Annotated in this window: 56 protein-coding genes and 1 tRNA gene (2 of these 57 cut by a window edge); 35 read left to right on the forward strand and 22 right to left on the reverse strand. The window is 64.2% G+C overall.

The features are described 5' to 3' along the window. Positions 1-295: the 3' portion of a hypothetical protein gene (locus AC0L2L_RS10985; protein ID WP_473578244.1), read on the forward strand. 173 nt of this gene lie to the left of the window's left edge; the window shows 295 of its 468 coding nt (coding positions 174-468); its start codon lies off the left edge, out of view; it ends in the stop codon at positions 293-295. Positions 296-308: 13 nt separating this feature from the next. On the opposite strand, the gene AC0L2L_RS10990 is transcribed toward AC0L2L_RS10985, so the two are convergent. Further along, positions 309-950, reverse strand: coding sequence for a LysE family translocator (locus AC0L2L_RS10990; RefSeq protein WP_473578246.1), 642 nt, complete (start codon positions 948-950; stop codon positions 309-311). Positions 951-1,129: 179 nt separating this feature from the next. On the opposite strand from AC0L2L_RS10990, the gene AC0L2L_RS10995 reads away from it, so the two are divergent. Then, positions 1,130-2,353, forward strand: a complete 1,224-nt coding sequence (locus AC0L2L_RS10995; protein ID WP_473578248.1) for an argininosuccinate synthase — start codon at positions 1,130-1,132, stop codon at positions 2,351-2,353. A 305-nt stretch (positions 2,354-2,658) separates the two neighbouring features. Continuing rightward, positions 2,659-3,189 (forward strand): hypothetical protein, encoded by a 531-nt coding sequence (locus AC0L2L_RS11000; protein WP_473578250.1) that lies wholly within the window; start codon positions 2,659-2,661, stop codon positions 3,187-3,189. Positions 3,190-3,270: 81 nt separating this feature from the next. Here the strand turns inward: AC0L2L_RS11000 and AC0L2L_RS11005 are convergent, their stop codons facing one another. Further along, on the reverse strand, positions 3,271-4,074 hold the full coding sequence (locus AC0L2L_RS11005; RefSeq protein WP_473578252.1) for a lytic murein transglycosylase: 804 nt from the start codon (positions 4,072-4,074) through the stop codon (positions 3,271-3,273). Positions 4,075-4,421: 347 nt separating this feature from the next. On the opposite strand from AC0L2L_RS11005, the gene AC0L2L_RS11010 reads away from it, so the two are divergent. Next, complete coding sequence (locus AC0L2L_RS11010; RefSeq protein ID WP_473578254.1) at positions 4,422-5,519, forward strand: zinc-binding metallopeptidase family protein; 1,098 nt, start codon at positions 4,422-4,424, stop codon at positions 5,517-5,519. 66 nt (positions 5,520-5,585) lie between these two features. Beyond that, entirely contained in the window at positions 5,586-6,191 is a 606-nt protein-coding gene (locus AC0L2L_RS11015; RefSeq protein ID WP_473578256.1) for a DUF1236 domain-containing protein, read from the forward strand. 75 nt (positions 6,192-6,266) lie between these two features. Here AC0L2L_RS11015 and AC0L2L_RS11020 read toward each other — a convergent pair whose 3' ends face one another. After that, positions 6,267-6,566, reverse strand: a complete 300-nt coding sequence (locus AC0L2L_RS11020) for a HigA family addiction module antitoxin (RefSeq protein ID WP_473578258.1) — start codon at positions 6,564-6,566, stop codon at positions 6,267-6,269. A gap of 398 nt (positions 6,567-6,964) precedes the next feature. Between AC0L2L_RS11020 and AC0L2L_RS11025 the strand changes: the two genes are divergently transcribed. From AC0L2L_RS11025 to rpsP, 5 genes are all read left to right on the forward strand, one after another. Beyond that, on the forward strand, positions 6,965-7,915 hold the full coding sequence (locus AC0L2L_RS11025) for a lysostaphin resistance A-like protein (RefSeq protein WP_473578259.1): 951 nt from the start codon (positions 6,965-6,967) through the stop codon (positions 7,913-7,915). A gap of 209 nt (positions 7,916-8,124) precedes the next feature. Next, positions 8,125-8,310 (forward strand): hypothetical protein, encoded by a 186-nt coding sequence (locus AC0L2L_RS11030; RefSeq protein WP_027169690.1) that lies wholly within the window; start codon positions 8,125-8,127, stop codon positions 8,308-8,310. A gap of 430 nt (positions 8,311-8,740) precedes the next feature. Then, complete coding sequence (gene ffh, locus AC0L2L_RS11035; protein ID WP_473578260.1) at positions 8,741-10,333, forward strand: signal recognition particle protein; 1,593 nt, start codon at positions 8,741-8,743, stop codon at positions 10,331-10,333. Between the two features lie 24 nt (positions 10,334-10,357). Continuing rightward, complete coding sequence (locus tag AC0L2L_RS11040) at positions 10,358-10,684, forward strand: chorismate mutase (protein ID WP_027169688.1); 327 nt, start codon at positions 10,358-10,360, stop codon at positions 10,682-10,684. A gap of 49 nt (positions 10,685-10,733) precedes the next feature. After that, on the forward strand, positions 10,734-11,135 hold the full coding sequence (gene rpsP, locus AC0L2L_RS11045; RefSeq protein WP_473578261.1) for a 30S ribosomal protein S16: 402 nt from the start codon (positions 10,734-10,736) through the stop codon (positions 11,133-11,135). Between the two features lie 75 nt (positions 11,136-11,210). Here the strand turns inward: rpsP and AC0L2L_RS11050 are convergent, their stop codons facing one another. Further along, positions 11,211-11,474, reverse strand: a complete 264-nt coding sequence (locus AC0L2L_RS11050; protein ID WP_473578263.1) for a YMGG-like glycine zipper-containing protein — start codon at positions 11,472-11,474, stop codon at positions 11,211-11,213. A gap of 155 nt (positions 11,475-11,629) precedes the next feature. Next, positions 11,630-12,157 carry an SRPBCC family protein gene (locus tag AC0L2L_RS11055; RefSeq protein ID WP_473578264.1) on the reverse strand — a complete coding sequence of 176 codons (528 nt, stop codon included), beginning with the start codon at positions 12,155-12,157 and terminating at the stop codon, positions 11,630-11,632. Between the two features lie 238 nt (positions 12,158-12,395). Here AC0L2L_RS11055 and AC0L2L_RS11060 point away from each other — a divergent pair, with 238 nt between their 5' ends. Then, complete coding sequence (locus AC0L2L_RS11060) at positions 12,396-12,848, forward strand: ACT domain-containing protein (RefSeq protein WP_473578265.1); 453 nt, start codon at positions 12,396-12,398, stop codon at positions 12,846-12,848. Positions 12,849-13,158: 310 nt separating this feature from the next. Here the strand turns inward: AC0L2L_RS11060 and AC0L2L_RS11065 are convergent, their stop codons facing one another. Together AC0L2L_RS11065 and AC0L2L_RS11070 are read right to left on the reverse strand one after the other, a co-directional pair. Next, positions 13,159-14,193, reverse strand: a complete 1,035-nt coding sequence (locus AC0L2L_RS11065; protein WP_473578266.1) for an aspartate-semialdehyde dehydrogenase — start codon at positions 14,191-14,193, stop codon at positions 13,159-13,161. A 352-nt stretch (positions 14,194-14,545) separates the two neighbouring features. Further along, positions 14,546-15,349: a DUF1223 domain-containing protein gene (locus AC0L2L_RS11070; RefSeq protein ID WP_473578267.1), complete on the reverse strand. Its 804-nt coding sequence runs from the start codon at positions 15,347-15,349 to the stop codon at positions 14,546-14,548. A 184-nt stretch (positions 15,350-15,533) separates the two neighbouring features. On the opposite strand from AC0L2L_RS11070, the gene AC0L2L_RS11075 reads away from it, so the two are divergent. Continuing rightward, on the forward strand, positions 15,534-16,220 hold the full coding sequence (locus tag AC0L2L_RS11075) for a ceramidase domain-containing protein (RefSeq protein WP_473578268.1): 687 nt from the start codon (positions 15,534-15,536) through the stop codon (positions 16,218-16,220). 73 nt (positions 16,221-16,293) lie between these two features. Here the strand turns inward: AC0L2L_RS11075 and acnA are convergent, their stop codons facing one another. Next, on the reverse strand, positions 16,294-18,984 hold the full coding sequence (gene acnA / locus AC0L2L_RS11080; protein ID WP_473578269.1) for an aconitate hydratase AcnA: 2,691 nt from the start codon (positions 18,982-18,984) through the stop codon (positions 16,294-16,296). Between the two features lie 285 nt (positions 18,985-19,269). On the opposite strand from acnA, the gene ccmA reads away from it, so the two are divergent. The 4 genes from ccmA to AC0L2L_RS11100 all read left to right on the forward strand — a co-directional run bounded on the left by ccmA (position 19,270) and on the right by AC0L2L_RS11100 (position 21,669). Continuing rightward, positions 19,270-19,872, forward strand: a complete 603-nt coding sequence (ccmA, locus tag AC0L2L_RS11085) for a heme ABC exporter ATP-binding protein CcmA (protein WP_473578270.1) — start codon at positions 19,270-19,272, stop codon at positions 19,870-19,872. Between the two features lie 235 nt (positions 19,873-20,107). Continuing rightward, positions 20,108-20,773: a heme exporter protein CcmB gene (gene ccmB, locus AC0L2L_RS11090; RefSeq protein WP_473578271.1), complete on the forward strand. Its 666-nt coding sequence runs from the start codon at positions 20,108-20,110 to the stop codon at positions 20,771-20,773. A gap of 147 nt (positions 20,774-20,920) precedes the next feature. Continuing rightward, positions 20,921-21,094 (forward strand): heme exporter protein CcmD, encoded by a 174-nt coding sequence (ccmD, locus tag AC0L2L_RS11095; RefSeq protein ID WP_473578273.1) that lies wholly within the window; start codon positions 20,921-20,923, stop codon positions 21,092-21,094. Then, positions 21,091-21,669 (forward strand): DsbE family thiol:disulfide interchange protein, encoded by a 579-nt coding sequence (locus AC0L2L_RS11100; protein WP_473578275.1) that lies wholly within the window; start codon positions 21,091-21,093, stop codon positions 21,667-21,669. The genes ccmD and AC0L2L_RS11100 overlap by 4 nt, the downstream gene beginning before the upstream one ends. A gap of 187 nt (positions 21,670-21,856) precedes the next feature. Here AC0L2L_RS11100 and AC0L2L_RS11105 read toward each other — a convergent pair whose 3' ends face one another. Continuing rightward, positions 21,857-22,021 (reverse strand): hypothetical protein, encoded by a 165-nt coding sequence (locus AC0L2L_RS11105; RefSeq protein WP_473578277.1) that lies wholly within the window; start codon positions 22,019-22,021, stop codon positions 21,857-21,859. Between the two features lie 297 nt (positions 22,022-22,318). Here AC0L2L_RS11105 and AC0L2L_RS11110 point away from each other — a divergent pair, with 297 nt between their 5' ends. Together AC0L2L_RS11110 and AC0L2L_RS11115 are read left to right on the forward strand one after the other, a co-directional pair. Continuing rightward, complete coding sequence (locus tag AC0L2L_RS11110; RefSeq protein WP_473578279.1) at positions 22,319-23,239, forward strand: SMP-30/gluconolactonase/LRE family protein; 921 nt, start codon at positions 22,319-22,321, stop codon at positions 23,237-23,239. Between the two features lie 181 nt (positions 23,240-23,420). Then, the gene (locus AC0L2L_RS11115; protein WP_149791579.1) at positions 23,421-23,627 is read left to right on the forward strand and encodes a tautomerase family protein; all 207 of its coding nucleotides are present in this window, start codon (positions 23,421-23,423) and stop codon (positions 23,625-23,627) included. Positions 23,628-23,669: 42 nt separating this feature from the next. Here AC0L2L_RS11115 and AC0L2L_RS11120 read toward each other — a convergent pair whose 3' ends face one another. The 3 genes from AC0L2L_RS11120 to AC0L2L_RS11130 are packed head-to-tail and all read right to left on the reverse strand — an operon-like array spanning position 23,670 to position 27,119. Further along, positions 23,670-24,836, reverse strand: a complete 1,167-nt coding sequence (locus tag AC0L2L_RS11120; protein ID WP_473578280.1) for an NAD(P)/FAD-dependent oxidoreductase — start codon at positions 24,834-24,836, stop codon at positions 23,670-23,672. A gap of 28 nt (positions 24,837-24,864) precedes the next feature. Then, complete coding sequence (locus AC0L2L_RS11125) at positions 24,865-26,361, reverse strand: sensor histidine kinase (RefSeq protein ID WP_473578467.1); 1,497 nt, start codon at positions 26,359-26,361, stop codon at positions 24,865-24,867. A 59-nt stretch (positions 26,362-26,420) separates the two neighbouring features. Then, the gene (locus tag AC0L2L_RS11130) at positions 26,421-27,119 is read right to left on the reverse strand and encodes a response regulator (protein ID WP_473578281.1); all 699 of its coding nucleotides are present in this window, start codon (positions 27,117-27,119) and stop codon (positions 26,421-26,423) included. Positions 27,120-27,776: 657 nt separating this feature from the next. Here AC0L2L_RS11130 and AC0L2L_RS11135 point away from each other — a divergent pair. The 3 genes from AC0L2L_RS11135 to AC0L2L_RS11145 all read left to right on the forward strand — a co-directional run bounded on the left by AC0L2L_RS11135 (position 27,777) and on the right by AC0L2L_RS11145 (position 29,447). After that, positions 27,777-28,064 (forward strand): GIY-YIG nuclease family protein, encoded by a 288-nt coding sequence (locus tag AC0L2L_RS11135; RefSeq protein WP_473578282.1) that lies wholly within the window; start codon positions 27,777-27,779, stop codon positions 28,062-28,064. Between the two features lie 204 nt (positions 28,065-28,268). Beyond that, positions 28,269-29,147, forward strand: a complete 879-nt coding sequence (locus AC0L2L_RS11140; protein ID WP_473578284.1) for an HpcH/HpaI aldolase/citrate lyase family protein — start codon at positions 28,269-28,271, stop codon at positions 29,145-29,147. Between the two features lie 93 nt (positions 29,148-29,240). Next, the gene (locus tag AC0L2L_RS11145) at positions 29,241-29,447 is read left to right on the forward strand and encodes a DUF1737 domain-containing protein (RefSeq protein WP_473578469.1); all 207 of its coding nucleotides are present in this window, start codon (positions 29,241-29,243) and stop codon (positions 29,445-29,447) included. A 227-nt stretch (positions 29,448-29,674) separates the two neighbouring features. Here AC0L2L_RS11145 and AC0L2L_RS11150 read toward each other — a convergent pair whose 3' ends face one another. Further along, the gene (locus AC0L2L_RS11150; protein WP_473578285.1) at positions 29,675-30,112 is read right to left on the reverse strand and encodes a metallopeptidase family protein; all 438 of its coding nucleotides are present in this window, start codon (positions 30,110-30,112) and stop codon (positions 29,675-29,677) included. Between the two features lie 183 nt (positions 30,113-30,295). On the opposite strand from AC0L2L_RS11150, the gene AC0L2L_RS11155 reads away from it, so the two are divergent. From AC0L2L_RS11155 to AC0L2L_RS11165, 3 genes are read left to right on the forward strand one after another with little or no spacing between them, the layout of a single operon-like run. Beyond that, on the forward strand, positions 30,296-31,339 hold the full coding sequence (locus AC0L2L_RS11155; protein ID WP_473578287.1) for an ImuA family protein: 1,044 nt from the start codon (positions 30,296-30,298) through the stop codon (positions 31,337-31,339). Continuing rightward, entirely contained in the window at positions 31,281-32,756 is a 1,476-nt protein-coding gene (locus AC0L2L_RS11160; RefSeq protein ID WP_473578289.1) for a DUF6504 family protein, read from the forward strand. Before AC0L2L_RS11155 ends, AC0L2L_RS11160 begins: the two co-directional genes overlap by 59 nt. Beyond that, entirely contained in the window at positions 32,753-36,091 is a 3,339-nt protein-coding gene (locus tag AC0L2L_RS11165; RefSeq protein ID WP_473578291.1) for an error-prone DNA polymerase, read from the forward strand. The genes AC0L2L_RS11160 and AC0L2L_RS11165 overlap by 4 nt, the downstream gene beginning before the upstream one ends. Before the next feature lie 246 nt (positions 36,092-36,337). On the opposite strand, the gene AC0L2L_RS11170 is transcribed toward AC0L2L_RS11165, so the two are convergent. From AC0L2L_RS11170 to AC0L2L_RS11185, 4 genes are all read right to left on the reverse strand, one after another. Further along, positions 36,338-36,586 (reverse strand): Trm112 family protein, encoded by a 249-nt coding sequence (locus AC0L2L_RS11170; protein WP_473578293.1) that lies wholly within the window; start codon positions 36,584-36,586, stop codon positions 36,338-36,340. An 82-nt stretch (positions 36,587-36,668) separates the two neighbouring features. Next, positions 36,669-37,340: an LON peptidase substrate-binding domain-containing protein gene (locus AC0L2L_RS11175; RefSeq protein ID WP_027169662.1), complete on the reverse strand. Its 672-nt coding sequence runs from the start codon at positions 37,338-37,340 to the stop codon at positions 36,669-36,671. 373 nt (positions 37,341-37,713) lie between these two features. After that, positions 37,714-38,706, reverse strand: a complete 993-nt coding sequence (gene trxA / locus AC0L2L_RS11180) for a thioredoxin (protein ID WP_473578294.1) — start codon at positions 38,704-38,706, stop codon at positions 37,714-37,716. A 96-nt stretch (positions 38,707-38,802) separates the two neighbouring features. Further along, entirely contained in the window at positions 38,803-39,303 is a 501-nt protein-coding gene (locus AC0L2L_RS11185) for a prolyl-tRNA synthetase associated domain-containing protein (RefSeq protein ID WP_473578295.1), read from the reverse strand. 318 nt (positions 39,304-39,621) lie between these two features. Between AC0L2L_RS11185 and AC0L2L_RS11190 the strand changes: the two genes are divergently transcribed. From AC0L2L_RS11190 to AC0L2L_RS11200, 3 genes are all read left to right on the forward strand, one after another. Beyond that, a tRNA-Gly gene (locus tag AC0L2L_RS11190) sits at positions 39,622-39,696 on the forward strand. A gap of 401 nt (positions 39,697-40,097) precedes the next feature. After that, positions 40,098-40,562 (forward strand): hypothetical protein, encoded by a 465-nt coding sequence (locus tag AC0L2L_RS11195; RefSeq protein ID WP_473578297.1) that lies wholly within the window; start codon positions 40,098-40,100, stop codon positions 40,560-40,562. A 341-nt stretch (positions 40,563-40,903) separates the two neighbouring features. After that, complete coding sequence (locus tag AC0L2L_RS11200) at positions 40,904-41,287, forward strand: hypothetical protein (protein WP_473578299.1); 384 nt, start codon at positions 40,904-40,906, stop codon at positions 41,285-41,287. 104 nt (positions 41,288-41,391) lie between these two features. On the opposite strand, the gene AC0L2L_RS11205 is transcribed toward AC0L2L_RS11200, so the two are convergent. Further along, positions 41,392-41,832: an Lrp/AsnC family transcriptional regulator gene (locus tag AC0L2L_RS11205; RefSeq protein ID WP_027169658.1), complete on the reverse strand. Its 441-nt coding sequence runs from the start codon at positions 41,830-41,832 to the stop codon at positions 41,392-41,394. A gap of 131 nt (positions 41,833-41,963) precedes the next feature. Between AC0L2L_RS11205 and rocF the strand changes: the two genes are divergently transcribed. Both rocF and AC0L2L_RS11215 read left to right on the forward strand, forming a co-directional pair. Further along, the gene (gene rocF / locus AC0L2L_RS11210; RefSeq protein WP_473578301.1) at positions 41,964-42,896 is read left to right on the forward strand and encodes an arginase; all 933 of its coding nucleotides are present in this window, start codon (positions 41,964-41,966) and stop codon (positions 42,894-42,896) included. Between the two features lie 2 nt (positions 42,897-42,898). Continuing rightward, positions 42,899-43,957 (forward strand): ornithine cyclodeaminase, encoded by a 1,059-nt coding sequence (locus tag AC0L2L_RS11215; protein WP_473578302.1) that lies wholly within the window; start codon positions 42,899-42,901, stop codon positions 43,955-43,957. An 87-nt stretch (positions 43,958-44,044) separates the two neighbouring features. On the opposite strand, the gene AC0L2L_RS11220 is transcribed toward AC0L2L_RS11215, so the two are convergent. Both AC0L2L_RS11220 and AC0L2L_RS11225 read right to left on the reverse strand, forming a co-directional pair. Further along, a complete protein-coding gene (locus AC0L2L_RS11220; RefSeq protein ID WP_473578304.1) occupies positions 44,045-45,043 on the reverse strand; it encodes a LacI family DNA-binding transcriptional regulator in 999 nt (332 codons plus the stop codon). Between the two features lie 262 nt (positions 45,044-45,305). Further along, positions 45,306-46,325, reverse strand: coding sequence for an LLM class flavin-dependent oxidoreductase (locus tag AC0L2L_RS11225; RefSeq protein WP_473578305.1), 1,020 nt, complete (start codon positions 46,323-46,325; stop codon positions 45,306-45,308). 306 nt (positions 46,326-46,631) lie between these two features. On the opposite strand from AC0L2L_RS11225, the gene AC0L2L_RS11230 reads away from it, so the two are divergent. Continuing rightward, the gene (locus AC0L2L_RS11230; RefSeq protein ID WP_473578306.1) at positions 46,632-47,387 is read left to right on the forward strand and encodes a COG4280 domain-containing protein; all 756 of its coding nucleotides are present in this window, start codon (positions 46,632-46,634) and stop codon (positions 47,385-47,387) included. After that, on the forward strand, positions 47,384-47,596 hold the full coding sequence (locus tag AC0L2L_RS11235) for a hypothetical protein (RefSeq protein WP_473578307.1): 213 nt from the start codon (positions 47,384-47,386) through the stop codon (positions 47,594-47,596). The genes AC0L2L_RS11230 and AC0L2L_RS11235 overlap by 4 nt, the downstream gene beginning before the upstream one ends. Before the next feature lie 314 nt (positions 47,597-47,910). Here AC0L2L_RS11235 and AC0L2L_RS11240 read toward each other — a convergent pair whose 3' ends face one another. Beyond that, positions 47,911-48,543, reverse strand: coding sequence for a methyltransferase family protein (locus AC0L2L_RS11240; RefSeq protein ID WP_473578308.1), 633 nt, complete (start codon positions 48,541-48,543; stop codon positions 47,911-47,913). Positions 48,544-48,741: 198 nt separating this feature from the next. Here AC0L2L_RS11240 and AC0L2L_RS11245 point away from each other — a divergent pair, with 198 nt between their 5' ends. The 3 genes from AC0L2L_RS11245 (at position 48,742) to AC0L2L_RS11255 (ending at position 52,146) form a co-directional block, all read left to right on the forward strand. Further along, a complete protein-coding gene (locus AC0L2L_RS11245; RefSeq protein WP_473578309.1) occupies positions 48,742-49,521 on the forward strand; it encodes a COG4705 family protein in 780 nt (259 codons plus the stop codon). A gap of 540 nt (positions 49,522-50,061) precedes the next feature. Continuing rightward, a complete protein-coding gene (locus AC0L2L_RS11250) occupies positions 50,062-50,739 on the forward strand; it encodes a winged helix-turn-helix domain-containing protein (RefSeq protein ID WP_027169649.1) in 678 nt (225 codons plus the stop codon). 27 nt (positions 50,740-50,766) lie between these two features. Continuing rightward, positions 50,767-52,146 carry a sensor histidine kinase gene (locus tag AC0L2L_RS11255; RefSeq protein ID WP_473578310.1) on the forward strand — a complete coding sequence of 460 codons (1,380 nt, stop codon included), beginning with the start codon at positions 50,767-50,769 and terminating at the stop codon, positions 52,144-52,146. 362 nt (positions 52,147-52,508) lie between these two features. On the opposite strand, the gene AC0L2L_RS11260 is transcribed toward AC0L2L_RS11255, so the two are convergent. Next, entirely contained in the window at positions 52,509-53,435 is a 927-nt protein-coding gene (locus AC0L2L_RS11260; RefSeq protein ID WP_473578311.1) for a helix-turn-helix domain-containing protein, read from the reverse strand. A gap of 49 nt (positions 53,436-53,484) precedes the next feature. Here AC0L2L_RS11260 and AC0L2L_RS11265 point away from each other — a divergent pair, with 49 nt between their 5' ends. Then, a protein-coding gene (locus tag AC0L2L_RS11265; protein WP_473578312.1) for an ABC transporter substrate-binding protein crosses the window boundary here: on the forward strand, positions 53,485-54,670 show its 5' portion. It continues 83 nt past the right edge of the window; only the first 1,186 of its 1,269 coding nucleotides appear in the window; it begins with the start codon at positions 53,485-53,487; the stop codon falls past the right edge of the window.

Here is a 54,670-nt window from a genome sequence, read left to right on the forward strand (position 1 = left end):
CGTGGCGCTGTTCGTCGCCTATTTCGCCTTCATGCCGGCGGCGGTCGTCATTTTGATCGCCGAAGTGCTCGGCCGGCGCGACTGGTTGTTCTACGCGCTCGGCGGCGCCGTCATCGCCGTCGTCTTCCTTGGCTTCGTGCATAGTGTGGGCGATGCCAATTTCGATGTCACCGCGACCAACGCCAGATTGGCCGTGATCGGCTGCGGCATGGTCGGCGGCATCTTCTATTGGCTCTCTTCCGGCCGCTGGGCCGGAAGCTGGCGCCGCCAAGCCTTGCCCGATTCCGAACCCTGAACCCGGGCGTTGCCTACTTCGCCTGCGCGGTCAGGATCTTGAGCGCGAAAGCCGAGAACACGCCGCCGAACAGATAGTCGACCACGCGTGTTACGCGCGGGCTTGCCTTCATCGCCGCCGAGAACTTTTCCGCCGCCAGCACCATCGGCGCCGTCACCGGGATCGACAGCACGATGAACATCATGCCGAGGAAGAACAGTTTTCCGGATGCGTTCGGATCGTGCGCCGAAACGAATTGCGGCAGGAAGGTCATGAAGAACAGGATGATCTTGGGGTTGAGCAGATTGACGCCGAGCCCGGCCGCCCAGCTGCGGAACAGCGAGACTTGCGGTCCCGTCCTCTTCTCTGGCGAGAAGGCAGAGCCCTTCGTCACCGCCTGGAAGGCCAGGAACACCAGATAGCCGGCGCCGAAGATCTTCAGGACGAAGAAGGCCATCGGCGAAGCGACGATCAGCGCCGAGATGCCGACCACCACCAGCGTGGTGTGGATCAGCGTGCCGGTGAGCGCGCCGGCCATCGAGGCGAAGCCGGTGGCGCGGCCCTGGCTCAGCGTGCGCGAGACGAACAGCGTCATATCCGGCCCCGGCGTGATCGCCAGGATGACGGTGGCAATGGCGAATTGGATAAGGGTCGAAGTGTCAGGAATGAAGGACATTGGCAACCTCGGAATGGATCGCGCAGCCTATAGCGCGGCTATTTTTGCGTCGCCAGCGTCTGCTCAGGCAAACATCTGGCCCAGCCTGTGCGGTTGCCAGACGGCTGTTCGTCTCTTGCGCCACCGGGAAAGGCCGTGATACCTCGCCCGCGAAGCTATTTTCCCGCGGAACCGCCAAAATGTCCAAGACCAAGACCGTCAAGAAAGTCGTGCTCGCCTATTCCGGCGGCCTCGACACCTCGATCATCCTGAAATGGCTGCAGACCGAGCTCGGCGCCGAAGTCGTCACCTTCACCGCCGATCTCGGCCAGGGTGGCGAGCTTGAGCCGGCGCGGCGCAAGGCCGAGATGATGGGCATCAAGGACATCCGCATTGTCGACGTGCGCGAGGAGTTCGTCGCCGACTTCGTCTTCCCGATGTTCCGCGCCAATGCCGTCTATGAAGGCACCTATCTGCTCGGCACCTCGATCGCGCGGCCGCTGATCTCCAAGCACCTGGTCGAGATCGCCAGGGAGACCGGCGCCGACGCGATTGCGCATGGCGCCACCGGCAAGGGCAACGATCAGGTGCGCTTCGAGCTTTCGGCCTATGCGCTGAACCCCGACATCAAGGTCATCGCCCCGTGGCGCGACTGGTCGTTCAAGTCGCGCACCGATCTGCTGAACTTCGCCGAGCAGCACCAGATCCCGGTGCCGAAGGACAAGCGCGGCGACGCGCCCTTCTCGGTCGACGCCAACCTCCTGCACTCCTCTTCCGAGGGCAAGGTGCTGGAGGATCCGTGGAGCGAGCCGCCGGAATTCGTCCATCAGCGCACCGTTTCGCCGATGGACGCGCCCGACGTCGTCACCGAGATCGAGATCGAATTCCTCAAGGGCGATCCGATCGCGCTCAACGGCAAGAAACTGTCGCCGGCCACCATGCTTGCGGCGCTCAACGACCTCGGCCGCGACAACGGCATTGGCCGGCTCGACCTTGTCGAGAACCGGTTCGTCGGCATGAAATCGCGGGGTGTGTACGAAACCCCCGGCGGCACCATCCTGATCGCCGCGCATCGGGCGATCGAATCGATCACGCTCGACCGGGGTGCCGCGCACCTCAAGGACGAGTTCATGCCGCGCTATGCCGAGCTGATCTACAACGGCTTCTGGTTCGCGCCCGAGCGCGTGATGCTGCAGGCGATGATCGACAAGAGCCAGGAAGACGTCGAAGGCACGGTGCGGCTGAAGCTCTACAAGGGCAACGTCATGGTCACCGGCCGCAAGTCGAAGAAGACGCTTTATTCCGATGCGCTCGTCACCTTCGAGGACGATCGCGGCGCTTACGACCAGAAGGATGCGGAAGGCTTTATTCGGCTCAATGGGTTGCGGCTCAGGACGCTGGCCGCGCGCAACCGCAAGCACTAAAGCGTGTCGCGCTGAAACGGATTCAGGCGACACGCTTTTAGTTTTTGTTCTTATGCATGTCGTTGTCCCAGAACCGCTGCACACTTCTGGGCGACATGCATTAGTATTCAGCCGATACAGCAGCGATCAAACGACCCGGCGGAAACGCCGGGTTTTTATTTCAGTACGCTAATATATGAACTCTTGGCCCGAAGCCCGTTGTGTTGACCTGTGCGCAGTATCGGTTACTTTGATTGCGGGACAGGGGGCTTGGATTTGCACAATCGAATTTTCTTGCTGTTGACCGCAGCAGTGGTCGCAATCGGATGTCAGGCGGCGACAGCGGCAACGAAGCCGCCCGAACCAGAGATGGCCAATGTGTCGCCTCGGCTCGCGTATGGGACCTTACGTTCAAGCATCAACTCGCCTCATTCATGGGCGTGTCATTGGACCGCATGCCGGCGCTTTTTTGTCAGCGCATTTTCGAAGGCGTGCGGACCGGGCGTATCAGCTTCTCGGACATAAACGCCATTCAGCTCAACCAGCCGACCGAGATTTGGAGCGTCATCAAGGGCAAGTCCAAGGCAGCTGCGGTAACGCAATCCCCGCCGCCGCGGTCGTCCAACTTCCGCAACTGCCCCGGTATTGACGGCACCTTCCAAGTCCCGGTTTCCCAAAAATGCCCGTTGAGCGGCTACGCGCATGGCGACCAACCGACAAAGATGGACACCAAGCGTAGCTTAAAACCGGCCTCAGCGCCGCGGTCGTCCAAGTTCCGTAACTGCACCGGTATTGACGGCGCCTTTCAGGTTCCCATTGCCCAGAATTGCCCATTGAGCGGCTACGCACATTATTGAGAGTGATCGGCCTGGCAATCAAACCCCATCCGAGAACAAAAAAGCCCGGCACAAGCCGGGCTCCGAAATCGAGGTCTTCAATCAATCTGCGTCGATCGCCTCGGCGATCTGGGCGATGGCCTGCTGATAGACGCTGGCCGAGTTCCAGCCGGCGATCGCGCCCATATTCGACTCGGCGCCGGCACCCGCCCGCCAGCCATGCGCCTTGAGGTAGTTGGCTGTCGACGCGAGCGCCGTGTTGCGGTCGCGCAGGTTTCCGCTGCCAACGCCATATTTCTCGACGTTTCCGGGCAAGAACTGGGTGTGGCCGATCTCGCCATGCATGGCGCCGACCGAGGAAGCGCTCAGCGCGCCGCGATCGACCAGTTTGAGCGCAGCGATGGCATGCGGGGTGAAATAGTCCGGGCGGCGGCAGTCATAGGCCAGCGTCAGGATGGCGGAGACCGTGTTCTGATTGCCCATTGAGGCGCCGAAGCCGGTTTCCATGCCCCAGATAGCGAGCAACACGCCGGGCGGCACGCCATAGGTCCGCTCGATATTGGCGAACATCGCCGCGTTGGCCTTCTTCAGCGCACGGCCCCTCGAAATGATGGCGGAAGCGCCGCGACGCTTCATGAACGCCTCCACCGAGCCGCTGAAAGCCTTGTGGATGGCGCGGTCGGCAGAGATCGTCCTTGTCGCGTAGGTTGCCCCGGCCAGTGCCGACAAGCCCTTTTGGCCGACGCCATTGGCCTTGGCCTCGGCGGCAAAGCCCTGCTTCCAGGCCTCGAAGCCGGCGCCGTTCTTGCCACAGCTGGCCGCGGCCTCGGCGCCCGTCGCCAGCCCAAGCATCGCCACCACCGCCGCGGCGGTCACGAAAATCCTTCTTTTGGCAAAAAATGCCATGTCCTTCTCCTGGTTGCCTGAATCAACGTCCCGGTTGCGAATTTGCCAGCGAAACGTCCGGTTGTCACCGCCTTCAGGGGGGACGTGACACCCGACACTGGCGAAAGAAGGGCAAACTGCCTACGATCAGGCATCAGGTGTGGCGGGCTTGCCTCATGAAAGACGTTGATGCCGTGATCACTGGCGCCAGTTCCGCGGGGCTTGCCGCGGCAAAGGCGCTTCGAGCGGCCGAGCTTTGGGCGCGCAGGGCTGTCGGTCATTGCCAGCTTGCGACGAAGTAGCATCGGAACGCCGGGAGACGGCCCGCGTTTGAACGAAGCCCGCTCACTGCCGCTGTTGGAAACAAGATGAAGCTGTTCGACTGTCCAAACTGCGGCCACCGCCTTTATTTCGAGAATGCCCAGTGCCTGAGCTGTTCCAGCCTGGTGCTTTACGATCCGGACCAAGCGCGTTTCCTGCTTGCGGGCGCCGGCGGCGTTTTTGAATGCGGCAATGCCGACGAATGCGCATGCAACTGGCGTGCCGAGCCGGATCACGTCTTCTGTCGCGCCTGCGCGCTCAACCAGCTGATCCCGGACCTGTCGGTCGACGGCAACCGGCGGCGCTGGATCCGTGTCGAGGCAGCCAAGAAGCGCGCTATCTATTCGTTGCTCGGCTTCGGCCTTTCGGTCACGCCCAAAACCGGTCCCGACGACGAGACCGGGCTTGCCTTCGATTTCCTCGCCGACCCGATCGGCGCCGGTCCGGGCGGTGAACGCATCCTGACCGGGCACGACAACGGGCTGATCACGCTCAACGTCGCCGAGGCCGATTCCGCCGAACGCGAACGGCGACGCGTCGAGATGGGCGAGAACTACCGCACCTTGCTCGGCCATTTCCGCCACGAGTTCGGCCATTTCTATTGGGACCGGCTTATCCGTGACGATGCCGGGCGACTTTCGGCCTTCCGCGCGCTGTTCGGCGACGAGCGCGCCGATTATGAGCAGGCGTTGAAGACTTATTATGCCGACGGCGCGCCGCCAGACTGGCAGCAGCGCCACATTTCGGCCTATGCCACATCCCATCCATGGGAGGACTGGGCTGAGACCTGGGCGCACCATCTCCACATCACCGACACGCTGGAGATGGTGCACGCGCTGAATTTCCCACTCGGCCGGCTGGAGACCGTGGATACGCAAGCTCTGCCGCGCGGCGACACCGGCGGACATTTCCAGCCGGCCCCTGCCGACCCTGATCCGGTGCCGGAACCATTCGGGAAAATCCTCGCGCGCTGGCTGGTGCTGTCGGAGGCCTCCAACTCGATCAACCGCTGCATGGGCCTGCCGGACCTCTACCCCTTCGTGATTTCCGATGTAACGGCGCAAAAACTGGCCTTCGTACACGACCTTTTGACCTGCACACCGAAAGAGCGTGGAACAATTCGTGAGCAGGCAAAGGCGCTTTAGCCGGAACGCATAAGCCTCTTTTTCGTTTCCGAGCCCGAGGGAGCGTTGAAAACGGAGAGAAAAGTCATGAAACGCGTATTGTTTCCGGCGCTTGCCGGTGCGCTGCTCACTATCTCGGGCGCCGCTTTCGCCGACACTGCCGTTTCGGCGGTGGCCGATCTCAATGTGCGCGCCGGCCCCGGCCCGCAATACCCCGTCATTGGCGTACTGGCGGCTGGCCAGTCGGCAACGCTCACCGGCTGCATCGAGAACAGCAAATGGTGCACGATCGCCGAAGCCGGCGGCAACGGCTGGGTCTATTCGGACTATGTGACGGGCGACTTCGGCGGCAGCCGGGTTGTCGTGACGCGCCGGCCGGCCGATGCCGGCATTGCCGTCGTGGCGCCGCCGACCGACGACGTCTACACCACCGACACCTACACCGGCGCCATCGTTTCCGGCGACGACGCCATCGAACCGATCGTCAGGCCGCCGGCCGAGGTCGGCACCTATGTCACCACGCACCGGGTCGATCCGGTCTATCTCGAAGGCGAGGTGGTGACGGGCGCCACGCTGCCCGACACGGTCGAGCTGCGCGAGATCCCCGACTACCGGTATCGCTATGTCTACGTGAACAACCAGCCGGCGCTGGTCGATCCGGGGACAAGGCGCATCGTCTACGTCATGCGCTGAGCCAGCTGGATTGCTGCGAAAAGAGCGGCCGCCAGCGATGGCGGCCGTTTGTGCTTGGCTGTGCTGATTGAAAACTCAGGCAGCTTGCATCCGTTCAATCGAGGCGATTTCGGCCTTCTTTGCCTCGCCTTCCACGGCAAGGTCGTAACTGGCCTGCATGTTCATCCAGAACCGTGGTGTGGTGCCGAAGAACTTGGCAAGGCGGAGCGCCGTATCTGGTGTTACGGGCGTGGTTTCGCTCGCCAGGCGCTCGATGCGCGTGCGGGGGACATGCAGCTTCTTGGCTAGCGTATATGGTTTCAGTCCAAGCGGGACCAGATATTCCTCGCGAAGGATTTCGCCCGGATGGATCGGCGGGAAGATGCTGGCAGCCATCTTCATTTCCTTTCTGGTTGCGGGGCACAGGCCCCAACTTCGTCATTCCAGGGCGAAGCAGGAGCGAAGCTCCGTCGCGAAGACCCTGGAATCCATTCCGTTACATCGACCGAAGAGTGCAGCGGTGCAGAATTCTGGCTCGTTGCGCCGCCTCGAAGTCACGGAATGGATCCTCGGGTCTGCGCGCGTCGCTTCGCTCCTTGCTTCGCCCGTGGATGACGACGCGATAGCCGTTCCAGCTCGTCTCCAATCGTGACAGCGGGTCACGTCGTTCGATAGCATCTTTCAAGGTTCTTTGCCTGGAAGCGACCCAATTCAGCTGCTAGTCCCGCCGGGTAATCGTGCGGTAACCGGCGATCTCCTAGATTGCATGGCCAAGCGTTCGGCAGGGGAGCCGTGTGACGATCGAAAATGCCGCCTTCGAGCGCTACCGCCGCTCGCCGAACGAGAAGACCACCTTGCCGCGCCTGCTGTTAGGGACGGCAATCGTCATTGCCTTCTGGATGGCGGCGACGGCCATGGTGCTGTTTGCCGGCACCTATGTCTACCTCGTCTGGCGTCTGCCTGGTCCCTCGACCGGGCAATACATGCAGGACTTCCTGGCATCGCCGGTCGGCATCCTGAGCGCCCTGACGTCCTTCGCCGGCATCTGGATCGGGCTGTGGGCGGCGATGCGCTTCGTGCATGGCGAGCCGCTCGCGGCGCTTTTCGGCGTCACCCGCCGCGTCGCGGGCGGGGATTTCCTCAAGGGCCTGGTCGCGGTGCTGATCACCTCGCTGTTCTCCGAGGTCTTGCTTTACTGGCTGCAGCCTCAGATCGTGCGCGGACCGATCGCCCTGTCGTCCTGGCTGCTCTTCCTTGTCCCGATCGTGCTGCTCGCCTTCCTGCAGACCTCGTCGGAAGAAATGCTGTTTCGCGGCTATCTGCTGCGCGCCCTCGCCTACCGTTTCAAAAGCCCGCTGATCTGGGCGGTGCTGCCCGGCCTGCTGTTTACCTCGCTGCATTGGAGCTCGGCCTCGACGCTTGCCATCAATGCCTGCGTCCTGGTCTCGATCGGCGCCTTTGCCTTGCTGCTCACCTTGCTGGTCCATGTCACCGGCAATCTCGGCGCCGGCCTCGGCGCCCATCTCGGCAACAATTTGACCGGCTTCCTGCTGATCTCGCATCAGGAGAGCTACAATTCCTTCGCCTTGCTCAACGCCAAGCCGCTCGAGGGTCCCGGCTGGACGAATTGGGACGCCGTCCTTATCGCCGCGATCGGCATCGTCAGCACGCTTTTGACGATGCTGCTGCTTTTGCATCGGCGGTCGCCACTGAGGGTCGGGGCGAGCATGCAAAGCCTGGGGTGAACCGCCTCAAATCGCGGCTTTTGGCCTGGATTTGCTTATGCATGTCGTTGCCGCAAAACCGCTGCGGTTGCCGCAAAACCGCTGCGCACTTTTGCGCGACATGCGGTAGTGTCTCAGTTTGAAATTTAACGGGCTGCTCTCCGCCGCCGCCCGACTGTCGCATGATCGGCCGAACTCCTATATGCTTAGCGGAAAGCACGGGAGCGCCGATGCCCTTCACTGTCATCTGGTATGGAAGAAGTGGCATCGTCGACAAGATGAGCTTCGACGCCGAGAAGGCCGCAAGAGACTATGCGATGTCCATGTTCCAGACCCGAAAGGGCGATGATGGGATTGTGGCCGTTGAAGTTCGCAAGGACAACGGCGCTGTCGTGTTCAGCCACTCGGAGAATTAGGAATGCCACCGGACCTAAAGGACAGAAGCGCCCCGCCGACGTGATCGGCAACGCCGTCCGCGTCATGCGCATCGCCACCGGCGAGGAAGCCGACGAAGCGCCCGACGACGTCAAGAATGCCGCCGCCAAAGAACTTGGTTCGACGGGCTGAGACACTACCCGACATGCATTAGCCTTGACTCTGCGGCCAATTTCCTGTCTAGAGCCGCTGAATTCCGCGACGAGTTTTCTTTCGCGAAAGCCGACCAGGACGCCGAAGCCTCTTCGAGGCCAGTGCTGTAAACCGATCCTGGAGGCCAACACCCGGCAGCGCGATGCGCCCCCGGGTGCTTTTTGGCTTTGCGCTTTTGCTTGGACCGGCTTTTGCTTGGACACTTGGCGCGAACGCATTACCTCTCGGGTCGAACGAACCGAGATCGAAGGAAGCAGAATGTTTGAATCCCTTCAGGAGCGTCTTGGCTCCATCCTGAACGGCCTGACTGGCCGCGGCGCGCTGTCCGAGGCGGATGTCTCGGCGGCTTTGCGCGAGGTGCGCCGCGCGCTGCTCGAGGCAGACGTCGCGCTGGAGGTGGTTCGCTCCTTCACCGACAAGGTGCGCGAGAAGGCGGTCGGCGCGGCAGTGCTCAAGTCGATCAAGCCCGGACAGATGGTCGTCAAGATCGTCCATGACGAGCTCGTCGACATGCTCGGCGCCGAGGGTGTGGCCATCGACCTCAACGCGCCGGCGCCCGTCGTCGTCATGATGGTCGGCCTGCAGGGCTCCGGCAAGACGACGACCTCGGCCAAGATCGCCAAGCGCCTGACCGAGCGCCAGAACAAGAAGGTCCTGATGGCCTCGCTCGACACGCGGCGTCCCGCCGCGCAAGAGCAGCTGCGCCAGCTCGGCGAGCAGACCAAGGTGGCGACGCTGCCGATCATTGCCGGCCAGAGCCCGGTCGACATCGCCAAGCGCGCCGTCCAGGCGGCCAGGCTCGGCGGCCATGACGTCCTCATCCTCGACACCGCCGGCCGCACCCATATCGACGAGCCGCTGATGGTCGAGATGGCCGACATCAAGAAGGTGTCGTCGCCGCACGAGATCCTGCTGGTCGCCGACTCGCTGACCGGCCAGGACGCGGTGAACCTTGCCAAGAGCTTCGACGAACGCGTCGGCATCACCGGCCTTGTGCTCACCCGCATGGATGGCGACGGCCGCGGCGGTGCCGCACTTTCGATGCGCGCCGTCACCGGCAAGCCGATCAAGCTCATCGGCACCGGCGAAAAGATGGACGGGTTGGAGGAATTCCATCCCAAGCGCATCGCCGACCGCATCCTGGGAATGGGCGACATCGTCTCGCTGGTCGAGAAGGCCGCCGAGAACATCGACGCCGAGCAGGCGGCGGCGATGGCCAAGAAGATGCAGTCGGGCAAGTTCGATCTGAACGACCTCGCCCAGCAGCTTCAGCAGATGTCGAAAATGGGCGGCATGGGCGGCATCATGGGCATGATGCCCGGCATGGGCAAGATGAAGGACCAGCTTGCCGCCGCCGGCCTCGACGACAAGATGTTCGGCCGCCAGCTCGCCATCATCTCCTCGATGACCAAGGCCGAGCGCGCCAATCCCGACATCCTCAAGCACTCGCGCAAGAAGCGCATCGCCGCCGGCTCCGGCACCGACGCGGCCGAGATCAACAAGCTGCTCAAGATGCATCGCGGCATGGCCGACATGATGAAGGCGATGGGCGGCAAGGGCAAAGGCGGCGGCCTCATGCGCGGCATGATGGGCGGCCTCGCCTCGAAGATGGGCCTTGGCGGCATGATGCCGGGAGGCCCTGGCGGTATGATGGGCGGTGGCATGCCTGACCTCTCCAAGATGGATCCCAAGCAGCTCGAGGCCTTGCAGAAGCAGGCGCAGGCCGCCGGTCTGGGCAAGGGCCTGCCGGGCGGCTTGCCCGGTGGCGGCGGACTGCCGGGCCTGCCCGGCGGCATGAAGCTTCCTGGCCTGGGCGGCGGCGGGCTGCCCGGTTTGGGCAAGAAGAAATGATGGGCACGAAGAAAAGAGGGGGCGATGAACGAGGAGAAAGACATGGCCGACGCACGCGCCATCCTGGCTGGCTACCGCGCTTCGATCGACAACATCGACGCCGCCCTCATCCATATGCTGGCCGAACGCTTCCGCTGCACCAAGGCGGTCGGCGTTCTGAAGGCCGAGCACGGCCTGCCGCCGGCCGACCCGGCGCGCGAGCAGCAGCAGATCGCCCGGCTTCGCCAACTGGCGAAGGATGCGAACCTCGATCCCGATTTCGCGGAGAAATTCCTCAACTTCGTCGTCCGCGAAGTGATCCGTCACCACGAACAGATCGCCGCCAACAACGGCGTGACGAAAACCGGTTGAAGTCCAACCAACAGCAATCAAACCAAATCAGAGCTTTTAGGAGAAAACAATGGCACTGAAGATCAGACTGGCCCGTGCGGGCTCGAAGAAGCGTCCTTACTATCACGTCGTCGTTGCCGACGCCCGTTCGCCGCGCGACGGCCGTTTCATCGAGTCGCTCGGCTCGTGGAACCCGCTGCTGCCGAAGGACGGCGAGCGCGTCAAGGTCGATGCCGACCGCGTCAAGCACTGGCTGTCGCATGGCGCCCAGCCGACCGACCGCGTGCTTCGCTTCCTCGACGAGGCGGGCCTCGTCAAGCGCGACGCCCGCTCGAACCCGAACAAGGCCCTGCCTGGCAAGAAGGCGCAGGAACGCGCCGCGCTGCTGAAGAAGGCCCAGGAAGACGCGGCGGCCGCTGCCGCCGCGGCGACCGCCGCACCGGCTGAGGCTGAAGCCGCTACCGCCGAGTAATCATCGTCCTTTTCGCATACGCAAACGGCGGGCCATGTGCCCGCCGTTTTTCTTTGGCCGGCCTGTTGCCTTGCCTCAGTAGCCGGACGGGCAGCGCGCCACATAAACGCGCCCGTAGCGGTCGCGATAGCGGCACTGGCCGCTTTCGCTGGCGCGCCCGATCAGCGCGCCGGCCACCGCGCCGACGGCGCCGCCGACGACAGCGCCCTGAACCGGGTCGTTTGCGACCGCCGCGCCAACCGCCGCGCCGCCAAGGCCGCCAACCGCCGCACCTTTTTCCGTTTGCGAGCACGCGCCGAGCGCCGTCGCCAACACCAGAATGACCATCGCTTTCTTCATTGTGGTTCCTCTCTCACGCGGATCGCCGTCCTCGCCGCCATCGTCTAAACTCTCAAACGGCTAATTTGATCCCGAAGAGGATGAAGATTGGCGACAGCTATGCCGGCGCGGGTTGCGCCGGCACTCCGCGATCTCATTGAAACCACTGGGTTTTTCTACCGCTCGGTGGCGCGCTTCAGATTGTCGAGCCCAGCCTCGAAATCCTTGCCGATCAGCGTATCGAAATTCATGAACAAGCCCATCAGCTTGGCGATGAAGGGCCTGGCGCCGCGCATTGCCCAGGTCACCGTCGTGCCGTTGCCGGACGGCGAGAGCGAGAAATCGACGCTGTTGTTGGCCCTGAACGGCTTCTCGAAGTCGAGCTTCAGCGACACCAGCGACGATGGCGCCGAATTGGTTATCTCCATGCGGCCCTTGCCGGCCTTGGAATTGCCTTCCCAGGCATAGGCCGCGCCCTTGCCGCTCTCGGCGCCGGAAAGCGTGCGCTTCATCTGCGGATCGAGCTTTTCGAAGGGCGACCACTCGGGCCAGCGCCTGAAATCGTTGATCAGCGGGAAGATCGCTTCGGCCGGCGCCTTGATGCTGGCCGAGCGGGTGACGACGAAGTCGTTCGGCCTTGTCGCGGCATAGATCAGTACGGCGGCGACGATAATGACGATGATGATGAGAATGGTGGTGAGCATCTTTTCTCCTCCCTTAGAACAAGACGACGACGGCGCTGAGCACGCGCCCGGCCCACAAGGCGCCTTTCGAGGCAGGCACGGCTTCTGAAATACTCATGGACGTTCCCTCCAGTTGATTAAAGGGCTGGCTTTTGCCAGCTTCAAACCAAGGACGGAGAACCACGCAGCGATCCTACAGGGTCCGGCACGCTTCTTTCAAAGGCGCGGTTCGCAGGGTAGTGGAGCGGAACGAGGCAAGATGACTGGCGAGACCGACCTGCCAAGACTGCTCGCGTCGATGACGCCGCAACTGCTTGCCGGAACCTATGTCTTCGCCACGCTGGCGCCGGATACGCCGGTCCCGGCGAAGCTTGATCCCGTCATGCAGTTTCGCGAGCGGGAAGGCCTGACGCTGATCGTGACGGAAGACGAGGCGAAAGCCGCCGGCCTCGCCGGCACGTTCCGCTGCCGGATGATCACGCTCGACATCCATTCGTCGCTGGAGGCCGTCGGCTTCATGGCCGCCATCACGGCTCGCCTGGCGGCAGCCGGCATGGGCGTCAATCCGGTCTCGGCCTTCTACCATGATCATCTGTTCGTGCCGGCCGACCGGGCCGAGGAAGCGCTCACCATATTGCGCGATCTGGTGGCGGAAAGCGGGAACTTCCCTTCTCCCCTTGAGGGAGAAGGTGTCGCCGAAGGCGACGGATGAGGGGTGTTCCAGGAAAAGCCGACGTCTCACTCCGCTGGAGCACCCCTCATCCGTCTCGGCGCTATCGCGCCGATCCACCTTCTCCCACAAGGGGAGAAGGAAAGGGCGCGATAAGCCCGCGACCGCGGGCCGCCGGTCGTCCGGCGCGCCCGCGCAGGGCCAGCCGCGGCAGCGGCGATACGACCCGTGAGCGAGAACCATCCGGCCGAAGGCCGAGCCCGCGACTGCGGGCCGCCGGTCATCCGGCGCCCTCGCGGAGGGCCAGCCGCGCAGCGGCGGTGCGGCCCGTGAGCGAAAGAAAGAACAGCCGTCAGGCCGCCTTCATCTTCGGCTGGATCAGGCCGCGCTCGACCAGGAGCTCGGCGATCTGCACGGCGTTCAGTGCCGCGCCCTTGCGCAGATTGTCGGAGACGACCCACATCGACAGGCCGTTGTCGATGGTCGAATCCTCGCGGATGCGCGAGATGAAGGTGGCGTCCTCGCCGGCCGATTCGAGCGGCGTGATGTAGCCGCCATCCTCGCGCTTATCGAGCACCTGGCAGCCCGGCGCCTCTCGCAGGATGTCGCGCGCCTCATCCGCCGTGATCGGCTTCTCGAACTCGATGTTGACCGCTTCCGAATGGCCGATGAACACCGGCACGCGCACGCAGGTCGCCGTCAGCTTGATCTTGGGGTCGAGCATCTTCTTGGTCTCGGCCACCATCTTCCACTCTTCCTTGGTGAAGCCGTCGTCGAGGAAGACGTCGATATGCGGGATGACGTTGAAGGCGATGCGCTTGGTGAACTTCTTGACGTCGACCTGGTCGGCGACGAAGACCGCCCGGGTCTGGGTAAAGAGCTCGTCCATGCCTTCCTTGCCGGCGCCGGACACCGACTGGTAGGTGGCGACGACGACGCGCTTGATGGTGGCGAAATCGTGCAGCGGCTTCAGCGCCACCACCAGCTGCGCCGTCGAGCAGTTCGGATTGGCGATGATGTTCTTGCGGGTGAACAGCGAAATCGCGTCCGGGTTCACCTCCGGCACGATCAGCGGCACATCCTGGTCGTAGCGGAAGGCCGACGAATTATCGATGACGACGCAGCCCTGCTTGCCGATCTTCGGCGACCATTCCTTGGAGACGTTGCCGCCTGCCGACATGATGCAGATGTCGGTGTCGGAAAAATCATATTGGTCGAGCGTCTTGACCTTCAGCGTACGATCGCCGAACGACACTTCGGTGCCCTGGCTGCGCCGCGAGGCCAGTGCCACCACTTCGCTTACCGGAAAGCCGCGCTCTTCCAGTATGTTGAGCATTTCGCGGCCCACATTGCCGGTGGCGCCGACTACCGCAACCTTGAAACTCATCTGATATCTCCTGTCCCTCTCCGCTTGGTTGTTGGAGAAAACCCGCCGGCCTCATGCGGGTTTCGTCCCCCGGGCCGGACCCGGGAGAGGGTGGTTAGGCCAAGGGAATCACACCGTTTTGGTGGTGGTTTTGCCGGTTTTCTTGGCCAAGAATGGGGATTTGCTCGAACGGACGGACGCGTCCAAGCGCCCAGCCCAATGCTTTACATTGTGGCTGGGGGCATCGAATGCAAGAAGAGCCATCAAAAGGCCGCGCATCGAAAGACGATCCCGTTCGAAGCGGGCTTTTACGCGGTTTGGTAGAAGAGTCAATTGGCGCACCGCTCTCCCTTCTCTCACAAGGAGGGGGAAGCTAAAGCCGGTCCGGCTTGCGGATGAAGGCGGCGCCGAGGATCGGTCCGGGCATGCCGTCCTTGCCGACCGACTGCAGCAGCACGGCGCAGCCGCCCTTCTTGGCGATCTCGCTCATCGGCAATTCGTAGCGCTGCGCCTTGCCGTGCCACATGCCGGCGGTCTGGATGTCGGAGACGGCGTTCCAGTAGGTCAGGCTGCGGCCGCTGTTCTCGCCCTGGCCGATCTTCACCATCTGCGGCGGATTGAAATAGACGATCACCACATGGGCGTCGTCCGGACCGTTGCCGGCGTCGCCCGCATCGATCATGACGCGGTCGCTGGTGCGGCTCACCTTGATGCCGACCCGCATGCCTTCGCCGATCCTGTCCATCCGGGCCAGGGCACCGTCGACGTCCTTGCGGCTGGCGCCGTTGACATGGCTGCGGCCATTGATGACGGCTTGCGGCGTGTAGACCGAGCGGCTGCCGAAGGCGCGCATGTAGTCGTACTGCCGCTCGGTGTTTTCCTTGGTGCTCAGCGTATCCTGCCAGCCGAGATAGTCCCAGTAATTGACGTGGTAAGCGAGCGCGATGATGTCGTCCTTGCCGGCGAGCTCGGCGAAGAATTCGTCGGCCGGCGGACAGGAACTGCAGCCTTGGCTGGTGAACAGTTCGACCACGCCCAAAGGCTTATCGCTTTGCGCCGTGTCGGCCTGCGGCTTGTCGGTCACGGCCTTATCAGGCTCGGCTGCCTGGGCCACGCCGCCCAACGCCGCAAGGGCCAGCGCCAGCGCCGCAAGCCGCAATCGTCCTTGAAATGCCATGACTTTTCCAATTCCCGCCGGTGACGCCGGCCTTGTTCTGATTGCTAAAATATGTGGCAGAAGCGACAGTCAACGGGAAGTCACGTTGCGGTGAAATTTTGCTGTTGCAACCGCAGCTAAGGCCGCAATAGGAGAGGCCATTGCATTTCACGGCGCGGTTCGATTCGGGAGCAGCATCCTCACCATGTGGCAAACTCTCCTGACCCCGGTCGATCTCTATTGCGAACGGACCGGACCTGGACTTTGGGCAGAACCGGCTAATGCTTTGAGCAACCTGGCGTTCATTGCCGCGGGACTATGGGGCGTCTGGCAGGTGCGGCGCTACAAAACCGGCAGCTTCGCCGAAGCGCTGGCCTGGTGGGTGGTGGCGATCGGCATCGGCTCGACCCTGTTCCACACCTTCGCCACCAAAGGCGCGATCTGGACCGACATCCTGCCGATCGCCGGTTTCACGCTTGCCTACACGCTGCTCAACCTGCGCCGTTTCCTCGGCATGGAATGGGGCAAGGCGACCCTCGTCTTCGTCGCCTTCTACGTCGTTGCAGGGCTGATTACCTTCGCCGTACCCGACTGGCTGCGCCAGGCCTCGAACGGCACGACGAACTATCTGCCGCCTTTCCTGGCGCTCGCCTTCTTCGGCGCGTGGGTGGCAGCAACCGGCAACCGGGCCGGATGGTATAATCTGACCGGCTCGGCGATCTTCGTCGTCTCGGTCATCTGCCGCATGGTCGACCCGCTGGTCTGCGCCAGCTTCCCGCACGGCACGCATTTCCTCTGGCACGTCTTCAACGGGCTGATGCTCGCCGTGCTGCTGGCGGCGACGGCGCGGTTCGGGAAGCCGAAGATTAAGGCAGTAGGCAGTAGGCAGTAGGCAGTAGGCAGTAGGCAGTAGAGATGTCGTTTCCTGGCCCCTATGCCTACTGCCTAATCCCTAATGCCTGCCCTTAAGCAGCCAGATCACGCAGCACGTACTGCAAAATGCCGCCGTTCTTGAAGTAGTCGAGCTCGTCCAGCGTATCGATGCGGCAGATGATCGGCACGTTCTTCACCGTGCCGTCGCCATAGGTGACCTTGGCGACCATCTTCTGGCGCGGCTTGATCGCCTCCAGCCCGTCGATCTCGACCAGTTCGTCGCCCTTGAGGTTCAGCGAAGCCCATGAGGTGCCGTCCTCGAAGACGAAGGGGATGACGCCCATGCCGACCAGGTTCGAGCGATGGATACGTTCGAAGGACTGGGCGATGACCGCTCGGACCCCAAGCAGGTTCGTTCCCTTGGCCGCCCAGTCGCGCGATGAGCCGTTGCCGTATTCGACGCCGGCGAAGATGACCAGCGGCACGCCTTCTTGCTTGTATTCCATCGCCGCGTCGTAGATCGACATCTCCTCCTTCGAGGGATAGTGGATCGTGTAGCCGCCCTCGCGGCCGTTCTCGCCGAGCATGTGGTTGCGGATGCGGATGTTGGCGAAAGTGCCGCGCATCATCACCTCATGATTGCCGCGACGCGTGCCGTACTGGTTGAAATCAGCCACGCCGACGCCGTGCTCGGTGAGATATTTGCCGGCCGGCGAGGCGGCCTTGATCGAACCCGCCGGCGAGATGTGGTCGGTGGTGATCTTGTCGCCGAACAGGCCGAGCACGCGCGCGCCCTTGATGTCGCCGATCTTGGCGAAGGAGCGCGCCATGCCGGCGAAATAGGGCGGGTTCTGCACATAGGTCGAGTTGTCGTCCCAGGCATAGGTCTGGCCTTCCGGCGCCTTGACCTTCTGCCAATAGGCGTCGCCCTTGAAGACGTCGGCATATTTGCGGGCGAACAGCTCGCGGGTGACGTTCTTCTCGATGAACTCCTGGATCTCGACCGTGGTCGGCCAGATGTCTTTGAGATAGACCGGCTTGCCGTCGCTGCCCTCGCCGAGCGGCTCGGTGGTCAGGTCCCTGGTCACCGTGCCGGCCAGCGCGTGCGCCACCACCAGCGGCGGCGAGGCGAGGTAGTTCGCCTGCACGTCCGGAGAGACGCGGCCTTCGAAGTTGCGGTTGCCGGAGAGAACCGCGGCGGCGATCAGGCCTTTATCGTTGATCGTCTTGGAGATTGGCGCCGGCAGCGGGCCGGAATTGCCAATGCAGGTGGTGCAGCCGAAGCCGACAAGGTTGAAGCCGATCTGGTCGAGTTCCTTCTGCAGGCCCGACTTCTCGAGATATTCGGCCACCACCTGGCTGCCGGGGGCAAGCGAGGTTTTCACCCACGGCTTCTGCTTCAGGCCGAGCCGGTTGGCGTTGCGGGCCAGGAGGCCGGCGCCGATCAGGACGCTCGGGTTGGAGGTGTTGGTGCAGGAGGTGATGGCAGCGATGACGACGTCGCCATGGCCGAGATCGTAGCCGGCGCCTTCGACGGCATAGCGCTTCGAAATCTCGGCGGCCTTCTTGTATTCGGTCTCCATCGCCTTGGCGAAGCCGGCGGGAATGCCTTCCAGCGCAACGCGGCCCTCAGGCCGCTTCGGACCGGCCATCGACGGCACGACATCGCCGAGGTCGAGCTCGAGCAGGTCGGTGAAGACCGGATCGGCCGAGCCGGTGTCGCGCCACAGGCCTTGCGCCTTCGAATAGGCTTCGACCAAAGCGATGCGGTTCTCTTCGCGGCCGGACATCGTCAGATAACGGATGGTCTCCGAGTCGACCGGGAAGAAGCCGCAGGTGGCGCCGTATTCCGGCGCCATGTTGCCGATGGTGGCGCGGTCGGCCAGCGTCATGTTGGAGAGGCCGGGGCCGAAGAACTCGACAAACTTGCCGACGACGCCCTTCTTGCGCAGCATCTGGGTGACGGTGAGTACGAGGTCGGTGGCGGTGACGCCTTCCTTGAGCTTGCCGGTCAGGCGGAAGCCGATGACCTCAGGCAGAAGCATGGAAACCGGCTGGCCGAGCATGGCGGCCTCGGCCTCGATGCCGCCGACGCCCCAGCCGAGCACGCCGAGGCCGTTGATCATGGTGGTGTGCGAATCGGTGCCGACGCAGGTGTCGGGATAGGCCGTGGTCTCACCGTCTTCCGAGTTGGTCCACACCACCTGCCCAAGATATTCGAGATTGACCTGGTGGCAGATGCCGGTGCCGGGCGGCACGACGCGGAAGTTGCGGAAGGCCTGCTGGCCCCATTTCAGGAATTTGTAGCGCTCCTCGTTGCGCTCATATTCCAGCTCGACGTTGCGGGCGAAGGCCAGCGGCGTGCCGAACTCGTCGACGATGACCGAATGATCGATGACGAGGTCGACCGGCACCAGCGGATTGATCTTTTCCGGATCGCCGCCGAGCGCCTTGATGCCGTCGCGCATGGCGGCCAGATCGACAACGGCGGGAACGCCGGTGAAATCCTGCATCAGCACGCGGGCGGGGCGATAGGCGATCTCGACGCCGGCGGTGCCCTTGTCGTTCAGCCAGGCGGCGACCGCCTGGATGCTGTCCTTGGTGACGGAGCGGCCGTCTTCGTTGCGGAGCAGGTTCTCCAGCAGCACCTTCATCGAATAGGGCAGCTGGGCGATGTCGGTGAGGCCGTTCTTCTCGGCCTCGACGAGATCGAAATAGACATAGTCGGCGCCACCCGCGGTCAGGGTGCGGCGGCAATTGAAGCTGTCGAGGGATTTTGACACGTGCGATCCGTCCTTGTCTGTTCAGCCTGAAAGGGAACGGACGCCGATGGCATGCAATCACGCGCAAAGGTGCGGGTACGGCCATTTCCGCTGTCCGCTCCCAAGCAACCCGAGCCGTTCAAGGCGGCGCGTGCGCTGGTTCGGCGCTAATTCTGTTCCCGCGCCGACCGCTGGCACGGATGCACCGCATATAGAGAATTTCCTGGAATAGTTCTAGACAGTCGAAAAGCAAATTTGTGCGATGCGGCGGCGGCCGCGAAACGGTGCTTTCGGGACGGGCAAAGAATGCGGCTGATCGCCGAAAATCTGGGCGGCGAGCGCGGCGGCGAGACGGTTTTTTCCAACATCGGCTTCGCGCTCGAAAAGGGCGAGGCGCTCATCGTTACCGGGCCGAACGGCTCGGGCAAATCGACGCTGCTGAGGATCGTCGCCGGCCTGCTGCCTGCCGCCGGGGGCAAAGTGCTCGTCGAAGGCGGCGGCGAGGCTTTCCCGACGGTCGCCTCCGCCGCGCATTATCTCGGCCATCTCAACGCGATGAAGACGGCGCTCAGCGTCGAGGAGAATCTAGGCTTCTGGCGTGCGTTCCAGGGCGAACCGGGGTTGGGCGTGGAAGAGGCATTGGAGACCGTGGCGCTCGGCGGGCTTGGGCACCTGCCCTTCGGCTACCTGTCGACCGGGCAAAGGCGGCGCGCCTCGATCGCCAAGCTCCTGGTCAGCCGCCGGCCGGTCTGGCTGCTCGACGAGCCGACGGCGGGGCTGGACAAGGCTTCGGAGGAGCGGTTCGCGGGGTTGATGCGGGGGCATCTAGAGGGTGGAGGGATTTTGGTGGCGGCGACGCATCTGCCGCTGGGGTTGGTGGGGGCAAAGGGATTGAGGATGGGGGATTGATGTCGGCGCGAAGCACCCCCCTCTGGCCTGCCGGCCATCTCCCCCGCAAGGGGGGAGATCAGCGGTTCAGGCGCCCCGCTGGCCTTGCCGCGCTGGAGATTGGCGAAGGCTGGGGTGACATCCAATCTCCCCCCTTGAGGGGGAGATGGCCGGTTCACCCTCCGAAGCTGCAGCGCAGCTGCTGCGAAGGACGGGCAGGCCAGAGAGGGGGGCCTGGGCGCAGGCATCTCAAATTATGCTAGCCCTCTTCCTGCGCGATATCCGCCTTTCCATCCGCGCCGGCGGCGGGGCGCTGGTCGGCGTCATCTTCTTCCTCGCCGTCATCGTCACCATCCCGTTCGGCGTCGGACCCGACCTCAACCTTTTGTCGCGCATCGGCCCGGCGATCCTGTGGATCGCGGCTTTGCTTGCCTGCCTGCTCGGCCTCGACCGGCTGTTCCAGGCCGATCGCGAGGACGGCTCGCTCGATCTGCTCGTGCTCAACAACGACCGTCACATGCTGGCGCTGACCGTGCTGGTGAAATGCCTGGCGCACTGGACGGGCAGCGTGCTGCCGCTGGTGGTCGCCGCACCCTTGCTCGGCCTGTTCATGAACATGGAGCCGCTGGGCATCGGCGCCACGGCGCTGACGCTTCTCATCGGCACGCCGGCCATCACCTTCATCGGCGCCACTGGCGCCGCGGTCGCGGTGGCTCTGCCGCGCGGCGGGCTGCTGATCTCGGTACTGGTGCTGCCTTTGACCATTCCGGTGCTGATCTTCGGCGTCTCGGCAAGCTATGGCGCGGTGGCTGATCCGGCGCCGTTCCTGCAGCCCTTCCTCATTCTCGCCGCGCTGACGCTGTTTCTTGCGGTGCTCGGTCCCTTGGCGGCGGCATTGGCGCTGCGGCACGGGACGGATTAGGGCGGCGAAGACGTTTCTTCACTGCGGCACCGCTCTTCACTGCGGCACCGCGGCAAATTGCGGGACGCCCGGTGTAAGCGTAAGGGAAGGCATGATCGGAACGATTGGCATGACAGGCGTGGAGAACGCGACCGGGGAGCGGCCGGGATGAGCGCGCACGCCCTGTTCGTCACCGCCGCCTATGCCATCACGGCCGTCGTGCTCGCCGGGCTGATCGGCTGGATCCTGCTCGACCAGCGGGCGCGCAAGCGCGAGCTGGCGGCGCTGGAAGCGGCCGGCGTGCGGCGGCGCTCCGACAAGGCCGGAGCGACGAAGCCATGAGCATCGAAACCCAAACGCCCGCGCCCCGGCGCCGTCTCTTCGTACTCTTGCCGCTGCTGATTTTTTTGGGCCTGGCGGGATTGTTTCTCTCGCAGCTCCTGTCCGGCCGCGACACTTCGGAAATCCCCTCGGCCCTGATCGGGCTGCCGGCGCCGCAGACGGCCCTGCCGCCGCTCGAAGGCGTCAACCTGCCGGGGCTCGAGTCAAAATCCTTCGCCGGCAAGGTGACGCTGGTCAACGTGTTCGCGTCATGGTGTGCGCCGTGCCGCGAGGAGCATCCGGTGCTGCTCGGCCTGTCGCAGGACAAGCGCTTCACGCTTGCCGCGCTGAACTACAAGGACCAGGCGGAAAATGCCCGCCGCTTCCTCGGCGATCTCGGCAATCCATACCAGGCCATCGGCGTCGACCCGGCCGGCCGAGCGGCGATCGACTGGGGCGTCTACGGCGTGCCGGAGACCTTCGTCATCGGCAAGGACGGCAAGATCGCCTACAAGCATGTCGGGCCGCTGACGCCGGAGTCGGCGCGAGACCTGCTGTTGCCGCAGATCGAGAAAGCGCTGGCGGCACCGGGTTAAGCAGCCTGCTTACGTCGTCATTCCAAGGCGAAGCAAGGAGCGAAGCGACGCGGCGCAGACCCTGGAATCCATGCCGTGATGTTGATCGAAGAACGCGACCGTCCAGAAGACGGCTTGAGCACCGCGATCGTTAGCGCAGAACGTTCTGCACCGCTGCGGCGCTGGAAAGCGCCCAGCGGCCGATCACTCAGCCGTAGATTTGCTTGTGGATCTGGTAGAGCATCTCAGAACGGTCGGCGCGCAGATCGGCGAGATCGCGGCTCGACAGGTTCTCGATTTCAGAGACGAGGCGGTTGTAGTGGCGGCGCTTGGCTATGCTGGCGCGGGCGCGGGAGACGAGATTGTCGAACATGGTGACAGGGTTCCTTCTATGCCGCATTCACACGGCCGGTTTGTTCCTCCCTGACGATTGCCAGCATGACATAGGGATTGTGCAATGCAAAATAAAGATGTTGCAATGCACCATTGCAACCAGCGCATAGCGGGTTAACCCAAGCCTAACAGGCCCATGCGCCGCACGCGGAGCCCGCGCCGGCCCGACTTCACGTAATTCTCATCCGTTTTGTCTTACAAATTGCGGGGAACCCGTCTTGCCAGATCGGTTTCGGGCTGGCTTGATCCGCCCGTCACGTGATGCCGGGAGGAATGCATGGCGGCCGCAGACTATTACGAGATTCTCGATCCGCGCTTCACGCGCCTGTTCAACGGCAGCGCGCAGGTGGAAAAGCTGTTCACCGGATGCCGGTGGGCGGAAGGGCCGGCATGGTTCGCCGCCGGCCGCTATGTCGTCTGGTCCGACATCCCGAACAACCGCATGATGCGCTATGACGAGACCGACGGCAGCGTCAGCGTGTTCCGTCAGCCGTCCGGCAATTCCAACGGCAACACGGTCGACCGGCAAGGCCGGCTGGTGACCTGCGAGCATTCCGGCCGCCGCGTCAGCCGTACCGAGCATGACGGCTCGGTCACCACCATCGCCGACAAATGGAAAGGCAAGCGGTTCAACTCGCCCAACGACGCGGTGGTGCGCTCCGACGGCTCGATCTGGTTCACCGATCCGAGCTACGGCATCGATACCGACTATGAGGGCGACAAGGCCGAAAGCGAAATCGGCGCCTGCAACGTCTATCGCGTCGATCCGCAGACGGGCGATGTCGAGGCCGTCATCACCGATATGGTGCGGCCGAACGGGCTCGCCTTCTCGCTCGACGAAAGCCTGCTCTATGTCGTCGACACCGGCCGCACGCATGGCGAGAAGAACCCGGCGCATATGCGGGTCTTCACTATCGGCAAGCACGGCAAGAAGGTTTCGGGCGGCAAGGTCTTCGCCGACTGCACGGCCGGCCTGTTCGACGGTTTCAGGCTCGATTCGGACGGGCGCATCTGGACCAGCGCCGCCGACGGCATCCATTGCTACGACCCGGACGGCACGCTGATCGGCAAGGTGAAGGTGCCGGAAGTGACGGCGAACTGCGTGTTCGGCGGCAACAAGCTCAATTGTCTCTACATCGCCGGCACCACCTCGCTCTACATGGTGCGGCTGATGGTCAACGGGGCGAAAACCTATTGAGGCGAGACTGTTTGGAAATTCTACTCCTGCGGCCATCTGCTGGCGTTTTCTGCGCTTCCGGTGCTCACGGACCTAAATGTCCGCTCCGCTCCGGTTCTCGAAACCACCACCATATGACTCGCCGGAACGAATTTCGAAACAGTCTCCCGGCTGCGTAGCCAAATTCCAAGGGGAGGACTTCATGCCATTCGTCAACATCCGCATCGTCAAGGAAGTGATCGCCGCCGATCCGGCCGGCAAGAAGGCTGACATCGCCAGGAAGGTGACTTCGGCCATCATGGAGGCCACCGGGCTCGGCAATGACGATGTCTGGGTGGTGTTCGAGGAGGTCAACGCCCGCGACTGGTATGTCGGCAAGACCGATGTCGAGACGCGGCGGAAGGGCTAGTCCTCATCTTCTCGCCTCGTGTCGGAGAAGGCGCGCGCTGCCTCAGATCACATTCAATTCCCGGAACGCCCTTCCCTCGGCCACACGGCTGTACCCGAACGCCGTGCAGTCGACCGTGCGATAGGCGCCATGCACGATGAGCTCGGCGAGCGATTTGCCGACCGCCGGCGCCTGCTGCAGGCCGTGTCCGGAAAAGCCGTTGGCGAAGAGGAAGTTCTCGACCTCCGGATGCGGCCCGATCACCGCGTTCTGGTCGAGCGTGTTGTAGTCGTAGTGCCCGACCCAGGCGCGCGTCGGCTTGATCGCCTCGAAGGCCGGGATGCGGGTGGCTAAAACCGGCCACACCACCTCTTCGAACAGCGGCCACTCGACCTCGAAATCCTTCGGATCGGGCGCATGATCGCCTTCTTCCGGCTCGGCGCCGCCGGTGAGGTAGACCGAGCCCTCCGGCCGCACATAGATGCCGGAGGGATCGACCAGCAGCGGCATGTCGGCATATTTTTCGCGCGCCTCGAAGACGAAGACGTTGCGCTTGCGCGGCTCGACCGGTAGCGCCAGCCCGGCAAAAGCCGCGACCTTGCCGGCGTTCGGGCCGGCGGCGTTGACGATAATGCCCGCTTCCAGAGTCTCGCCATTGTCGAGGCTTGCACCGGTGACGCGGTTGCCTTCGCGCGCGATGCCGGTGACCGACGCCGTGATGAAATCGATCTTCTTGTCGCGCAGCGCCTTGCGGAACAGCGTCAGCAGCGCATGCGCGTCGAACCAGCCTTCGCCGCTGCGGCCAAAGGCGCCAGCGGAAATGCCTTCGACCGACAGCCATGGGAAGCGGCGCGCCAGCTGCTCGGCGTCCTCGAGCGAGATATCGGCGCCCTCGGCGACCTGCGTCTCGTGGTTGGCCTTGAGGATCGGCAGGCCGGCCTCGCCGGCAAGGATAAGATAGCCGCCCTCGCGAAAACCGATATCGGCATCGGTGCCGAAGGTTTCCTTGAGCCGCCGGAACAGTTTCAGCGTGAACTGCGACAGGCGGATGTTTTCAGGGATCGAGAATTGCTGGCGGATCGAGGCCAGGGACAGCGTCGTCGCCGCATGGGAAAATTGCGGATCGCGTTCGATCAGCGCGATGGAACCGGTAAAACCTTCCTCGTGCAGGTAATAGGCGACCGAGGATCCGACGATGGCTCCCCCGATGATGACGATGTCGTAGCGCATTTTTTCTCCGATCAATCCGCCCGCGTCTTCACGCAACCGGCAAATCGATCTCGAAGCGCGTGCCGCGTCCGGAGTCAACCAGCCTGATCGTGCCATCATGCGCTTTCAGGAGGGCCAGCACGATGCCGAGCCCCATGCCGGTGCCGCCGGTCTCGCGCCGCGTGGTGAAGAACGGCTCGAATATCTTGGCGCGGTTGGCGGCCGAGATGCCGTCGCCATCGTCGCCGACATGGACCGACACACGCTCGCCAGCGGCTGAAGCATCGATCGCCACCTGTCGAGCGCCGTGCCGTGCCGAATTGTCGATGAGATTGGCGAGCACGATGCCGAGATTCTCAGCCGAGATGCCAAGCCTGATTTCGCCGCCGTCCTCGATCCGAGCCTCCAATCTTGTGTCGACCGGCAGCAGCGCCAGCGCCGCGTCGAGTGTCGTGTTTTCACCGCTCGGCGCCAGGTTTTCGGCGCGCGCCAGGTCGAGCAGCCGGCGCACCAGGAGATTGAGCCGCCCGGCGTCGGTGACGATGTTGTTGGAGAAGCGCCGGCGTTCGGCCTCGTCCATCGCGCCGCCGGAATCGCGAAGCAGCTCGGCCGCGCCCTGGATCGCCGTCAGCGGCGATTTCAATTCATGCGAGACATGGGTGGCGAAGGTCTGGATGCTGTCGGAGCGCGCCTGCAGTTTTTGCGCCATGTCGAGGAAGGCGGCCGACAGCGCCGCCATTTCGCGCGTGCCGTGGTGGTCGAGCGGCCTGATCGCCTCGCGGTCGCCGGCGGCGATGCGTTTTGTGCGGTCGATCAGCGCATAGATCGGCCGGCTGACGGTGCGGATGAACACCAGCGCGATCAACAGCGTGCCGCCGAGGATGGCGATCGCCGCCAGGGTCACCTTGCCGCGCTCGCCATAGAGATGCTTGACGATGTTGCTGGGCGTTCTGGACAGATAGACGACGCCCGCGACCCGGCCGTCGACCTCGACCGGCAGGGCGACGAAGACGCGCACCTTGGTGCCGCGGCTCACCGAATAAAGCGGCGGCGTCGGCTGGTCGGGGATGCGCAATCTGAGCTCGCTGGCATAGGCGCCGGCAAGTGCTTGCCGCACCTCCTCGACTTGGCCGAGCGACCGACCGACCTCGCCGCCGCCGGCAATCACCACGCCATGCGGATCGAGCAGGCGAAAGCCGGCAAGGGTGGTTTTCTGCGTCTCGTCCAGAATGCCGTCGAGCCGCGCGCCTATTGCCGCGAAGGCGGGATCTGCCGTGGCCGGAAGGGCGGCCGGCCGCGTCGGCATGACATCATCGGAGGCAAGGTCGAGGCGTGGCTCGATCGGCTCATAGGGATAGTTGTCCCTTGCCGGATCGGCCGAGATCGGCGAACCCAGCCTGTCCTGGGGAATGCCGGCGGCTCGCACCTCCTGGGCATAGACGGCCGCGACCACTGCGCCTTGCGCGATGAGCTCGCCCTCGGTCTGGCGGATCAGCTGGTTCTCATAGAGCCGGAAGAAGAACAGCCCGACCAGCGGCAGCGCCATGACCACGATCAGGATGGCGATGACGACGGTGGCGAGCCTGGGTCGCCACCTTTCCTTGCTCAACCACCGCATCGGCCGAGCCGGAAGCCGACGCCATGCACCGTCGCGATCACGTCGGCGCAGCCGACGGCGGCCAGCTTGGCCCGCACGTTGCGGATGTGGCTGTCGACGGTGCGTTCCGAGACATGGATGTTCGAGGCATAGGCATTGGCCATCACCGCGTCGCGGCCAAGCACATGAAGCGGGCGGGCGAGAAAGCCTTTCAGGATGGCGAACTCGATCGCCGTCAAGGTGAGCGGCTTGCCGTCGAAACGCGCTTCATGGCTGGCCGGAACAAGCATCAGCTTGCCATGCGCGAACGCCCGGTCGTCGGCTTCCGGCTCCACCGCCGCCGGCCGCGCGCGCCGCAGGATGACGTTGACGCGGGCGACCAGCTCGCGCGGGCTGAACGGCTTGGTCACATAGTCGTCGCCGCCCATCTCCAGCCCGAGGATACGGTCAATTTCTTCATCCCGCGCGGACAGGAACAGCACCGGCACGTCGGATTTTTGCCGCAGCCGGCGGCAGACCTCCAGCCCGTCCATCTCCGGCATGCCGATGTCGAGCACGATGAGGTCGGGCGCGCGGCGTTCGACCGCCTGGAGCGCCGCGGCGCCATCGGCGACGGCAGCCGTCCTCATGCCGGCCTTTTCCAGGGCGAAGCAGATGATCTCGCGGATATGCGGATCGTCGTCGGCGACCAGGATGTTGTGCGGCATGGAATCAGCGGCCCGGTGCGGAAGATTGGGTGACGGCAGGATTAGAGCAATTCGAGGAAAAGTGTGAAACGGTTTCAGTCCGAAATTGCGTCAAAACAAAGAGGTAGAGTGGTTCTGCACTTTCGTGAAACGATAAGCCGCTTGAGCAAGCACGGCGCGCTTGTCGTGAGCGCGGCAAGATTGCGGAGAGCGTCACGGCCGGATCGTCGTCGGTCCGGCGATCTGGACCACCTGCCGCGATCTCGGGACGAAGGGCAGGATGCTAGCTGCGGGACGCGCCATACGCGACTCGACGAGCCACCAGCCTTCGTTGCGGAGCCGCCGCGGCAGGGACCAGCGGGATGTGTGATCTGTTCGCATGCCGGCTTTCTCGCCGGCCGGCGCGGAAAGGTCAGGGCGGAATCCCGGAGCTTTTCAGCAAGGGTTTGCAGTTTTCGTGCAGGGCGCCGGCGTCCTCTCCCCTTAAGATGGAGATGGCCGCGAAGCGGTCAGAAGAAGTGTCCTTGCGCGTGAAGCCGCTACGTATCCCTCGTCATTCTAGGGCGGAGCAAGGAGCGAAGCGACGCGCGCAGACCCTAGAATCCATGCCGTGACAATGGCCGTAGAATGCAACGGCCCAGAATAGCCGTTGGCGATAGTGCTAGCTAAGATCGATCCATGACCGGCTACGTCTACATGACCGCCAGCCAGAAAGGCGGCACAATCTATATCGGTGTCACCAATGACCTTGCTCGTCGGATCCCCGAGCACAAGACCAGCCAAGGCTCCAGCTTCGCCAGCCGTTACGGTGTGCAGCGACTGGTCTGGTACGAGGAGTATTTCGACATCACTGATGCTATTCAGCGTGAGACGTCGTTGAAGCGCTGGCCGCGCCAATGGAAGGTCGAGTTGATCGAGAAGACCAATCCAGAATGGTTCGAGCTGTTTCGCGGAATTGGCTGGTGAGCGTTCTGCACCGTCGCGGCGCTTGAGCGTCACGGCATGGATTCTAGGGTCTGCGCGCGTCGCTTCGCTCCTTGCTCCGCCCTAGAATGACGAAGGATAGACTGGCGGGCAGCGCCCCTCTGCCCCGCCGGCCTTGCGAGGCCCCTCGAGGGGACGATTACTCCGCGCCTTGCCTCATCCGTCTCCACCCGGCATAGATCGGCCATGGCCATCGACACCTACCGCCCGCGCCGCTCGGTGCTTTACATTCCCGCCTCCAACGACAAGGCGCTCGCCAAGATCGCCTCGCTTGCCTGCGACGCCGTCATCATCGATCTCGAGGACGCCGTCCTGCCGGCCGACAAGACGGCGGCGCGCGGCAAGATTGCCGGCATCCTTGCCGGCCCCGAACGGCGCTGCGAGATGGTGGTGCGCATCAACCCTTTAGCCAGCGAATGGGGTAGCGACGACCTGCTGGCCGTGGCCAAGGCCGGGCCTGACGGCATTCTCCTGCCCAAGATCGGCACGCCGCGCGACATCCTCGAGGCCGGCGACCTGCTCGACGACAATTTCGCGCCGGACAGCGTGAAACTATGGGCGATGGTCGAGACGCCTAAGGCGCTGCTCAACATCGGCGCCATCGCCGAACTCGGCCGCGATCCTGCTTCGCGCCTGGCTTGTTTCGTAGCCGGAACGAATGATCTGGTGAAGGCGACCGGCATTCTGGCAACGCCCGACCGGCGCTATCTGATGCCCTGGCTGATGCAGCTGGTGCTTGCCGCCCGCGCCGGCGGCCTCGACGTCATCGACGGCGTCGCCAATGATTTTCGCGACCTTGACGGCTTTGCCCGCGAATGCGCCGAAGGGGCGGCCATGGGCTTTGACGGCAAGTCGGTGATCCACCCCGCCCAGATCGGGCCTGCGAACCACGCCTTTTCGCCGTCGCCCGAGAGGCTGGCCGCAGCCCGCGCGATCAGGGATGCGTTCGCGCGGCCCGAGAATGCCGGCAAGGGCGTGACTGCGCTGGATGGCCGCATGGTCGAGCGGCTGCATCTGGCCGAGGCGGAGAAACTTCTGGCGAAGGCCGCGATCATCGGCGCATGATGCGCCGGGGCTAATGCATGTCGCCCAAAAGTGCGCAGCGGTTTTGGGAAAACGACATGCATGGACAGCGACAATCACGATCAGGGACGAAGAATGAAACTCTACCGCTTTCTGTCCGGTCCGGACGACGCCACCTTCTGCCACAAGGTGACGGCGGCGCTGAACAAGGGCTGGCACCTGTTCGGCTCGCCGACCTACGGCTATGACAAGACGACCAAGTCGATGCGCTGCGGCCAGGCCGTGGTGAAGGACGTCGAAGGCCAGGAATACACGCCGGACACCAAGCTGAGCGATTGGTAAAGCTGGGTCGCCGAGACGCAAGGTCTGCGCCAGGCACCCCCCTCTGCCCTACCGGGCATCTCCCCCTCAAGGGGGGAGATTAGACGTCGTCTTTGATTTCGCCAATCACCAGCGTTGGAGGAAGAGCACCGTCGAAAGGAGCTGCCAATCTCCCTCCTTGAGGGGGAGATGGCCGGCAGGCCAGAGGGGGGTGGGCTTGGCGTCCGCCTATGATGGCTTAGGCACTCTCACCCCGCCGCCGCTTGCTCGGCGGCTTCCTCGATCCGCTCCATGTCGTCGTCCGACAGGCCGAAATGGTGGCCGATCTCGTGGATCAGCACATGGGTGACGATGTCGCCCATCGTTTCTTCATTCTCGGCCCAATAGTCGAGTATGGCGCGGCGGTAGAGCGTGATGCGGTTGGGGCCTTCGCCGGTCTGCGGGTTCCAGCGCTCGGCGATGCCGCGCCCCTCGAACAGGCCGAGCAGGTCGAAGGGCGTCTCCAGCGACAGGTCGTCCATGATCTCGTCGGTCGGGAAATCGGCGATCTGGATGATGATCTCGCCGGTGAGCTTGCGGAACTCGTCCGGCAGATGGGCATAGGTCTCCAGCGCCAGAAGCTCTATCTCGTCGATCGACGGCGAGAGTTGGTCGTGCCAGGTGCGTGTCTTGTAGATACGAGCCATGAAGTGTCCTTTGATCCGGCATATAGGCTTTCGCGCCGATCGAGGCAAACGAACCGGCTGGCCGTCCGCTCTCAGGGTAAAAAGCCGAAGGAATAAATTCCTTGTGACTCTGCTTGACTCTTCCGGGCGCCTCTGGAATCTATAGGAACATAACAGGAACAATTGCTGCCGGAAGTGAACGTCATGGCGATGAATGCCGTGGCGCGGGATACTGTTTTTGCCCTGCGCCGCCAGATCGCGAAGATCGAGGGAACGCTGCCCGAGCGCCTGGAAGCGCCGGCGCGCGGCGCGCCTGGAGCAATTCCAGGAAAAGTGCAAAGCGGTGCTGCCGGACCGGGTATGGCGCCGGACATCACGATTGTCCGGCGCGGTCTCGCCGTGGCCTCGGCGGATGCCTTCCTGCACACCGGCATCGAACGCCTCGACGCAGCACTTGGCGGTGGCCTGCCCAAGGCGGCGCTCAGCGAAATCCATGGCCTGGAGACCCGCGATGCCGGCGCAGTCGCCGGTTTCGCGCTGTCGCTCGTAAGCCTGATCCTCAAGGAGAAGCGGGGCCTGCCGATCCTCTGGGTCGGGACGGCGGAAATTTTTCATGAGGCCGGCCTTCCCTATGCCAGGGGCCTTCACGCCCTGTTCGGCATCGAGCCCGAGCAATTGCTGTTTTCCGAGGCGCCGAAGCTGCTCGACGCGCTATGGATCGCCGAGGAGGCCGCCCGCATGACGGCCTTCGCCGCCGTCATCCTCGAAATCCGCGGCAGCCCGCAGCGGCTCGACCTCACCGCCACGCGCCGCCTGCACGCCCGCGCCCGGAATGCCGGCCGTCCGGTGCTGTTGCTGCGCCAGGCCGGCGCGGCCGATCCCACCGCCGCGCCCCTGCGCCTCATCGTTTCGGCGGCACCCGCGGCAAGCCGCGAAACGGTTGCCGGCCCGCTCGCCGGCTCGATCGGCCGCCCTGCCTTCACCGTCGATATCGGCAAGAGCCGCACGGCCCTGCCCGGACAATTCACACTGGAGTGGAACCCAAATGAGCACGCTTTTGCAGAAAGAACAGAGGTACCTGTCGCTGTGGTTCCCGCATCTGGCCGCGGAGCGGATCCTGCGCCAGCGTCTGGGGCGGTCCTGGCGTTCCCGGCCCTCGCAGCACCTGCCGCCACCCCACCCACCACTTGTGATCAGCCATCGCGACAACAACGCCCAGCGCATCGCGGCTCTCGACGAGCGGGCTGAGGCGCTCAAATTGAAGCGCGGCATGGGCATTGCCGATGCCCGCGCCATGCATCCCTCGATCGACGTGGTGGAGGCCGACGCGGAAGCCGACCGCCGCCTGCTCGAAGGCCTCGCCGACTGGTGCGACCGCTACACGCCGCTGGTGGCGATCGACGCCGAGGACGGGCTGTTCCTCGACATCACCGGCTGCGCGCATCTGTTCGGCGGCGAGCGTGCCATGCAGGACGAGATCCTCACCCGCTTCTTCCAGCAGGGCTTCGATGTCCGCGCCGGCCTCGCCTCGACGCCGGGCGCCGCCTGGGCGGCGGCGCGCTTCCATGGCGACCGCATAATTGCCGGCGGCGAGGAGGAGGCGCTTCTGGCGCCGTTGCCATTGTCGGCGCTGCGCATCGCGCCGGAGACCCGCGCCAGCCTGGAGAGCGTCGGCCTGCGCACCGCCGGCGCGGTGATGGCCGCGCCGCGCGCGCCGCTCGCCCGCCGCTTCGGCGCCACCTTGCTTTTGCGCCTCGACCAGGCGCTCGGCCGCCTCGACGAGGCCGTGTCGCCGCGCCTTCCCGTGGCGCCGCTCTCGGTCGAGCGCCACCTTGCCGAGCCGGTCATGCTCACCGACGATATCGAGCGGCTGGTCACCCGGCTTGCCGTCGCCTTGAAGACCGACCTCGAACGCCGCGGCGAAGGCGCAAGGACGCTGGCGCTGCTTCTCTTCCGCGTCGACGGCGCCGTCAGCCGCATCGCCGTCGGCACATCGCGCCCGATGCGCGAGCCGCGGCTGATCCAGAAACTGTTCCACGAGCGGCTCACCGCATTGGAGCAAAACATCGATGCCGGCTTCGGTTTCGACCTTGTGCGGCTGTCCGTGCTGTCGGTCGCCGCCTTCGATATGCTGCAGGGCGACCTGACCGGCGAGACGGAGGATGATGACGCCGACATCGCGCTCTTTGCCGATCGTGTCCGCGCCCGCCTTGGCGAGGCCGCCGTGCTGAAGCCGGTCGTCGTCGAAAGCCATCTGCCGGAACGCGCCGTCAAAAGCGTGCCTTTCGCGGAAGCCCCGCAAAGGCGCGCGCCGGCGACCGATCGGACGGTGCAGCCGATGACCATCTACCCGCCGGAGCGGCCGGTGCGGCTGTTCCGCTCGCCCGAGCCGATCGAGGTGCCGGCGACCGAGATCCCCGAAGGCCCGCCGATGAATTTCCGCTGGCGGCGCGCGCTTTACCGCGTCGCCCGCGCCGAGGGACCGGAGCGCATCGCCGCCGAATGGTGGCGGCAACCGCCCGGCGAGGAGGAGGCGCCGACCCGCGACTATTACCGCATCGAGGACAGCGAGGGCCGCCGCTACTGGCTCTACCGCCAGGGTCTCTACAGCACCGCCTCGAAAGCCGCGCCGCCGCGCTGGTTCATGCATGGGGTGTTCGCATGAACGCGCTGACCGTCATCCCCTATGCCGAGTTCGGCATCCGGTCGAACTTCTCCTTCCTGCGCGGCGCCTCCAAGCCCGAGGAACTGGTGGTCACGGCGAAATTCTACGGCTTCGCCTCGATCGGGCTAGCCGACCGCAACAGCGTGGCCGGCGTCGTGCGCGCCTGGCAGCAGGCCAGGGTGGAAAAACTTGCCTATCACCCCGGCTGCCGCCTGGTGTTCGGCGACGGCACGCCGGACATCCTCGCCTATCCCCGCGACCGCCAGGGTTGGGGACATCTCTGCCGCATGCTGACGCAAGCCAATCTGCGCGACGAGAACGAGAAGGGCGCGACGCTGCTCGAGTTGAGCGACCTGCTAGAATGGGGCGATCGGATGTCGCTGGCGGTGCTGCCCGATCTGTCAGGCGGCGCCGATGACGGCCTGTCGCTCATTAGCCGGCTTAAGGATCGTTTCGGCTCGGCAATCCGGCTGGCCGTGGCGCCGGATTATGCCGGCAACGACCGTTTCCGCATCGAGCAGGCGGCGGCGATGGCCGAGCACGCGCGCGTCCCGCTGATGGCGACCAACGACGTGCTCTACCATGCCGCCGACCGCCGCCCGCTGCAGGACGTGCTCACCGCGATCCGCCTCAACACGCCGGTCTCCGAGGTCGGGCTGGAGCTGACGGCCAATGCCGAGCGCCATCTGAAGCCGCCGCTGGAGATGGCGCGCCTTTTTCGCCGACATCCGGAGGCGCTGGCGGAGACGCTGCGCTTCGCCGACGAGCTCACCTTCGCGCTCAGCGACCTCGAATACAATTATCCGGACGAGCCGACCGAATCCGGCCTCGGCCCGCAGGCCGAGCTCGAACGCCTGGCGCGCGAAGGCGCGGCCGTGCGCTATCCGGCCGGTATTCCCGACCACGTCACGCAGCGGATCGGCAGCGAACTCGCCTTGATCGAGCGCCTGAACTATGCCCGCTATTTCCTGACCGTCCACGACATCGTCAAATTCGCGCGCAGCAAGGGCATCCTTTGCCAGGGCCGCGGTTCAGCCGCCAATTCGGTCATCTGCTTCTGTATCGGCATCACCGAGATTGGCCCCGACCGGATCGACACTTTGTTCGAGCGCTTCATCTCGGAGGAACGCAACGAGCCGCCCGACATCGACGTCGATTTCGAGCATGAGCGGCGCGACGAGGTCATCGCCTATATTTATGAGAAATACAGCGCCAAGCGCACCGCTTTGGCCGCCGCCGTGATCAGCTATCGCGGCCGCTCGGCGCTGCGCGAGGTGGCCAAGGCCATGGGCCTGTCAGAGGACGTGCGCAGCGCGCTGTCGAGCACCATCTGGGGCTGGTCGACCTCCGAGCTCGGCGACAGGGAAGCCAATGCCGGCGGCCTCGACCGCACCGATCCGCTGTCGCGGCAGGTGCTGGAGCGCGCCAACGAGATCATGGGCTTCCCCCGCCACCTTTCCCAGCATGTCGGCGGCTTCGTCATCACCCGCGACCGGCTCGACGAAGTCGTGCCCATCGTCAAGACGGCGATGGAAGAACGCAAGATGGTCGAATGGGACAAGGACGATCTCGACGCGGTGAAGATCCTCAAGGTGGATGTGCTGGCGCTCGGCATGCTGACCTGCCTGAAGCGAGCCTTCACCTTGCTCACCGATCATTATCCGCGGGCGCGGGATCCGTTTGGACGACCTTACGTGCTCGCCAGCCTCCCGGAAGAGGACCGTCGCGTTTACGCCATGATCCAGCGAGCCGACACGCTCGGCGTCTTCCAGATCGAGTCGCGCGCGCAGATGTCGATGCTGCCGCGTCTCAAGCCGAAGAATTTCTATGATCTCGTCATCGAGGTGGCGATCGTGCGTCCGGGTCCGATCCAGGGCGACATGGTGCATCCCTACCTGCGTCGGCGGCAGGGTAAGGAAAAGGCCGAATATCCCAAGCCCGAGTTGGAAGAGATTCTCGGCAAGACGCTTGGCGTGCCCTTGTTCCAGGAGCAGGCAATGAAGATCGCCATCGTCGCCGGCGGCTTCAAGCCTGGCGAGGCCGACGAGTTGCGCCGCGCCATGGCGACCTTCAAGCGCACCGGCACGATCGGAAACTATGAGACGCGAATGGTCGAGGGGATGGTCAAGAAGGGCTATCCCAGAGAGTTCGCCGAGCGCTGCTTCAAGCAGATCGAGGGTTTTGGCGAATATGGCTTTCCCGAAAGCCACGCCGCCTCCTTCGCGCTGCTGGTCTACGCCTCCTGCTGGTTCAAGGCCTTCTATCCCGACGTCTTTTGCGCCGCCATCCTGAACGCGCAACCGATGGGCTTCTACCAGCCGGCGCAGCTCGTGCGCGACGCGCGCGACCATGGCGTCGAGCTGCGCGAGGTCGATATCAACCACTCCGTCTGGGACTGCACGCTGGAAAAGTCGGCCTTCGATCCGTCCCGCATCCTCGAGCGCCACGCCTCGATGCGCGGCGTCATCGAAACGGCGCATGCCGTGCGGCTCGGCTTCCGCCAGATCAAGGGCCTGTCCGAGGAGCGCATGGATGCCGTCGTCGCCCGGCGCGGCGACGGCTATCGGTCGGTCCGGGATGTCTGGCTGCGGTCGGGCCTCAATGTCGGCGAGATCGAAAGACTGGCTGAGGCCGACGCCTTCCGCTCGATCGGCCTCGACCGCCGCTCAGCGCTCTGGGAAGTGCGCGCGCTGGACGGCAAGAGCGCCGCCGAAAAGCTGCCGCTGTTCGACCGGCCGTCATTGGGTGGCCTGCGCGAGCTGGAGCCGGAGACGAAACTGCCGAAGATGCCGCTCGGCGAGCATGTCGTGCATGACTACCGCTCGCTCGGCCTGTCGCTGAAAGAGCATCCCGTCGCCTTCCTGCGCGAGCGGCTCGACCGCGCCGGCATCACCCCCAATGCCCGCCTGCCGTCGGTGCGCGACGGCCGCCGCGTCTCCGTCGCCGGCCTCGTGCTGGTGCGCCAGCGTCCAGGCAAGGGCAATGCGATCTTCCTCACCCTGGAGGACGAAAAGTCGATCGCCAACGTCATCATCTGGCCGCGGGTCTTCGACCGCTTCCGCTCCATCGTCATGGGCGCCCGCTTCATCCGCGTCACCGGCAAGCTGCAGCATGAATCGGACGTCATCCACATCGTCGCCGACCGGATCGAGGATTTGACTCCCTGGCTGAGCGTGCTGCTTGAGTCCGCCAGCCCACCGGTCATCGAGCATCAGCCGGATGGCGATGCGAACCGATCTGCCGAGGCGAACCGAAGCCTGCCGGTCCGTCGCGACATCGAGGCCCTGTCGGGCGCAGCACAACAGGTCATGCCGAGGGGGCGGAATTTTCAGTAGGAGCGATACGTCGCCATGCAGAAACTTCGATGTCGGCGGGACAGCGCCCCCCTCTGGCCTGCCGGCCATCTCCCCCTCTAGGGGGGAGATCAGATGTCACGCCGGCTTTCGCCAATCTCCGACATTGCAAGATGAGCGCGGCGCCCAAGCTGCCAATCTCCCCCCTAGAGGGGGAGATGGCCGGCAGGCTAGAGGGGGGCGCGAAGGATCGCCAACTTCTTCGTCACCGCACCCTTTGAAGGCCGCTCACGAAGGCCCGCCGAGCCGCGGCGGCTGCGGCGGCAGCACGTCTTCGGGCGAGATCGTACGCGCTTCCGAAGGCAGCATGATCGGGATGCCGTCGCGCACCGGATAGGCGAGCTTGGCCACCCGCGAGATCAGCTCGCCGCGCTCCGGGTCCCAGGTCAGCGGCCCCTTGGTCAGCGGGCAGGCCAGCAATTCCAGAAGCTTCGGGTCAACCTCGGCCTTGCGCCCGTCACGTCCATCCGCTGCCATGGCACTTTTCCATCGTCCAATCGCCCGGCCCTAAGTGTGTTGATATTCAGGTCAGGTCGGCCTCACCTGAATATCGATACACTTACTGCAGGCTTGACCCAAACTCGTCATCCTCGCGCGCCAGCGTCATTTCGGTGATGGCGATCAGCGTTTCGGCGCGCGTCTTCAGGTCCGGCGCTTCCAGCAGCGCCTGCTTTTCGGCCGGTCCGTAGGGCGCCATCATCGACAGCGCGTTGACCAGCATGCCGTTTTCGGCGCGGCTGACGCTTTCCCAGTCGGCCTCGAGGTCATTGGCCTGCAGATAGGAGCGAAAAGCCTTGAGCAGCGCCGGCCGGTCGACCTCGGCGCCGGCCGGGTCTTCCTCGAGGTCGGCGAGAAACGGCGCGATCCGGCAGTGCCGGAACGGCGCTTTGGCCGTGAGCTCCTGCGTTATACGAAACCGGCAAACGCCCTGCAGCGAGATCAGATAGCGCCCGTCGCCTGTCTCGGCGAGCGAGATGATGCGCCCGGCGCAGCCGACGCTGCACAGCTCCGGCTCGCCGTCGTCGCGCAATGCGCCGTCGAGGCTGGGCTGGATCATGCCGATCAGCCGCGAGCCCGCCATTGCCTGGTCGATCATCTGCAGGTAGCGCGGCTCGAAAACATTGAGCGGCATGCGGCCGCCTGGCAGAAGCAGCGCTCCGGCGAGCGGGAACACCGGGATCGCCGACGGCAGATCCTTGGCAAGCCGGTAGAGTGCGTTACCGACGCGCACCGCAACCCTCCCAAACCAACGCCGGCAAACGCATCAACCCGCAATCTCCTCTCGCACCGGCAACCCGTCTCAGATCGGCGACGGACCGCCAGCCTGCCCCTTATCTGGCGCTGACGCTCCGTTGCTCAAGCCTGCCGGCCACGACAGCCGGCAAAAAACTTCAGGACAATTCCAGGAAACCTGCGTCGCGGCTTTCCGTCCGGAATTGCGCAAGAACAAACTTAGAGCGGTTCGCGCTTCTGTGAAACGCCTAGAGCCGGATGATTTCAGGTCTGTTCGACCTGAAATCTGAATCCGGCTCTAAATCAAAGAGATGGAGCATGATATCGTCCGAAAACCGCTTCACACTTTTCGGCATCATGCTCTAACGGCTCTATGAGAACAGCAGCGACGAGAGCTTGCGCCGCGCCGCGAGCGTCGCTTCGTCGGTCATCCCCCAGGCCTCGAAGAGCTTCAACAGCTGCGCCCGCGCGCCGTCGTCGTTCCAGGTCCGGTCGGCCTTGATGATCGCCAGCAGGTTGTCGGCGGCCTGAGTTCGCTCGCCGCGCGCGTTCTGGATCATCGCCAGGTCGAAGCGAGCCTGGTGGTCGGCCGGATTGGCGGCGAGCCGACGCTCGAACTCGGCCGGATTGCCCAGCGCCGCGGCTTCCGCCGCCAGCGTCATCTTGGCGCGCAGCGCCGCCAGCGCCGGCGCGTCCTTCTTGTCCTCGGGCGCCCGCGCCAGAACCGCTTCGGCGCCTTCCACGTCCCCGGCATCGAACAGGATCTCGCCGAGGCCCGCGATCGCCTCGATCGTCTCCGGCGCCTGCTCCATGATCGCTTCGTAAATGTCCGCCGCGGTCTGGACGTCGCCGGCCGTGCGCGCCTCGGCCGCCGCGGCAAGCGCGTCCGCGACCTGTGGCGCGCCGCCGCCCTTGCCGCCGACCTTCTCGATGAACTGGGCGATCTGGCTTTCCGGGATCGCGCCCATGAAGCCGTCGACCGGCTGGCCGTCCTTGAAGGCGATGACCGCGGGAATGGACTGGATGCCGAGCTGGCCGGCGATCGAGGGATGGTCGTCGATGTTCATCTTGACCAGCTTGACCTTGCCGCCGGCGGCGCTCACCGCCTTTTCGAGCTGCGGCGTCAGCTGCTTGCAGGGTCCGCACCACGGCGCCCAGAAGTCGACCAGCACCGGCTGCCGGCGCGATTCCTGGATGACGTCGGTGGCGAAAGTTGCGGTTGTCGTGTCCTTGATCAGGTCGGCGGCCGCCGGCGCGTCGCCCAGCGAAATCTTGGCGCGGTCGCCGCCGCCATATTGCACCGTCTGGGCGTACTGGCCGCCATTGCCGCCAAACGAGCTGCTATACGGATTGTTGTCACTCATCGTGTCGCCCTTTCGGTCGCGCTCCTGGCCTTGGCGCCCGGCGCGTCATTGTCGGATTTCGGAACCGCCTTCCATGTGGCGATCAGCCCCTGAGTTTCAAGGTAATGAGACTTTCAGGATAACAGGATCATGGCCGGTTGCCTCGACGAATCTGATCAGGTCGGCGGCGGCGATCGAGGTCGTCGCCTCATTGGTCAGCGGATGGCCGTTGATGACGTCGTGGCTCATCAACTCCTGGTCGAGCACCACTTTGACCTTGCCTTCCGCGTCGTTGATCAGGCCGAAGACGGTGACCGCTCCAGGGATGACGCCGAGCAGTTCCATCAGCATCTCGGGCTTGCCGAAGGATACCCGGCCGGCGGCGCCGATCAGCTGGTGGATCTGCTTCAGGTCGACCACCGCCTCCTCGCCGACGGTGACCAGGAAATAATTGTCCTTCTTGTCCTTGAGGAACAGGTTCTTGGTGTGGCCGCCATGGATTTCGCCGCGCAGGGCCTGCGAATCGGCAACCGTGAACAAGGGCGGATGCCGCACCGTCGAGACGGCGATGCCGAGATCGGCAAGAAAGGCGTTGAGCTCGGCTTCGGTCTTCGGCATCGGTCCTCACGCGGTCCAACTGGGGTGATGCCGTTTACGGCCAATGGTGGCTTTGGGGCAAGGCTGCCGACGCAATTCCAGGAAAGTGCGCGGCGGTTTTCCGTCGGTAATTGCAGCGAACAAGAGCGCGATTCCAGCAGGTGCATGACGGATTTGCGCGCGCAATTGCGATCGGCCCGGTTTCGGGCCATCCCGCTTCCTTGCTTCCGAAGCGAAGTCCGCCGCCGGAAGAACCAACTCCAAAAGACCGTCATTTCCCTGTTGCAATCGCCGCGCTCTTCGGCCATATAGGCGCGGCTTGCGGCCGAGGCCGCGCGAGCGGGTGTAGCTCAGGGGTAGAGCACAACCTTGCCAAGGTTGGGGTCGAGCGTTCGAATCGCTTCACCCGCTCCAGTTTCCTTCAGGGGATCAAGCAAACGAAAAGCCGCGGACCCCCGCGGCTTTTTCGCGTTTGGCCAATCTCCGGAGGGCGTACGGACTAATGCATGTCGCCCAGAAGTGTGCTGCGGTTCTGGGACAACGACATGCATCAAAACAAAGACGTAAAGCGCGACGCGCTTTATCGGGGAGGGCCGATATCCTGCCTTGGCAGACAGCGGCCGTCGTCCGCAAATGTCAGCGGCTCATCAGACTTGGGTCGCATGCCAAAGGGACTGTAGAGCCTCTTTTGCCGGGCCTCCGACAACTGTACTGTTCGATGGAAGTGCTGGAGCCAATCCAGCCGGGCAGTCCTGCCGGGAGCGTTTCCCGCAAGTCGTTACGTTGGGGCATAACTAGATCAAAGAACGTCGGCCATGAGGTTCACAGCCTTACAGGATCCGTGCGGCCAATGGATGGTGTATGATCTGCGGTCGGATTTCCCGGCGCAGACACCGCACATGTCGTTGGTTGGGCTGACGCGAGGCCAAGCAGAGCGGCTCAGCGGCCAGGCTAATGAATTTTCCCCGAACCGGGCGACGCCGCTCTCTCGATATCTCTCTCATTCATCGATATTCTGGCCGTCGGCGCTGGAACAATCTGGCTTCATCGGCAATTTGGGTGCGCTGAAACAAGGAGCGCCCATGCGGTTCGCGGCAATGCAGGATCCATGCGACCACTGGCTTGTCTGTGATCTGGTTTCCGATCTGCCGGCGGAGATAGAAGGCCGGCTGCTGATCGGGCTGACGCGAAGCGAGGCCGCGGAACTTGCCGAGCAGGCCAATGCCGGAATTATCGGGCAGGCCATCAATTGGCCGATCCCGCTCGCCAGCGTCGCCTGAAGACGCCTGGCTCCTGATGCATGTCGCCCAAAAGTGCGCAGCGGTTTTGGGGGAACGACATGCATCGAAACAAAGACCTAAAGCGCGTCAGCTGAATTCGTTTCAGCGCGACGCGCTTTTGGCGGACCGCCTCACCCGCTTCACGTCCAGCCGTGATTCAACCTGCGATCACATTGGGTAACATTTGCGTTCTACCTCCATTTCAATGCCCGGGTGGACCTCTATATGTCGTCCGTGGGCCGAGAATCGCCGGCGATGGATGGCCTGCATCGCGACACGACGTGACCAGACGGCCCTTTCGGAAAAGCGGTTTTACCGCTTCGATCTAGGGAGATGTGATCATGCGCTCTTTCATGCCAAAAATAATCGTAGCCGCGTCGATCCTCGCGGCCATACCGCTTTCGAGCGCCTATGCGGCGCAACGCCACCACAGGGCACAGGTCGACACCATGACCACCGCGTCGGTGCCGGCGGATCCGGGCACGAGAGCGGCGATGCACCAGTTGCTGGGCGTAAAGCAGGGTATCCGTACGGCTAGACAGGTCGGCAAGATCACGGAGGATCAGGCCCGCGACCTGATGCGGCAGGCGGATGCCATCCAGCCCAGTGGAGATCGTTCGGTGATCGGGCAGATCAACGATCTGGATCAGCGGCTTCAGAATGCCACCGGCCAGGGAACCTATATAGGCAGCGGTGGGGACGGCGGCTATTATCCGAACGGCTGACCAACATGCGCCCTTCGTAAAAACCGGCTGCCGGTGTGATCAAGCCTTTGCTGGCCCCACACCGGCGCCATGTCATGCAGGGCTCGCCGGCCACCAATTGTACGTTACGCCAGTCGCGCTCTTGTCGTCCTGGGCGTCGCCAGCAAAAGGCTGGTCTCGCTTCCCGTTATGCCGGGGATCAGCCGTATGCGGCGCAGCACCGCGTCGAAGTCGGTGAGCGAAGCGGTGCCGAGCTCCACCACCAGGTCCCAGCGGCCATTGGTGGTGTGGATGGTCGACACCTCGGGAAAGCCGCCAAGCGCCCGGATGACGCGATCCGCGGCATGGCCCTCGATCTCGATCATCATGACGCCGCGAATGCGTTGATCGACCGCGTCGGCGCGCAGCACCACCGTGTAGCCGATGATCTCGCCGGATTTCTCCAGCCGCTCCATGCGCGACCTGACCGTGGCGCGTGACACGCCGAGGTCGATGGCGATGTCGGATACGCTGCGCCGCGCATCGTGCCTCAGCAGCGTCACCAGCTTTTCATCGAGAGCGTCCACGTCTTTCCATTTCGATCAATGCATCTGCCCAATATGATAGATCAGCCTTCCCGAAATGCCAATTTTCGCTGTTCAAACCGCCAGCCGGCGATGATCCAATCCCGCGATAATCATGAAGGGCTAGAAGAATCATGCGCTGCAGGATCGTCGGCGCGCCGGTACAGGACGGCGCGGGCAGGATGGGATGCGAAATGGGGCCGAGCGCGCTGCGCACGGCAGGGCTGGTCTCGGTGCTGGCCGAGCTCGGCCATGAGGTCGAGGACTGGGGCGCGGTCGAGAAGGCTCAGGCGCGCACCGTCGTCCATGGCAATCTCGCTCTGAAGGCGCTGCCGGAGATTTCCGCCTGGACGGCGGCGATCGCCGAAACCGCCTACGCGGCTTCGAGCGACGCCATGCCGATCTTCCTCGGCGGCGACCACTCGATCTCCGCCGGTACCGTCTCCGGCGTGGCGCGCCGCGCCGCCGAGCGCCGCCGCCCGCTCTTCGTACTGTGGCTCGACGCGCATCCGGATTTCCACACCCTCGACACCACCACCAGCGGCAATCTGCACGGCGTGCCGCTCGCCTATGCCAGCGGCCGGCCGGGCTTTTCGGGCTATTTCCCCGATCTGCCGCAAGCGGTCGACCCCGCGCGAATCTGCACCATGGGCCTGCGCAGCGTCGATCCGGCCGAGCGCCGGGCGCTGAACGAAGCCGGCGTCACCGTGCACGACATGCGCGCCATCGACGAGCATGGCGTCGCCCCGCTGCTGCGCGCCTTCCTGGCCCGCGTCGAGAAGGAGAACGGCCTCTTGCATGTCAGCCTCGACGTCGACTTCCTCGATCCGTCGATCGCGCCAGCCGTCGGCACCACCGTTCCCGGCGGCGCCACTTTCCGCGAGGCGCATCTGGTGATGGAGATGCTGTCCGACAGCGGCCTGGTCTCCAGCCTCGACCTGGTCGAGCTGAACCCGTTCCTCGACGAGCGCGGCCGCACCGCCACATTGATGGTCGACCTCACCGCCAGCCTGATGGGCCGCCGCATCATGGACCGCCCGACCCGCAGCCATTCCGGGAGCCTCTGAAAATGACCCAGCCTTCGCGCCTTGCCATCGTCCCCTTCGTCAGCGTCGACCGCATGATGAAGCTGGTGCTCGCCATCGGCGTCGAGCGCTTCCTTACCGAGCTCGCCGCCTATATCGAGGAGGATTTTCGCCGCTGGGAGCTGTTCGACAAGACGCCGCGCATCGCCTCGCACAGCCATGACGGTGTCATCGAGCTGATGCCGACCAGCGACGGCAAGATGTACGGCTTCAAATATGTCAACGGCCATCCCAAGAACATGCGTGAGGGCCGCCAGACGGTCACCGCCTTCGGCGTGCTCGCCGATGTCGGCTCCGGCTATCCGATGCTGTTGACCGAAATGACCATCCTGACCGCGTTGCGCACGGCGGCCACTTCCGCCGTCGCCGCCAAATACCTGGCGCCCAAGGGTTCGCGCGCCATGGCCATCATCGGCAACGGCGCCCAGTCCGAATTCCAGGCCGTTGCCTTCAAGGCGTTGCTCGGCATCGACCGCCTGCGGCTCTACGACATCGACCGTTCAGCATCGGAAAAATGCGCCCGCAACCTTGCCGGCAAAGGCTTCGACATCACCATCTGCTCGACTGGGCAGGACGCGGTCGAAGGCGTCGACATCATCACCACGGTGACCGCCGACAAGCAATGCGCCACGATCCTCACCGACAACATGGTCGGCTCCGGCGTCCACATCAACGCGGTCGGCGGCGACTGCCCCGGCAAGACGGAGCTGCATCGCGACATCCTGCTGCGCTCCGACATCTTCGTCGAGTTCCCGCCGCAGACGCGCATCGAGGGCGAGATCCAGCAGCTCGATGCCGATCATCCTGTGACCGAGCTATGGCAGGTGATGACCGGCCAGGCGCCGGGCCGCAAGGCGCCCGAACAGATCACGCTGTTCGATTCCGTCGGCTTCGCCACGGAAGATTTTTCGGCGCTGCGCTACGTCCGCGACCAGCTCCAGGCCACCGGCCTCTATGAGGAGCTCGACCTGCTCGCCGACCCCGACGAGCCGCGCGACCTGTTCGGCATGCTGCTAAGGGCCGCCATGCAGCCGGCGGCTTGAAGCCTTCCCCTTCTCCCCGTTTCACGGGGAGAAGGTGCCCGACGGGCGGATTGGGGGCAGCGCCAGCGTCGGCGATTGCCAACACTATCAGCGCAAAGCCGCGCAGCTTTCCCTCTCGACCAGCACCGGCGCCAGCACCTCGCGCCGCGAGGGTGCTTCCGGTTCGCCTAGCCGCTCGAGCAGCAGGCTCACCGCCCGCGTGCCGATCTTTTCGACCGGCTGCGCGATCGTCGTCAGCGGCGGCCAGGTGGTGACGGCATAGGGGATGTCGTCGAAGCCGACCATCGAGATGTCGTCGGGAACCCGCAAGCCGCGCGAGCGCAGCACCGTCAGCGCGCCCATCGCCATCAAATCGTTGCAGGCAAACAGCGCCGTGATGTCCGGCGCCTGCGCCATCAGCTGTTCCATCGCCAGCCGGCCACCGGCGAAATGATAGTCGGAATCGACGATCGAGGACGGCGGCAGGTCAATGCCTGCTTCGCCGAGCGCACGGACAAAGCCGCGCAGGCGGGCCGGGCTGGAACTGGAATCGCGCGGACCGCCGATGACGCCGATCTTGCGATGCCCGAGCCCGGCCAGGTATCTGCCGGCGAGATAGCCGCCATGGTCGTGGTCGACCAGAACGGTATCGACATTGACCGACTGGATCTCGCGGTCGAGCAGCACAGCCGGCACGCTGGGCAAGAGGCGGGCGAAGACCCGCGCGTGGTCGGACGAGCCGGCGAAGATCAGCCCGTCGATCTGCTTGGCCATCAGCACCGAGAGATAGCGTTCCTCCTTCTCGGCATTGCCGTCGGAGTTGCACAGGATCACCGTGTAGCCGGAAACAAAGCCGGCATCCTCGATCTGTCGCGCGACGCTGGCGAAGAACGGATTGGAATTGTCGGGCAGAAGCAGGCCGATCGTCTTGGTTTCGCCGCGCCTGAGACTCCGCGCCACCGAGTTCGGGCTGTAGCGCAGCACCGCGATCGCGGCGCGCACGCGCCCGGCCGTTTCCGGCTCGACATGGCGCGTATGGTTCATCACATGCGAAACCGTTGCGACGGACACCCCCGCATGGCGTGCGACATCGGCAATCGTTGTCATGGTCCCTGCGATTCCCACTGAGCCGCAATCGGTTACGCAACCGATTACGCAGGAGACTAGATGTGCGGATTTGGAAAGTGTCAATATCAGCGGGCCGAGGGCGCAGAGGCAACCCTTCCTTCTCCCCCTGCGGGAGAAGGTGGATCGGCGCGCAGCGCCGAGACGGATGAGGGGTGTTCCAGCGGAGTGAGACGCTGGTGTTCCCTGGAACACCCCGCGCCTTCTCCCACAAGGGGAGAAGGAAGAATGAGGGGCATCACCCTCACCGCCACCCCAGCGCCGGCGCGACGTGCTTCAGGATCGACTCGATGACGTGGGCGTTGTAGTCGACGCCGAGCTGGTTGGGCACGGTGAGCAGCAGCGTGTCGGCCTCGGCGATCGCTTCGTCCTCCTTGAGCTGCTCGATGAGCACGTCCGGCTCGGCGGCATAGGTGCGGCCGAATACGGCGCGCTTCTCCGGCTCGATATAGCCAAAGTGGTCTTCGCCCTCGCTGCCGCCGAAATAGGCGCGGTCCATGTCATTGACGAGGGCAAAAATGCTGCGGCTGACCGAGACGCGCGGCTCCCTCGTATGGCCGGCTTCCTTCCAGGCGGCGCGGTAGGCTCTTATTTGCTCGGCCTGCTGGATGTGCAGCGGCTGGCCGCCCTCGTCGAATTTCAGCGTCGAGCTTTGCAGGTTCATGCCGAGCTTGGCCGCCCATATGGCGGTGGCGTTGGTGGCGGCGCCCCACCAGATGCGGTCGCGCAATCCGGCCGAGAACGGCTCCAGCCTGAGCAGGCCGGGCGGATTGGGGAACATCGGCCGTGGATTGGGCTGGGCAAAGCCTTCGCCGCGCAACAGGTCGAGGAATATCTCCGAATGCCGGCGCGCCATGTCGGCGTCGCTCTTGCCATCTTCCGGCACGTAGCCGAAATGACGCCAGCCGTCGATCACCTGCTCGGGCGAGCCGCGGCTGATGCCCAACTGCAAACGCCCGCCGGCGATCAGGTCGGCCGCGCCCGCATCCTCGGCCATGTAGAGCGGGTTCTCGTAGCGCATGTCGATGACGGCCGTGCCGAGCTCGATACGCTTGGTCCTGGCGCCGGCGGCGGCCAGCAGCGGGAAGGGCGAGGCGAGCTGCCGGGCAAAATGATGGACGCGAAAATACGCGCCGTCGGCGCCGAGCTCCTCGGCCGCGACCGCGAGGTCGATCGATTGCAGCAACGCGTCGGCGCCCGAACGCGTGCCCGATTGCGGCGACGGCGACCAATGCCCGAATGACAGAAACCCGATCTTCTTCATATGCTCCGTTCCTGCTGGAGTGGCCCATTGGCCGCTCAAACTCGTTGTTGCTCCAGCAGATAGCCAGGGCGGTGCCGCGATACAACGGACACGGAACGGATACAGACCGTCAATCAGTTCTTTGAAAGTTCGGTGCCGCCCTCGCGTTATACGGAGACCAAATAATGGTGGGCACGGCGCCGCCGCATATCCGTGCCAACGCGATCGGTCTCGCGATCGGGGAAGCGTCGCCGGCATTCCCGCTGCCGCCGGAGCGCTGTATCGTTCTCGCCAACCGATGATTCCCGAGCATTGGACGAAGCCTTCATGCATGGCCTGACACCCATACTTTCCACCGTGACCGCCTCTTTCCTGGCGTCCTTCGTCGAGGTCGTCGAAGCCTTCACCATCGTGCTTGCCGTCGGTGTGACGCGCAGCTGGCGCCCTGCGCTGACGGGTGCAGCACTGGCGCTCGCCTTCCTTGCGGCGCTAGTGCTGGCGTTCGGCCCGCTGCTGGCGCTGGTCCCCATCACCGTCCTGCAATTCGTCGTCGGCGTGCTCCTGATCCTGTTCGGCATGCGCTGGCTGAGAAAAGCGATCCTGCGCAGCGCCGGCGTCATTGCCTTGCGCGACGAGGAAAAGGCCTTTTCCAGGGAGACCGCCGCCTTGCAGCGTCAGGCCGACGATCGCCGCGCCGACTATCTGGCGGCCGTCGCGTCGTTCAAGGCGGTGCTGCTCGAGGGTGTCGAAGTGGTGTTCATCGTCATTGCCGTCGGCGCCGCGCATGCGCAGACGTTTTATGCTGGCCTTGGGGCGCTGGCGGCCTTCGTGCTGGTGATGCTGATCGGCCTTGCCGTGCATCGTCCCCTGGCGCGCGTGCCCGAGAATTCGCTCAAATTCGTCGTCGGGCTGATGCTGACCAGCTTCGGCGTGTTCTGGACCGGCGAAGGCCTCGGCGCCGAATGGCCGGGCGCCGACCTCGCTCTGCTCGCCATCTTCGCCGTCATCGCCGCGGCGTCCTTCGCCATCGTGCGCTGGCTGCGCGGCGCCTATCCGGCAGCCGCCGAAGGAGTTGCCAGATGAACGTCATCCGCCTGGTCTTGAACGAGCTCGTCGGCATGTTCGTCGACGATGGCAGCCTGGCGCTGCTGGCTCTGATCCTGGTCGCGCTGATCACCGCCGCGGTGAAGCTGTTGGCACTGCCGCCGCTCATCGGCGGCTTGCTGCTTCTTGTCGGCTGCCTGGCAATTCTCCTGGACAGCGCGCGTCGCGCGCGCGGCAAGGCGCGCTGATCAAAGAGCGGGAAATCTGCGCAAACGCTGGGGATTGGCTGAAGCCTACGAACTTCGTCATCCACGGGCGGAGCGACGCGAAGCGGAGCGCAGACCCGAGGATCCATTCCGTGACTTTGATCGTAGAGTGCTACAGAGCAGAATTCTGCACCAAGGCAACGCCTCGACGTCACGGAATGGATCCTATGGTCTGCGCGCGTCGCTCCGCTCCTTGCTCCGCCATAGGATGACGACGTGATGGATGTTCCGGCTAATCTCCAAGGCCATGCCACCTCCCAGCGCAACGTAGCCGCCAGTCATTCTGTGCCGGCAAACTAGTAAACCGTAAAAAGCGTCGGCAGGTCGCCGCTGAGGCGGAAATACTCGACTGCCTCGATGACTGGAAACAGCGCCAGGAAATAGAGTCCGTCGCGGAACGTGTTGCGCAGCGCGCGCGTCGAAAACAGCCACTGGTCCTCGGTGCGGTAAAGCAGCGGGTTTGGCCAGAAGCGTGGCGTGCGTTCGGCATAGGCCGCATGGACGGCGCCGAACTTGCCGGACAAAAACTCGGCCTCCTTGCGCGCGGTGAACCGGAAGACGAGGAAGCTTGCCAGGCCGAGCATCGCGGCCGCCAGCACCGAGCCGAACATCAGCCCGCCGCCAACCGCGCCGAGCGTCGAGAAGAAATAAAGCGGGTTCTGGGTCATCGAGAACGGACCGGACACGATCAGCTCGTCGTTCTTCCTGCCGCCGACGAAGAGGATGCTCCACAGCCGGCCAAGGAAGCAGGCCAGCACCATGACAAACCCGATCGTCTCGACGATTTCGTGCCCGTCCGATCCTTCGGCCAACGCCGGCTTGCTGAACAGGAGCAGGATGACGGCAAGCATGGCGGCCACCTGCACGACGATCAGCCGCTTGTGCTGGTCGAACGCCTTCGGCGCCGATTTGAGGGACGTGTAGGCCATTCTTTCTCATCGCTTCGGCCCCGCGAGGGGACGCCAGGCCTCTCTAACTCTTCCGCCGGGCGATGACGAGGCCCGGCGGATGTTTTTGGCCGACCTTACGAATTTGTAAGGGAGCGGACAGGCTGCGGTGAGTTCGCCCGCATACACCTGATAATCGACCGCAGCTGGTCGCCGCACAAACCGCAGACGGGCATCGCCATGATCTCTCAAGCCGACAACCTCGCTCTCAACCGGGTCCCGGAAGTCACCATCGATTTCTGGCTGATCAAGATCATGGCGGTGACCATGGGCGAGACCGCGGCCGACTATCTGGCCGTCAATCTCGGCCTCGGCCTCACCCTCACATCCTTGATCATGAGCGGCATCCTCATTGTCGCGCTCGTCCTGCAGTTCGCGCAACAACGCTACGTGCCCTGGGCCTACTGGCTGGCGGTTGTGCTGATCAGCATCGTCGGCACTTTGGTCACCGACAACCTCGTCGACAATTTCGGCGTGCGGCTGGAGACGACGACGATCGTCTTCTCGGTCGCCCTCGCGCTGACTTTCGCGGCCTGGTACGCGAGCGAAAAGACGCTCTCGATCCACACCATCATCACCACCAGGCGCGAGACCTTCTACTGGCTGGCGATCCTGTTCACCTTCTCGCTTGGCACGGCCGCCGGCGATCTGGTCGCCGAGCGCTTCGACCTGGGCTATCTCACCACCGGCCTCATCTTCGGCTGCGCGATCGCGGCGATCACGCTTGCCTGGTTCTTCCTCGGCCTGGACGGCATCCTCGCCTTCTGGCTCGCCTATATCCTCACCCGGCCGTTCGGCGCCTCTTTCGGCGACCTGCTCTCGAAGCCGGTGGAATATGGCGGCATGGGCTTCGGCGCCACCTTCACCAGCCTGGCCTTCCTCGGCTGCATCGTGGTCATCGTTCTTCACATGACACTGAGGAACCTGATCGACGAAGACGAACTGGCCCTGCTCGATTAGAAGCACTGCACAGGGATTCTGACCGGTTGGCTCTGTTTGCGTTGGCAGGTGGCATGCGTTGGAGATTTGGCCGAAACGCCCATCGCGATCGTCATTCTAGGGCGGAGCAGGAGCGAAGCAGTGCAAACGTTGGAGATTAGCCGAAGCCTGCGAACTTCGTCATCCACGGGCGGAGCGACGCGAAGCGGAGCGCAGACCCGAGGATCCATTCCGTTACCTTGACCATCGAATGCAGCGGAGCAGAATCCTGCACCGTGGCGGTGCTTCCTAGTCACGGCATGGATTCTATGGTCTGCGCCGCGTCGCTTCGCTCCTTGCTCCGCCATAGAATGACGAGGTTGGGGGCGGCTTCAACCAATCCCCGGCTAAAATGGCTCTCGCAAAAATGTGTAGCGGTTTTCGGGCTGCAAGCGCGTAAAAAACAGATGGTTAGAGCGATTTCGGTCCGGAGCCGCATCAACAAAGACTATCAGCCAAGAAAAAGCCGCAGCCAGCGCTACATTGCCGGCGAGGCCGAGGCGGCAAGGACAGCGCGGGGCGATGCGACTTCTGCTTGTTGAGGACGATCCGAGGACCGCCGACTATATCGTCCGCGGGCTGGCCGAGGCCGGCCATGTCTGCGATCTGCTGCGCGACGGTCATGACGGTCTCTTCGCCGCGACCCGCAACGCCTATGACGTGATTGTCGCCGACCGCATGGTGCCCGGCCTCGACGGCCTGTCGATGATCAAGGCGGTACGCGCCGCCGGCATCCGCACGCCGGCCATCTTCCTGACCTCGATCGGCGGCGTCGACGATCGCGTCGAGGGCCTGGAAGCCGGCGGCGACGACTATCTGGTCAAGCCCTTCGCCTTTTCCGAGCTGCTCGCCCGCATCCATGCGCTCGGCCGCCGGCCGGCGGCGCAGGAGCAGAAGACGGCTCTGCGTGTCGCCGACCTCGAAATGGACCTGATCCAGCGCCGCGTGACCCGGCAGGGCCAGCCGATCGACCTGCAGCCGCGCGAGTTCAGCCTGCTCGAGGTGCTGATGCGCGGCGAAGGCCGCGTCATCACCCGCACCATGCTGCTGGAGCGCGTCTGGGATTTTCATTTCGATCCCAAGACCAGCGTCGTCGAGACGCATATCAGCCGGCTGCGGGCCAAGGTCGACAGGCCGTTCGACGTGCCGCTGATCCACACCGTGCGCAACACCGGCTACAGCCTGCATGTTCCGGCCTGATCCTGCGCCCGCAATTGCGGGACCCGCATGAGCGTGACACGCTCCAGCCTGCTGCGCAGCACGCCGTTTCGGTTGGCGCTGGCCTTCGCCTTCCTGTTCCTGCTGGCTTTCATCCTGTCCGGCGCGATCGTCTATCAATTGATGAGCGCCTCGCTCGCCAGGCAGCTCGATCAATCGATCAAGGAGACTTACTCCCTGATCGCCGCCACTTATACCGAGAGCGACGAGGAGGATCTCGTTGCCACGGTCAGGGACCATGCCCAGTTCAGCCAGGATAAGGACGAGATCTTTTCCCTCACCGATCGCGACGGCAACCGCCTTGCCGGGGATTTCACCGCCTCCAGCCTGCCGGACGGCTTTTCCATGTTCGCCGCCAACCTGCCGGGTGTGCCGCCCGGCACCGAATATCGCGCCTATTCAGGCACGGTCGGCGGCAACAGCCTGACGGTCGCCTTCTCGCTCTCGGAAACCGAGGATCTCGAAAAGATCGTGTTGATGAGTTTCGGCTGGGCGACGCTCTTCATCACCGGCCTTGCCGTCGCCGGCGGCGCCGTGCTTGCCTCGCGCGTCCAGCGGCGCCTCGACGGCATCGCCAGCACCATGGTCGACGTCTCGCACGGGCGGCTCGATGCGCGCATTCCGCTGATCGGGAGCGGCGACGACATCGACGCCGTGTCGGCCCAGGTGAATGCCGCGCTCGAGCGGCTGTCGGCCCTGGTCGACGGGATGCGCGAAGTGAGCGCCAACATCGCCCATGATCTCAAGACGCCGCTCAACCGGCTGCAGATGATCCTGGAATCCGCCGCCGACAAGACGGTGTCGGGCGAGGATGTCTCGACCGAGCTGACCGACGCGCGCACTGAGAGCCAGCAGATCAACAGCACCTTCGACGCGCTTCTTCGCATCGCGCAGATCGAAGCCGGCGCCCGCAAGGCGCGCTTCGTCGATCTCGACGTCGGCCCGGTGGTCGAGACCATCGGCGAGGTCTATGCCGACGTCGCCGAGGATGACGGCAAGTCTTTGTCGACAACAATCGTTCCGGATACGAAATGGCATATTCACGGCGACCGGGACCTGCTGATGCAGATGCTCGCCAATCTGGTCGAGAACGCGCTCAGGCATTGCCCGCCGGGCACCGCGATAGAGCTTGCGGTGACCGGGGAAGGCAGCCACGTCCTCATCCATGTCCGCGACAATGGTCCCGGCATTCCCGCCGAGGAGCGCGAGAAAGTGTTCCGCCGGCTCTACCGGCTGGATGCGAGCCGCACGACGCCCGGCAGCGGCCTAGGCTTGAGCCTTGTCAAGGCGGTGGCCGACCTGCATGGCGCCGCGATCGTGCTTGAGGATCGCAATCCGGGTCTCGGCGTGACCGTCAGCTTTCCGGCCGTGCGAGTCCCAACAGCCTGAGCTGGTTCGTTGACCCTGAAATCGGCGCAAACGCCGGGGATTGGCTGAAGCCTCCCAACCTCGTCATTCCAGGGCGGAGCAAGGAGCGAAGCGACGCGCGCAGACCCTGGAATCCATGCCGTGACGTTAAGGCGTTGCAGCGGTTACAGAATTCTGCACCGTTGCGCTCTACGGAAGAGGTCACGGCATGGATACTCGGGTCAAGCCCGAGTATGACGAAGCGCTGATGAGATCCAGCTAATCGCCTACCTCTTGCGCTCTCCGCTCCTTGCTCCGCCCGTGGATGACGATCGCGATGGGCGTTTCGGCCAATCGCCACGGCATGCCAACGGCGGGCGCTCCCGCCGGCGCTGCCGAAGCCATCAACATCTGGCACCCGCCCGGCGAAAATCCGAAGGCGACATGCCGGCGAGCTTGCGGAACGACTTGTTGAAGGCGCTGAGCGAGCCGAAGCCCGATTCCATGGCGACCCGCAGCACATTGGCATCCTCATGCATCAGCAGCGCCTGCGCGTAGCTCAGCCGCAGCAGGTTGACATACTCGTTGAGCGTCATGCCGGTCGATTTCTTGAACAAGCTCATGGCGTATTTGGGATGGATGTCGGCAGCCGCTGCGATGGTCACGCAGTCGATGTCGTAGAGGAAGTTTTCGGCGATGAAATCGCACATGCGCCCGACATTGCGCGAGGACTGCTGGTCGAAGGGGCTGCCGGCCCCGTGTCCGGATGCGGTTTCCGGCACCAGCCGGTACGCCTCGAACCGCACCCGCTCGAGCCGGAGCAGCAGCTCGTTGACGGCGTGCTCCGTCTTCGCCGCATCGCCCGAGCGCGCATATTCGTTCCAGCGCTTGAAATTGTCGTTGTCGGACTGGTCGGTGGCATTCGTCACCAGCGTCGCCCCGGTCATCAGTCGGTGCCGTATATCGGCCGGCAGATGCAGGCGGAAGAAATGCACCAGCGGCAGATGCGCGCCGGCATAGATCGTATCGTCGGTGAGATCGTCCATCTGGTGCGGCAGCCCGCCCCAGAACAGGCACATCTCGCCGGCCGACAGCGAAATCTCGTGTTCGGCCATGCGGTAATGCACCGAGCCCTGCACGATGAAGTTCACCTCGACCTGGGCATGCCAGTGCGGCTTCAGCATCACCAGCGGGTGATTGTGGAACATCTGCAGGACAAGCGGCAGGCCTTCGACGCTGCTCGCGCCGGGCTGGTAGAACGGACGCATCGGCACCTTACTTTCCGGCAACTTCTTATTCCCTTTGACGGGGACAAGCCTTCCGCGTCGCATAGTCTAGCCACGCTCACAGTGAGAGAGCAAATGAAATGGGAGGATTTCAATGCGCACTACACTCACCTGCGCCGCGCTTATGCTTGCCCTGGGCTCCGGCCCAGCCCTGGCGCAGTCCGGCGAAATCACCATCTGGAGCTGGAACATCGCCTCCTCGTCGCTGAAGGCGACGGTCGAGGGCTTCAACAAGAAGTATCCCGACATCAAGGTCACGGTCCAGGATCTCGGCAACCAGCCGACCTATGACAAATCGATCGCCGGCTGTGCCGCCGGCGGCGTCGGCCTGCCCGACATCGTCTCGATCGAGAACGGCGAGGCGGAAAACTACTGGAGCCAGTTCCCGGACTGCTTCGTCGACCTGCACACGCTGGGTTACAGCGCCGAGGACCAGAAGAAATTCCCCGATTTCAAGCGCACCGAGCTCGAAGTCGGCGACAAGGCCTATGCCATGCCATGGGACTCCGGCCCGGTGGCTGTCTTCTACCGCCGCGACTTCTACGAGAAGGCCGCCGTCGATCCGGCCTCGATCAAGACCTGGGACGATTTCATCGCCGCCGGCAAGAAGATCCAGGCCGCCAATCCGGGCGTCACCATGACCAATGCCGATTTCAACGGCGACACCGAATTCTTCCGCATGATCTCCAACGAGCAGGGCTGCGCCTATTTCGCCGAGGACGGCCAGTCGATCACCGTGGCCGAGCCGAAATGCGTCGACGCCCTGACCAAGGTCAAGGAGATGAAGGACGCCGGCATCGTGTCGTCGGCCGACTGGGGCACCAAGATCACCAATAACACGGCCGGCACGGTCGCCACCCAGGTCTATGGCGGCTGGTATGAGGGCACGATCCGCACCGAATCGCCGAAGGAAAGCGGCAAATGGGGCGTTTACCTGATGCCGAGCCTGACCGCCGACGGCCCGCGCGCCGCCAATCTCGGCGGCTCGTCCTTGGCCATCACCTCGGCCTCGAAGAACAAGGAAGCGGCCTACGCCTACTTGAAATACACGCTCGGGACCAATGAAGGTCAGATCACCATGCTGAAGGAGTTCGGCCTGGTGCCCTCGCTGATCTCGGCGCTCGACGATCCTTACGTCTCGCAAGGCCTGGAGTACTGGGGCGGCCAGGCGGTGTGGAAAGACATCCTTTCCACCTTGCCCAAGGTCGTGCCGAGCCGCGGCACGCCGTTCCAGAGCGACGCCGAGATCATCCTGCGCGCCGTGCAGACCAAATATCTGG

It is taken from the genome of Mesorhizobium sp. WSM4832, assembly GCF_055811115.1.

Bases quoted from the DNA above. Each gene is read 5' to 3' on its own strand.
- AC0L2L_RS10990 (WP_473578246.1), bottom strand. From the start codon at position 950: ATGTCCTTCATTCCTGACACTTCGACCCTTATCCAATTCGCCATTGCC.
- AC0L2L_RS10995 (WP_473578248.1), top strand. From the start codon at position 1,130: ATGTCCAAGACCAAGACCGTCAAGAAAGTCGTGCTCGCCTATTCCGGC.
- AC0L2L_RS11000 (WP_473578250.1), top strand. From the start codon at position 2,659: ATGTCAGGCGGCGACAGCGGCAACGAAGCCGCCCGAACCAGAGATGGC.
- AC0L2L_RS11005 (WP_473578252.1), bottom strand. From the start codon at position 4,074: ATGGCATTTTTTGCCAAAAGAAGGATTTTCGTGACCGCCGCGGCGGTG.
- AC0L2L_RS11010 (WP_473578254.1), top strand. From the start codon at position 4,422: ATGAAGCTGTTCGACTGTCCAAACTGCGGCCACCGCCTTTATTTCGAG.
- AC0L2L_RS11015 (WP_473578256.1), top strand. From the start codon at position 5,586: ATGAAACGCGTATTGTTTCCGGCGCTTGCCGGTGCGCTGCTCACTATC.
- AC0L2L_RS11020 (WP_473578258.1), bottom strand. From the start codon at position 6,566: ATGGCTGCCAGCATCTTCCCGCCGATCCATCCGGGCGAAATCCTTCGC.
- AC0L2L_RS11030 (WP_027169690.1), top strand. From the start codon at position 8,125: ATGCCCTTCACTGTCATCTGGTATGGAAGAAGTGGCATCGTCGACAAG.
- ffh (WP_473578260.1), top strand. From the start codon at position 8,741: ATGTTTGAATCCCTTCAGGAGCGTCTTGGCTCCATCCTGAACGGCCTG.
- AC0L2L_RS11040 (WP_027169688.1), top strand. From the start codon at position 10,358: ATGAACGAGGAGAAAGACATGGCCGACGCACGCGCCATCCTGGCTGGC.
- rpsP (WP_473578261.1), top strand. From the start codon at position 10,734: ATGGCACTGAAGATCAGACTGGCCCGTGCGGGCTCGAAGAAGCGTCCT.
- AC0L2L_RS11050 (WP_473578263.1), bottom strand. From the start codon at position 11,474: ATGAAGAAAGCGATGGTCATTCTGGTGTTGGCGACGGCGCTCGGCGCG.
- AC0L2L_RS11055 (WP_473578264.1), bottom strand. From the start codon at position 12,157: ATGCTCACCACCATTCTCATCATCATCGTCATTATCGTCGCCGCCGTA.
- AC0L2L_RS11060 (WP_473578265.1), top strand. From the start codon at position 12,396: ATGACTGGCGAGACCGACCTGCCAAGACTGCTCGCGTCGATGACGCCG.
- AC0L2L_RS11065 (WP_473578266.1), bottom strand. From the start codon at position 14,193: ATGAGTTTCAAGGTTGCGGTAGTCGGCGCCACCGGCAATGTGGGCCGC.
- AC0L2L_RS11070 (WP_473578267.1), bottom strand. From the start codon at position 15,349: ATGGCATTTCAAGGACGATTGCGGCTTGCGGCGCTGGCGCTGGCCCTT.
- AC0L2L_RS11075 (WP_473578268.1), top strand. From the start codon at position 15,534: ATGTGGCAAACTCTCCTGACCCCGGTCGATCTCTATTGCGAACGGACC.
- ccmA (WP_473578270.1), top strand. From the start codon at position 19,270: ATGCGGCTGATCGCCGAAAATCTGGGCGGCGAGCGCGGCGGCGAGACG.
- ccmB (WP_473578271.1), top strand. From the start codon at position 20,108: ATGCTAGCCCTCTTCCTGCGCGATATCCGCCTTTCCATCCGCGCCGGC.
- ccmD (WP_473578273.1), top strand. From the start codon at position 20,921: ATGAGCGCGCACGCCCTGTTCGTCACCGCCGCCTATGCCATCACGGCC.
- AC0L2L_RS11100 (WP_473578275.1), top strand. From the start codon at position 21,091: ATGAGCATCGAAACCCAAACGCCCGCGCCCCGGCGCCGTCTCTTCGTA.
- AC0L2L_RS11105 (WP_473578277.1), bottom strand. From the start codon at position 22,021: ATGTTCGACAATCTCGTCTCCCGCGCCCGCGCCAGCATAGCCAAGCGC.
- AC0L2L_RS11110 (WP_473578279.1), top strand. From the start codon at position 22,319: ATGGCGGCCGCAGACTATTACGAGATTCTCGATCCGCGCTTCACGCGC.
- AC0L2L_RS11115 (WP_149791579.1), top strand. From the start codon at position 23,421: ATGCCATTCGTCAACATCCGCATCGTCAAGGAAGTGATCGCCGCCGAT.
- AC0L2L_RS11120 (WP_473578280.1), bottom strand. From the start codon at position 24,836: ATGCGCTACGACATCGTCATCATCGGGGGAGCCATCGTCGGATCCTCG.
- AC0L2L_RS11125 (WP_473578467.1), bottom strand. From the start codon at position 26,361: ATGGCGCTGCCGCTGGTCGGGCTGTTCTTCTTCCGGCTCTATGAGAAC.
- AC0L2L_RS11130 (WP_473578281.1), bottom strand. From the start codon at position 27,119: ATGCCGCACAACATCCTGGTCGCCGACGACGATCCGCATATCCGCGAG.
- AC0L2L_RS11135 (WP_473578282.1), top strand. From the start codon at position 27,777: ATGACCGGCTACGTCTACATGACCGCCAGCCAGAAAGGCGGCACAATC.
- AC0L2L_RS11140 (WP_473578284.1), top strand. From the start codon at position 28,269: ATGGCCATCGACACCTACCGCCCGCGCCGCTCGGTGCTTTACATTCCC.
- AC0L2L_RS11145 (WP_473578469.1), top strand. From the start codon at position 29,241: ATGAAACTCTACCGCTTTCTGTCCGGTCCGGACGACGCCACCTTCTGC.
- AC0L2L_RS11150 (WP_473578285.1), bottom strand. From the start codon at position 30,112: ATGGCTCGTATCTACAAGACACGCACCTGGCACGACCAACTCTCGCCG.
- AC0L2L_RS11155 (WP_473578287.1), top strand. From the start codon at position 30,296: ATGGCGATGAATGCCGTGGCGCGGGATACTGTTTTTGCCCTGCGCCGC.
- AC0L2L_RS11165 (WP_473578291.1), top strand. From the start codon at position 32,753: ATGAACGCGCTGACCGTCATCCCCTATGCCGAGTTCGGCATCCGGTCG.
- AC0L2L_RS11170 (WP_473578293.1), bottom strand. From the start codon at position 36,586: ATGGCAGCGGATGGACGTGACGGGCGCAAGGCCGAGGTTGACCCGAAG.
- trxA (WP_473578294.1), bottom strand. From the start codon at position 38,706: ATGAGTGACAACAATCCGTATAGCAGCTCGTTTGGCGGCAATGGCGGC.
- AC0L2L_RS11185 (WP_473578295.1), bottom strand. From the start codon at position 39,303: ATGCCGAAGACCGAAGCCGAGCTCAACGCCTTTCTTGCCGATCTCGGC.
- AC0L2L_RS11195 (WP_473578297.1), top strand. From the start codon at position 40,098: ATGAGGTTCACAGCCTTACAGGATCCGTGCGGCCAATGGATGGTGTAT.
- AC0L2L_RS11200 (WP_473578299.1), top strand. From the start codon at position 40,904: ATGCGCTCTTTCATGCCAAAAATAATCGTAGCCGCGTCGATCCTCGCG.
- rocF (WP_473578301.1), top strand. From the start codon at position 41,964: ATGCGCTGCAGGATCGTCGGCGCGCCGGTACAGGACGGCGCGGGCAGG.
- AC0L2L_RS11215 (WP_473578302.1), top strand. From the start codon at position 42,899: ATGACCCAGCCTTCGCGCCTTGCCATCGTCCCCTTCGTCAGCGTCGAC.
- AC0L2L_RS11220 (WP_473578304.1), bottom strand. From the start codon at position 45,043: ATGACAACGATTGCCGATGTCGCACGCCATGCGGGGGTGTCCGTCGCA.
- AC0L2L_RS11225 (WP_473578305.1), bottom strand. From the start codon at position 46,325: ATGAAGAAGATCGGGTTTCTGTCATTCGGGCATTGGTCGCCGTCGCCG.
- AC0L2L_RS11230 (WP_473578306.1), top strand. From the start codon at position 46,632: ATGCATGGCCTGACACCCATACTTTCCACCGTGACCGCCTCTTTCCTG.
- AC0L2L_RS11235 (WP_473578307.1), top strand. From the start codon at position 47,384: ATGAACGTCATCCGCCTGGTCTTGAACGAGCTCGTCGGCATGTTCGTC.
- AC0L2L_RS11240 (WP_473578308.1), bottom strand. From the start codon at position 48,543: ATGGCCTACACGTCCCTCAAATCGGCGCCGAAGGCGTTCGACCAGCAC.
- AC0L2L_RS11245 (WP_473578309.1), top strand. From the start codon at position 48,742: ATGATCTCTCAAGCCGACAACCTCGCTCTCAACCGGGTCCCGGAAGTC.
- AC0L2L_RS11250 (WP_027169649.1), top strand. From the start codon at position 50,062: ATGCGACTTCTGCTTGTTGAGGACGATCCGAGGACCGCCGACTATATC.
- AC0L2L_RS11255 (WP_473578310.1), top strand. From the start codon at position 50,767: ATGAGCGTGACACGCTCCAGCCTGCTGCGCAGCACGCCGTTTCGGTTG.
- AC0L2L_RS11260 (WP_473578311.1), bottom strand. From the start codon at position 53,435: ATGCGACGCGGAAGGCTTGTCCCCGTCAAAGGGAATAAGAAGTTGCCG.